Origin of the sequence: Kitasatospora sp. NPDC058492, assembly GCF_042720685.1 — a bacterium.
GTDB lineage: Bacteria > Actinomycetota > Actinomycetes > Streptomycetales > Streptomycetaceae > Kitasatospora.
This window is the reverse complement of sequence record NZ_JBHXMU010000050.1, coordinates 18,014-73,510: the sequence shown is the minus strand read 5'-3', so window position 1 is coordinate 73,510 and position 55,497 is coordinate 18,014. Positions and strand designations below refer to the sequence as shown.

Annotated in this window: 52 protein-coding genes (1 of these 52 running past the window's edge); 18 read left to right on the top strand and 34 right to left on the bottom strand. The window is 72.8% G+C overall.

Annotation, left to right across the window (positions count from 1 at the left end; translation table 11 throughout):
• Positions 1-162 carry the final stretch of a hypothetical protein gene (locus tag ACFWPI_RS28570; protein ID WP_380375429.1) on the top strand. It extends 411 nt beyond the left edge of the window, so only the last 162 of its 573 coding nucleotides appear in the window; its start codon lies beyond the left edge, outside the window; the stop codon is at positions 160-162.
• Positions 163-210: 48 nt separating this feature from the next.
• Here the strand turns inward: ACFWPI_RS28570 and ACFWPI_RS28565 are convergent, their stop codons facing one another.
• Positions 211-1,116, bottom strand: a complete 906-nt coding sequence (locus tag ACFWPI_RS28565) for a DMT family transporter (protein WP_380375431.1) — start codon at positions 1,114-1,116, stop codon at positions 211-213.
• Between ACFWPI_RS28565 and ACFWPI_RS28560 the strand changes: the two genes are divergently transcribed.
• Positions 1,115-2,569 (top strand): PLP-dependent aminotransferase family protein, encoded by a 1,455-nt coding sequence (locus tag ACFWPI_RS28560; RefSeq protein ID WP_380375433.1) that lies wholly within the window; start codon positions 1,115-1,117, stop codon positions 2,567-2,569. The genes ACFWPI_RS28565 and ACFWPI_RS28560 overlap by 2 nt on opposite strands.
• Positions 2,570-2,613: 44 nt before the next feature.
• Here the strand turns inward: ACFWPI_RS28560 and htpX are convergent, their stop codons facing one another.
• From htpX to ACFWPI_RS28505, 11 genes are all read right to left on the bottom strand, one after another.
• Positions 2,614-3,477, bottom strand: coding sequence for a zinc metalloprotease HtpX (gene htpX, locus ACFWPI_RS28555; protein ID WP_063348905.1), 864 nt, complete (start codon positions 3,475-3,477; stop codon positions 2,614-2,616).
• Positions 3,478-3,637: 160 nt separating this feature from the next.
• The gene (locus ACFWPI_RS28550; RefSeq protein ID WP_380375435.1) at positions 3,638-5,233 is read right to left on the bottom strand and encodes an NADH-quinone oxidoreductase subunit N; all 1,596 of its coding nucleotides are present in this window, start codon (positions 5,231-5,233) and stop codon (positions 3,638-3,640) included.
• A 56-nt stretch (positions 5,234-5,289) separates the two neighbouring features.
• Positions 5,290-6,846 (bottom strand): NuoM family protein, encoded by a 1,557-nt coding sequence (locus tag ACFWPI_RS28545; protein WP_380375437.1) that lies wholly within the window; start codon positions 6,844-6,846, stop codon positions 5,290-5,292.
• Positions 6,847-6,908: 62 nt separating this feature from the next.
• Positions 6,909-8,981 (bottom strand): NADH-quinone oxidoreductase subunit L, encoded by a 2,073-nt coding sequence (locus ACFWPI_RS28540; RefSeq protein WP_380375439.1) that lies wholly within the window; start codon positions 8,979-8,981, stop codon positions 6,909-6,911.
• On the bottom strand, positions 8,978-9,349 hold the full coding sequence (gene nuoK / locus ACFWPI_RS28535) for an NADH-quinone oxidoreductase subunit NuoK (RefSeq protein ID WP_350876976.1): 372 nt from the start codon (positions 9,347-9,349) through the stop codon (positions 8,978-8,980). Before nuoK ends, ACFWPI_RS28540 begins: the two co-directional genes overlap by 4 nt.
• Positions 9,349-10,092: an NADH-quinone oxidoreductase subunit J gene (locus ACFWPI_RS28530; RefSeq protein WP_380375441.1), complete on the bottom strand. Its 744-nt coding sequence runs from the start codon at positions 10,090-10,092 to the stop codon at positions 9,349-9,351. The genes nuoK and ACFWPI_RS28530 overlap by 1 nt, the downstream gene beginning before the upstream one ends.
• Positions 10,089-10,661, bottom strand: coding sequence for an NADH-quinone oxidoreductase subunit I (locus ACFWPI_RS28525; RefSeq protein ID WP_363374963.1), 573 nt, complete (start codon positions 10,659-10,661; stop codon positions 10,089-10,091). The genes ACFWPI_RS28530 and ACFWPI_RS28525 overlap by 4 nt, the downstream gene beginning before the upstream one ends.
• Complete coding sequence (gene nuoH, locus ACFWPI_RS28520; protein WP_380375444.1) at positions 10,658-11,617, bottom strand: NADH-quinone oxidoreductase subunit NuoH; 960 nt, start codon at positions 11,615-11,617, stop codon at positions 10,658-10,660. Before nuoH ends, ACFWPI_RS28525 begins: the two co-directional genes overlap by 4 nt.
• On the bottom strand, positions 11,614-12,867 hold the full coding sequence (locus tag ACFWPI_RS28515) for an NADH-quinone oxidoreductase subunit C (RefSeq protein WP_380375446.1): 1,254 nt from the start codon (positions 12,865-12,867) through the stop codon (positions 11,614-11,616). Before ACFWPI_RS28515 ends, nuoH begins: the two co-directional genes overlap by 4 nt.
• Positions 12,864-13,499, bottom strand: a complete 636-nt coding sequence (locus tag ACFWPI_RS28510; RefSeq protein ID WP_063348898.1) for an NADH-quinone oxidoreductase subunit B — start codon at positions 13,497-13,499, stop codon at positions 12,864-12,866. The genes ACFWPI_RS28515 and ACFWPI_RS28510 overlap by 4 nt, the downstream gene beginning before the upstream one ends.
• On the bottom strand, positions 13,490-13,906 hold the full coding sequence (locus tag ACFWPI_RS28505) for an NADH-quinone oxidoreductase subunit A (protein ID WP_063351317.1): 417 nt from the start codon (positions 13,904-13,906) through the stop codon (positions 13,490-13,492). The genes ACFWPI_RS28510 and ACFWPI_RS28505 overlap by 10 nt, the downstream gene beginning before the upstream one ends.
• Before the next feature lie 354 nt (positions 13,907-14,260).
• Here ACFWPI_RS28505 and ACFWPI_RS28500 point away from each other — a divergent pair, with 354 nt between their 5' ends.
• On the top strand, positions 14,261-15,430 hold the full coding sequence (locus tag ACFWPI_RS28500; protein ID WP_063351316.1) for a sensor histidine kinase: 1,170 nt from the start codon (positions 14,261-14,263) through the stop codon (positions 15,428-15,430).
• 120 nt (positions 15,431-15,550) lie between these two features.
• Here ACFWPI_RS28500 and ACFWPI_RS28495 read toward each other — a convergent pair whose 3' ends face one another.
• The gene (locus tag ACFWPI_RS28495) at positions 15,551-16,714 is read right to left on the bottom strand and encodes a S1C family serine protease (RefSeq protein WP_380375448.1); all 1,164 of its coding nucleotides are present in this window, start codon (positions 16,712-16,714) and stop codon (positions 15,551-15,553) included.
• A 131-nt stretch (positions 16,715-16,845) separates the two neighbouring features.
• Between ACFWPI_RS28495 and galE the strand changes: the two genes are divergently transcribed.
• Positions 16,846-17,832 carry a UDP-glucose 4-epimerase GalE gene (galE, locus tag ACFWPI_RS28490; RefSeq protein WP_063348897.1) on the top strand — a complete coding sequence of 329 codons (987 nt, stop codon included), beginning with the start codon at positions 16,846-16,848 and terminating at the stop codon, positions 17,830-17,832.
• A 49-nt stretch (positions 17,833-17,881) separates the two neighbouring features.
• On the opposite strand, the gene ACFWPI_RS28485 is transcribed toward galE, so the two are convergent.
• Positions 17,882-20,293: a PQQ-binding-like beta-propeller repeat protein gene (locus ACFWPI_RS28485; RefSeq protein ID WP_380375451.1), complete on the bottom strand. Its 2,412-nt coding sequence runs from the start codon at positions 20,291-20,293 to the stop codon at positions 17,882-17,884.
• A 436-nt stretch (positions 20,294-20,729) separates the two neighbouring features.
• Here ACFWPI_RS28485 and ACFWPI_RS28480 point away from each other — a divergent pair, with 436 nt between their 5' ends.
• Positions 20,730-21,377 (top strand): TetR family transcriptional regulator, encoded by a 648-nt coding sequence (locus tag ACFWPI_RS28480; protein ID WP_063348895.1) that lies wholly within the window; start codon positions 20,730-20,732, stop codon positions 21,375-21,377.
• Between the two features lie 215 nt (positions 21,378-21,592).
• Here ACFWPI_RS28480 and ACFWPI_RS28475 read toward each other — a convergent pair whose 3' ends face one another.
• The 6 genes from ACFWPI_RS28475 to ACFWPI_RS28450 form a co-directional block, all read right to left on the bottom strand.
• Positions 21,593-22,537 (bottom strand): beta-ketoacyl-ACP synthase III, encoded by a 945-nt coding sequence (locus ACFWPI_RS28475; protein ID WP_063348894.1) that lies wholly within the window; start codon positions 22,535-22,537, stop codon positions 21,593-21,595.
• Positions 22,538-22,789: 252 nt separating this feature from the next.
• Entirely contained in the window at positions 22,790-24,010 is a 1,221-nt protein-coding gene (locus tag ACFWPI_RS28470) for a L,D-transpeptidase family protein (protein WP_380375453.1), read from the bottom strand.
• Positions 24,011-24,122: 112 nt separating this feature from the next.
• Complete coding sequence (gene mqnE, locus ACFWPI_RS28465; RefSeq protein WP_063348893.1) at positions 24,123-25,286, bottom strand: aminofutalosine synthase MqnE; 1,164 nt, start codon at positions 25,284-25,286, stop codon at positions 24,123-24,125.
• A gap of 121 nt (positions 25,287-25,407) precedes the next feature.
• A complete protein-coding gene (locus ACFWPI_RS28460; protein ID WP_380375455.1) occupies positions 25,408-26,415 on the bottom strand; it encodes a threonine/serine dehydratase in 1,008 nt (335 codons plus the stop codon).
• Positions 26,416-26,418: 3 nt separating this feature from the next.
• The gene (locus ACFWPI_RS28455; protein ID WP_063348891.1) at positions 26,419-26,877 is read right to left on the bottom strand and encodes an Lrp/AsnC family transcriptional regulator; all 459 of its coding nucleotides are present in this window, start codon (positions 26,875-26,877) and stop codon (positions 26,419-26,421) included.
• Between the two features lie 119 nt (positions 26,878-26,996).
• Positions 26,997-27,671: a UbiX family flavin prenyltransferase gene (locus ACFWPI_RS28450; RefSeq protein WP_363374948.1), complete on the bottom strand. Its 675-nt coding sequence runs from the start codon at positions 27,669-27,671 to the stop codon at positions 26,997-26,999.
• 66 nt (positions 27,672-27,737) lie between these two features.
• On the opposite strand from ACFWPI_RS28450, the gene ACFWPI_RS28445 reads away from it, so the two are divergent.
• The 3 genes from ACFWPI_RS28445 to ACFWPI_RS28435 all read left to right on the top strand — a co-directional run bounded on the left by ACFWPI_RS28445 (position 27,738) and on the right by ACFWPI_RS28435 (position 31,581).
• Complete coding sequence (locus ACFWPI_RS28445) at positions 27,738-28,481, top strand: cyclase family protein (protein ID WP_063348889.1); 744 nt, start codon at positions 27,738-27,740, stop codon at positions 28,479-28,481.
• A gap of 94 nt (positions 28,482-28,575) precedes the next feature.
• Positions 28,576-29,286: an MOSC domain-containing protein gene (locus tag ACFWPI_RS28440; protein ID WP_380375457.1), complete on the top strand. Its 711-nt coding sequence runs from the start codon at positions 28,576-28,578 to the stop codon at positions 29,284-29,286.
• A 249-nt stretch (positions 29,287-29,535) separates the two neighbouring features.
• Complete coding sequence (locus ACFWPI_RS28435; protein WP_380375459.1) at positions 29,536-31,581, top strand: hypothetical protein; 2,046 nt, start codon at positions 29,536-29,538, stop codon at positions 31,579-31,581.
• Between the two features lie 146 nt (positions 31,582-31,727).
• On the opposite strand, the gene ACFWPI_RS28430 is transcribed toward ACFWPI_RS28435, so the two are convergent.
• Positions 31,728-32,501 (bottom strand): TetR/AcrR family transcriptional regulator, encoded by a 774-nt coding sequence (locus ACFWPI_RS28430; RefSeq protein WP_063351314.1) that lies wholly within the window; start codon positions 32,499-32,501, stop codon positions 31,728-31,730.
• A gap of 102 nt (positions 32,502-32,603) precedes the next feature.
• Between ACFWPI_RS28430 and ACFWPI_RS28425 the strand changes: the two genes are divergently transcribed.
• From ACFWPI_RS28425 to gcvH, 3 genes are all read left to right on the top strand, one after another.
• Positions 32,604-33,830 (top strand): FAD-dependent oxidoreductase, encoded by a 1,227-nt coding sequence (locus tag ACFWPI_RS28425; RefSeq protein WP_380375460.1) that lies wholly within the window; start codon positions 32,604-32,606, stop codon positions 33,828-33,830.
• Positions 33,831-33,895: 65 nt separating this feature from the next.
• Complete coding sequence (locus ACFWPI_RS28420) at positions 33,896-34,651, top strand: alpha/beta fold hydrolase (protein WP_380338149.1); 756 nt, start codon at positions 33,896-33,898, stop codon at positions 34,649-34,651.
• A 116-nt stretch (positions 34,652-34,767) separates the two neighbouring features.
• Entirely contained in the window at positions 34,768-35,163 is a 396-nt protein-coding gene (gene gcvH, locus ACFWPI_RS28415) for a glycine cleavage system protein GcvH (RefSeq protein ID WP_063348884.1), read from the top strand.
• Between the two features lie 64 nt (positions 35,164-35,227).
• Here the strand turns inward: gcvH and ACFWPI_RS28410 are convergent, their stop codons facing one another.
• Positions 35,228-36,079 (bottom strand): hypothetical protein, encoded by an 852-nt coding sequence (locus tag ACFWPI_RS28410; RefSeq protein WP_380425123.1) that lies wholly within the window; start codon positions 36,077-36,079, stop codon positions 35,228-35,230.
• Between the two features lie 245 nt (positions 36,080-36,324).
• Between ACFWPI_RS28410 and ACFWPI_RS28405 the strand changes: the two genes are divergently transcribed.
• A complete protein-coding gene (locus ACFWPI_RS28405; RefSeq protein WP_380375464.1) occupies positions 36,325-37,116 on the top strand; it encodes a hypothetical protein in 792 nt (263 codons plus the stop codon).
• 27 nt (positions 37,117-37,143) lie between these two features.
• Here the strand turns inward: ACFWPI_RS28405 and mqnP are convergent, their stop codons facing one another.
• Together mqnP and ACFWPI_RS28395 are read right to left on the bottom strand one after the other, a co-directional pair.
• Positions 37,144-38,049, bottom strand: a complete 906-nt coding sequence (gene mqnP, locus ACFWPI_RS28400; RefSeq protein WP_380375486.1) for a menaquinone biosynthesis prenyltransferase MqnP — start codon at positions 38,047-38,049, stop codon at positions 37,144-37,146.
• A complete protein-coding gene (locus ACFWPI_RS28395; protein ID WP_063348882.1) occupies positions 38,037-39,494 on the bottom strand; it encodes a menaquinone biosynthesis decarboxylase in 1,458 nt (485 codons plus the stop codon). Before ACFWPI_RS28395 ends, mqnP begins: the two co-directional genes overlap by 13 nt.
• Before the next feature lie 90 nt (positions 39,495-39,584).
• On the opposite strand from ACFWPI_RS28395, the gene ACFWPI_RS28390 reads away from it, so the two are divergent.
• From ACFWPI_RS28390 to ACFWPI_RS28375, 4 genes are all read left to right on the top strand, one after another.
• A complete protein-coding gene (locus ACFWPI_RS28390) occupies positions 39,585-39,992 on the top strand; it encodes a PLD nuclease N-terminal domain-containing protein (RefSeq protein ID WP_380375466.1) in 408 nt (135 codons plus the stop codon).
• Between the two features lie 451 nt (positions 39,993-40,443).
• Entirely contained in the window at positions 40,444-42,045 is a 1,602-nt protein-coding gene (locus tag ACFWPI_RS28385) for an acyl-CoA carboxylase subunit beta (RefSeq protein ID WP_380375468.1), read from the top strand.
• Positions 42,046-42,128: 83 nt separating this feature from the next.
• A complete protein-coding gene (locus ACFWPI_RS28380) occupies positions 42,129-42,338 on the top strand; it encodes an acyl-CoA carboxylase subunit epsilon (RefSeq protein ID WP_063348879.1) in 210 nt (69 codons plus the stop codon).
• Positions 42,339-42,572: 234 nt separating this feature from the next.
• Positions 42,573-43,190 carry a ScbR family autoregulator-binding transcription factor gene (locus ACFWPI_RS28375; RefSeq protein WP_063348878.1) on the top strand — a complete coding sequence of 206 codons (618 nt, stop codon included), beginning with the start codon at positions 42,573-42,575 and terminating at the stop codon, positions 43,188-43,190.
• 91 nt (positions 43,191-43,281) lie between these two features.
• Here the strand turns inward: ACFWPI_RS28375 and ACFWPI_RS28370 are convergent, their stop codons facing one another.
• Positions 43,282-43,908: a ScbR family autoregulator-binding transcription factor gene (locus ACFWPI_RS28370; RefSeq protein ID WP_380375469.1), complete on the bottom strand. Its 627-nt coding sequence runs from the start codon at positions 43,906-43,908 to the stop codon at positions 43,282-43,284.
• Between the two features lie 350 nt (positions 43,909-44,258).
• Between ACFWPI_RS28370 and ACFWPI_RS28365 the strand changes: the two genes are divergently transcribed.
• Positions 44,259-45,377, top strand: coding sequence for a ScbA/BarX family gamma-butyrolactone biosynthesis protein (locus ACFWPI_RS28365; RefSeq protein ID WP_380375471.1), 1,119 nt, complete (start codon positions 44,259-44,261; stop codon positions 45,375-45,377).
• A gap of 66 nt (positions 45,378-45,443) precedes the next feature.
• Here the strand turns inward: ACFWPI_RS28365 and ACFWPI_RS28360 are convergent, their stop codons facing one another.
• The 7 genes from ACFWPI_RS28360 to hemL form a co-directional block, all read right to left on the bottom strand.
• Positions 45,444-45,830: a hypothetical protein gene (locus ACFWPI_RS28360; protein ID WP_380338130.1), complete on the bottom strand. Its 387-nt coding sequence runs from the start codon at positions 45,828-45,830 to the stop codon at positions 45,444-45,446.
• A 140-nt stretch (positions 45,831-45,970) separates the two neighbouring features.
• Entirely contained in the window at positions 45,971-47,095 is a 1,125-nt protein-coding gene (ccsB, locus tag ACFWPI_RS28355) for a c-type cytochrome biogenesis protein CcsB (protein ID WP_063348874.1), read from the bottom strand.
• Between the two features lie 3 nt (positions 47,096-47,098).
• Positions 47,099-48,838: a cytochrome c biogenesis protein ResB gene (locus ACFWPI_RS28350; protein ID WP_380375474.1), complete on the bottom strand. Its 1,740-nt coding sequence runs from the start codon at positions 48,836-48,838 to the stop codon at positions 47,099-47,101.
• Positions 48,839-48,840: 2 nt separating this feature from the next.
• Complete coding sequence (locus ACFWPI_RS28345) at positions 48,841-49,614, bottom strand: cytochrome c biogenesis CcdA family protein (RefSeq protein ID WP_063348873.1); 774 nt, start codon at positions 49,612-49,614, stop codon at positions 48,841-48,843.
• The gene (locus ACFWPI_RS28340) at positions 49,611-50,216 is read right to left on the bottom strand and encodes a TlpA disulfide reductase family protein (RefSeq protein WP_244293435.1); all 606 of its coding nucleotides are present in this window, start codon (positions 50,214-50,216) and stop codon (positions 49,611-49,613) included. The genes ACFWPI_RS28345 and ACFWPI_RS28340 overlap by 4 nt, the downstream gene beginning before the upstream one ends.
• Before the next feature lie 162 nt (positions 50,217-50,378).
• A complete protein-coding gene (locus tag ACFWPI_RS28335) occupies positions 50,379-51,026 on the bottom strand; it encodes a histidine phosphatase family protein (RefSeq protein WP_079136296.1) in 648 nt (215 codons plus the stop codon).
• Positions 51,027-51,098: 72 nt separating this feature from the next.
• A complete protein-coding gene (hemL, locus tag ACFWPI_RS28330) occupies positions 51,099-52,427 on the bottom strand; it encodes a glutamate-1-semialdehyde 2,1-aminomutase (RefSeq protein ID WP_380375476.1) in 1,329 nt (442 codons plus the stop codon).
• A 292-nt stretch (positions 52,428-52,719) separates the two neighbouring features.
• On the opposite strand from hemL, the gene ACFWPI_RS28325 reads away from it, so the two are divergent.
• Positions 52,720-53,349, top strand: a complete 630-nt coding sequence (locus ACFWPI_RS28325) for a hypothetical protein (RefSeq protein WP_371518320.1) — start codon at positions 52,720-52,722, stop codon at positions 53,347-53,349.
• Positions 53,350-53,414: 65 nt separating this feature from the next.
• Here the strand turns inward: ACFWPI_RS28325 and ACFWPI_RS28320 are convergent, their stop codons facing one another.
• Positions 53,415-53,906 (bottom strand): MarR family winged helix-turn-helix transcriptional regulator, encoded by a 492-nt coding sequence (locus tag ACFWPI_RS28320; RefSeq protein WP_063348868.1) that lies wholly within the window; start codon positions 53,904-53,906, stop codon positions 53,415-53,417.
• Between the two features lie 63 nt (positions 53,907-53,969).
• Positions 53,970-55,262, bottom strand: a complete 1,293-nt coding sequence (locus ACFWPI_RS28315; RefSeq protein WP_380375478.1) for a glycosyltransferase family 39 protein — start codon at positions 55,260-55,262, stop codon at positions 53,970-53,972.
• Positions 55,263-55,497: the final 235 nt, after the last annotated feature.

Here is a 55,497-nt window from a genome sequence, read left to right as displayed (position 1 = left end):
TGGGCCCGCTACGCCGGTATCTTCCTCACCTCGCTGAGTGCCCTCGACAGCTTCCTGGTCCTGCCGTACTTCCCGCTCTGGTCGCTCGTGGTGATCGCGCTGGACGTCTTCATCATCTGTGCGCTCTGCGTCTACCGCCCCCAGGAGGGCACCACGCTCTGACGCCCCGGTGGCCCGCGCGCCCGGACCCGCCTCAGGTCCGGGCCCGCCTCAGGTCCGGGCCCGCTGGGTGACCGCGATGCAGACCAGCACCACCACCGCCGTGACGGGTGCGGCCGCCGGCAGGTCCTCGCCCAGCAGCAGCACCGACCAGACCAGCGTCAACAGCGGCTGCGCGAGCTGCAGTTGGCTGGCCCGCGGCACCCCGATCTCCGCCATCCCCCGGTACCAGAGCACGAACCCGCCGAACTGCGACACCGCCGCCGTGTACGCCAGCCCGGTCAGCGCCTTCGCCCCGAGGTGAACCGGCTCGGCGGGCAGCGCGAGGGCCGCGGTCAGCAGCGTCACCGGCAGCGCAGCCACCACCGCCCAGGCGATCACCTGGGCTCCCGGCAGGTCCCGGGAGAGCCGCCCGCCCTCCGCGTACCCGGCCGCGCAGATCGCCACCCCGACGAACAGGAGCAGGTCCGCGACGGTCGGCCGACCGTGGCTCTGCAGCAGGGTGAAGCCGAGGACGGCCGCCGCCCCCGCCACCGCCGCCGCCCAGAACGCCCGGGACGGCCGACGGCCGGTGCGCAGCGCCGCGCACACCGCGGTGGCCAGCGGCAGGACACCGATGACCACCGCCGAGTGGGCCGTCGAGGAGGTCCGCAGGGCGAGCGTGGTCAGCAGCGGGAAGCCCAGCACGCAGCCGCCCGACACCACCAGCAGGGCGGGCCAGTGCCGCCGCTTCGGCAGCGGGGCGCCGACGGCCACCAGGTAGAGCGCGGCCAGCACTCCCGCCAGGGCGCCGCGCAGCCCGGTCGCGGTCCACGGGCCGAAGCCGGTCAGGGCCCACGCGGTCGCGGGGAAGCTGAGGGAGAAGGAGGCCACCCCGAGGGCGGCCAGGGCGGTGCCGAAGGCGGGGCTTCGCGGTGCTACCGCCGACGGGCGGGTAGCGCTATCTTGTGCTGTCATGAACGAGCGTAGCAGCGTGACCGAACTCGCCGACAGGCTGCGGCGGGAGGTCGAGCGCTACCCGGAGGGGCGAAAGCTGCCCTCCAGCCGGGTGCTGGTGGAGCGCCACCAGGTCAGCCCGGTGACGGTCTCCCGGGCCATCGCGGTCCTCGCGGCCGAGGGCCTGGTGGTCTCCCGGCCGGGCGCCGGGGTGTTCCGGGCGGCGGCCTTCGCCGGGCGCCCGGCCGGCACCGCCGCGCCCGCCGCCCGTCCCGGCGACCTCTCCTGGCAGGAGGTCGCGCTCAGCGCCGACTCCGACCCCCGCGACCTGCTGGCCGCCCCGGTGTTCGCCACCCTCCGCGTCCCCCCGCCCGACGTCATCGACCTCAACAGCGGCTACCCGCACGCCTCGCTGCTGCCCGAACGCCTGCTGGCCACCGCCCTCGCCCGGGCCGGACGGCGCCCGGGCGCCTGGAACCGGCCGCCCACCGACGGCCTCACCGAGCTGCGCGGCTGGTTCGCCCGCGACATCGGCGGCACCGGCGGGCCGATCGGCGCCGGGGACGTCCTGATCACCTCCGGCGGCCAGGGCGGGCTCACCGTGGCCATGCGCTCGCTCGCCGCGCCCGGCGCGCCCGTCCTGGTGGAGTCGCCGACCTACTCGGGCATCCTGGCGGTCGTCCGCGCGGCCGGGCTGCGGCCCGTCCCCGTCCCGGTCGACGCCGACGGCGTGCGCACCGACCTGCTGGCCGACGCCTTCGAGGCCACCCGGGCGCGGGTCTTCGTCTGCCAGCCGCTGTTCCAGAACCCGACCGGCGCGGTGCTCTCACCCACCCGGCGCTCCGAGGTGCTGCGGATCGCCCGGGCGGCCGGCGCGTTCGTCGTCGAGGACGACTTCGCCCGCCTGCTCGTCCACGCGGACGCCCCCGCGCTGCCGCGCCCGCTCGCCGCCGACGACCAGGACGGGGTCGTGGTGCACCTGCGGTCGCTGACCAAGGCCGCCTCGCCCAACCTGCGGGTCGGCGCGCTCACCGCGCGCGGCCCGGCCCTGGCCCGGCTCCGGGCCACCCAGGTGGTGGACAGCTTCTTCGTGCCCCGGCCGCTCCAGGAGGCGACGCTGGAGCTGGTCGCCGACCCCGGCTGGGCCCGCCACCTGCGCGCCCTCGGGGCGGAACTGCGGACCCGCCGCACCGCCACCGTCGCCGCCCTGCACCGCGAACTCCCCGGCCTGCTCGGCGTCTACCGGCCCGGCGGCTACCACCTGTGGCTGCGGCTCCCGGACGGCGTCGACGACGCCGCCCTCACCGCCGCCGCCCTGCGCGCCGGCGTCCAGGTCACCCCCGGCCGCCCGTACCACGCCGCCGAACCCCCGGCCCCGCACCTGCGCCTCAGCTACGCCGCCGCCGAGAGCTCCGCGCACGCCGTCGAGGGGATCCACCGCCTCCGCCGGGCCTACGAGGACCTGCCGGCCTGACCTCCGGCCCCGCGCGGAGCGGGTCTCAGCGCCCGGAGCAGGCCTCAGCGCCCGTAGCCCGCCATCCGCTCCAGCCGGGCGATGCGCTCCGCCATCGGCGGGTGGGTGGAGAAGAGCCGGGCGCCGGCCTCGCCGGGGCGGAACGGGCTGGCGATCATCATGTGGCTGGCGGTCTGGATCTGCGGCTCCGGCGGGAGGGGCAGCCTGCGGGTACCGGCGTCGAGCTTGCGCAGGGCACCGGCCAGGGCGAGCGGGTCGCCGGTGATCCGGGCGCCGTCGGCATCGGCCTGGTACTCGCGGGAGCGGCTGACGGCCAGCTGGATGAGCCCGGCCGCCAGCGGGCCGAGGATCATGATGGCGAGCATGCCGAAGAGGCCGGGCCCGTCGTCGTCGTCGCCGCGGCCGAAGGGGATCAGCCAGGCGAAGTTCACCAGGAACATCACCACCGAGGCGAGCGCCCCGGCGACCGAGGAGATCAGGATGTCCCGGTTGTAGACGTGGCTCAGCTCGTGCCCGAGCACGCCCCGCAGCTCGCGTTCGTCCAGCAGCTGCAGGATGCCGTCGGTACAGCAGACGGCCGCGTTGCGCGGGTTGCGGCCGGTGGCGAAGGCGTTCGGCGCGGGGGTCGGGGAGATGTAGAGGCGCGGCATCGGCTGGCGGGCCGCGGTGGAGAGCTCGCGGACGATCCGGTAGAGCCGCGGCGCCTCGATCTCGCTGACCGGCCGGGCCCGCATGGCCCGCAGCGCGAGCTTGTCACTGTTCCAGTAGGCGTAGGCGTTGGTGCCGAGGGCGACCAGCAGGGCGATCACCAAGCCGGTTCGGCCGAAGAATCCGCCGATCACCAAGATGAGCGCCGAGAGGCCGCCGAGCAGGACGGCGGTCCTCAGTCCGTTGTGCCGGCGGTGCACGTCAGGCCCTCCAATGGTGCGGTGGGGAAGCCCTTTCTGCCTCGTCCCTCTTGCCCGGTCAACGGGTGGGGGCCCGGGCCTTGTTCCCTTGTGACCGGCGTGACACCGCCGCGGCACCCCGCCGGGCCGGGCCGCGACGGCCGGCCGGGCGGGTGCGCGCTCAGAACAGGCTTCCGCCGGCGACCTGGAGGACCAGCTGCGGGGCGAAGGAGAGGACCACGGCCACCGAGGCGGTGAGCCCCAGCGTGGCGGTCAGGGTGGCCGGCAGCCGGCCTTCGGCCCCGGCCTCGCCGACCGGTGCGGCGCCCGGCGCGGCACCTTCCTCGGCACCCGGCGCCGGGGCGAACAGCCGGGTCGTCCAGAGCAGGTAGTAGTACAGCGCGACGACCACGTTGACGGCCATCACGACGGCCAGCCAGCCCAGCCCCGCGTCGACGGCCGCGCGGAACACCACGACCTTGCCGAACAGGCCGATCACGCCCGGGGGCAGCCCGGCCAGGCAGAGCAGGAAGAAGGCGAGCGCGAGGGCCGTCCAGCGGCGCCGGGCGAACAGGCCGCGGAAGTCGTCCACGCTGGCCCCGGCCCGGCGGCCGACCGCCGCGACCACGCCGAACGCGCCGAGGTTCACCACGCCGTAGATCAGCGCGTACGCGGCGGTGGCACCGAGCGGGTCGACCCCGGTGGGCGCGTAGCCGGCGGCGGCGAGCGGCACCAGCAGGTAGCCGGCCTGGCCGACGGACGACCAGGCGAGCAGCCGCACCGCGCTGTAGCGGGTGTCGAAGCGCTGGCGCAGCGCGCCGACGTTGCCCACCGTCATGGTGACGGCGGCCAGCACGGCGAGCGCCAGGCCCCAGGTGTGCGCGTACGGGCGGAAGGCGATGGTGGTGGCGAGCGCGAGGCCGGACAGGCCGGCCGCCTTGCCGACCACCGAGAGGTAGCCGGCCACCGGCAGCGGGGCGCCGATGTAGGTGTCGGGCACCCAGAAGTGGAACGGGACGGCGGCGACCTTGAAGGCGAACCCGACCAGGGTCAGCACGGCGCCCGCCTCGGCCAGCGGCTTGAGCTGCCCGGGGGCGTGTTCCAGGCCCTGGGCGACGGCGCCGAGGTGCAGGCTGCCGCTGGCAGCGTAGACGAAGCCGACGCCGAGCAGCATCACGGCCGTGGCGGTGACGGAGGAGACGAAGAACTTGAGCGCGGCCTCGGCGCCCCGGCCGTCCCGGCGCAGCGCGACCAGCGCGAAGGCGGGCAGCGAGGCGACCTCCAGCGCGATCACCATGGTGGCGAGGTCGCGGGAGGCGGGCAGCAGCGCGGCGCCGGTGGCGCTGGAGAGCAGCAGGAACCAGTACTCGCCGCCGGGCAGCTTCTCCTCCTCGACGGTGTGCGCGGAGAGCAGGGCGGCGATCAGCGCGCCGCCGAGGGCGAGCAGCTGGAACACCAGGGCGAAGTGGTCGGCGACGTACGAGCAGCCTCCCGCGGCGGAGACGCTGGTCCCTGGAGTGTCAGACCCCCCTGCTACGTTCTGCACACAGAAGGTCGCCCGGGGTGATCCCCCGGTGAGGGGGAGGAGTGCGATGAGGGCGAGGGCGAGTCCGGCCGCGGCGAGGCGGCCGAGCCACTTCCGGTGCCGCTCGGGCAGGAACAGGTCGGTGAGCAGGACGGCGAGGGCGGCCACCGCGGCGATCAGCGGGGGCGCGATCGCCACCCAGTCCACGGACTGGATCAGGCTGCCCGGGTTGGCTACGGCGAGGGAGGTCACAGTGTGCTGCCCCGTGGAGTGAGGTCCGAGTGCGGCGATCTGGGCTCCGAGCACGGTCAGCCACCCCCGAGGAGGTGCTTGACGGCGGGGTCGGAGAGGCCGAGCAGGAGCGCGGGCCAGAGGCCGGCGAGCAGGGTGAGGGCGGCCAGCGGCGTCCAGCTGACGGCCTCGTACGGGCGCAGGTCGGCGACCTGGTCCACCGGGGCGGGCTGCTGGGGGTCGCCCATGCAGACGCGCTTGACCACGATCAGCAGGTAGGCGGCGGTGAGGAGGGTGCCGAGACCGGCCAGGACCATGTAGGTGACGAACGCGGGGCGCGACAGGCCGTCGGCCGGGTCGAACGCGCCGAACATGGCGAGCAGCTCGCCCCAGAAGCCGGCCAGGCCGGGCAGGCCGAGGCTGGCCACGGCGGCGAAGGCGAGCAGCGCGCCGATCCGCGGGGCGCGGCCGTACAGGGCGGCGCCGGTGGCACCGGAGAGGGTGTCGAGGTCCGCCGTGCCGTAGCGGTCCTTGAGGGCGCCGACGAGGAAGAACAGCAGACCGGTGATCAGACCGTGGGCGATGTTGGCGAACAGCGCGCCGTTGACGCCCACCGGAGTGAGGGAGGCGATGCCCAGCAGCACGAAGCCCATGTGGCCGACGGAGGAGTACGCGATCAGGCGCTTGAGGTCGCCCTTGGCGCCGGGGCGGGCCAGCGCCAGACAGGCCAGTGATCCGTAGACGATGCCGACGGCGGCGAACGCGCCCAGGTAGGGGGCGAGCGTCGCGGTGCCGTCGGGCACGACCGGGAGGAGGACGCGGACCAGACCGTACGTGCCCATCTTCAGCAGCACGCCGGCGAGCAGCACCGAGCCGACCGTCGGGGCGGCGGTGTGCGCGTCCGGGAGCCAGCTGTGCAGCGGCCAGGCGGGAGCCTTGACCGCGAGCCCGACCATGATCGCCAGGGCGGCGATCACCTGGGTGGTGTGGCTCAGGCCGTTGCCGTGCGCGGCGGCCAGGGCCTGCATGTCGAAGGTGCCGGCCTTGCTGCCGATCAGCAGGAAGCCGAGCAGCATCACGGCCGAGCCGAGCAGCGTGTACAGGATGAACCGGTTGGCGGCCGGGGCCTTCGCCCCGCTCCCCCAGCGGGCGATCAGGAAGTACATCGGGATCAGCACGATCTCGAAGGCCAGGAAGAAGAGCAGGAGGTCCAACACCGCGAAGGTGGCGAGCATGCCGACTTCGAGGAGGAGGAACAGCCCGACGAAGGCCTTCGCCGACGGCACGCCATCCCCGCCCGGCAGCCGCTTCTCCGAGTACAGCGCGCAGAGGAAGGTGAGCAGTGCGGTCAGCACGATCAGCGGCAGCGAGATGCCGTCCACGCCGAGGTGGAGGCGCACGTTGAGGGCCGGGATCCAGGACACGTCGGTGGTGGCCTGCATCCGGGCGGGCTCGTCGTGGTCGAAACCGGCCGCCAGGGCGACGGTGAGCAGCAGCACCGCGCCGGTGACGACGCTGTTCAGCCGCAACGCCCGCCGGTCGGCGGCGGCCGGCTCCCGGCCGAACACCGGCGCCAGGGTGAGCGCGGCGCCGAGCAGCGGCAGCACCAGGAGGGCGATGAGGACTGCGTTCATCGGGGGCTCCTACGGGCGGCGGTCGGAATCGGGAGAACCGGGGAGAGGGGGTACGGCATCCGCTACACCGCCACCAGGACGGCCAGCAGGACGACGCCGGCGAGCAACGCGCTGAGGTAGGTCTGCGCGTTACCGGTCTGCGCGAGCCGGACGGCCCGGCCGAGCAGGTTGGCGCCGGCCCCGCTGCCACGCACGTAGGTCTCGACGACCTCGCGGTCGAGGAAGCGGACCAGCCGGGCGGCGGCGGTCACCGGGCGGACGAACAGCGCGTGGTACAGCCGGTCGACGCCGAAGCCGTGCCGGGCCGGACCGAACAGCGGGCCGAGCAGGGTGCGCCCGGGGTCGGCGACGATCACCTCGGCGATCGGAGCTCCGGCCTGCTCGGGCACCCGGCCGGCGTCGGCCGGGGCCGGGCGGCCGGTGGCCAGCCGCGCGGTCGCCGAGCGCCAGGCGCCGTACGCCGCGAGCACGCCGACCACGGCGAGCCCGGTGCCGATGACGGCGGTGACGGCCGAGGGGCGCAGCGAGCCGCCGTCCAGCAGCGCGGGCAGCCAGTCCGAGCGCAGGCCGGCGACGCCGAAGCCCATGGTCGGGATCGCCAGCACCCAGAGCGGCCAGCGCATCGCGGGCGGCTCGGCGGTGGCCGGGTCGGCCTCGTCGAGCTCGGGCGAGTACGGCGCGTCCGCCTCGTGCCCGGCCGCAGACGCCACGGCCTGAGACGCTCCGGCCTGAGACTGAGACGCTGCGCCAGCCTGCGCCCCGGCAGCCTGCGGGCTGTGGAAGCTGACCAGGAAGAGCCGGGTCGCGTACGCGGCGGTGAGCAGCGCGGTGAGTCCGGCGGAGATCAGCACGATCCACCCGGCAGCCTCCGGCACGGCCGAGGCCGGGCCGAGCCCGTTGGTGAGCGCCTCGCCGTTGGCGGCGTGCTCGGCGGCGGTCAGCACCGCCTCCTTGCTGAAGAAGCCGGAGAACGGCGGCAGCCCGACCAGGGCGACGAGCGCGATGCCCATCGTCCAGTAGGCGTCCGGGACGCGCTTGCGCAGCCCGGGGATCCGGGACATCGCGGAGATCGAGTTGGTGTGCGCGGCGTGGATCACCACGCCGGCGGCCAGGAACAGCAGCGCCTTGAAGGCGCCGTGGCTGACCAGGTGGAAGACGGAGGCCTCGCGGTCGCCGGTGGCCAGCGCCCCGGCCATGTAGCCGAGCTGGCCGACGGTGGAGTAGGCGAGCACCCGTTTGAGGTCGTCCTGGGCGAGCGCACAGAGCGCCGAGCCGATCATCGTCACGGCGGCCATCACGGCCAGCACGACCAGCGCCGCGCCCGACAGCAGGAACACCGGCAGCAGCCGGGCGACCAGGTAGATGCCGGCCGCGACCATGGTGGCGGCGTGGATCAGCGCGGAGACCGGCGTCGGGCCGGCCATGGCGTCCGGGAGCCAGGTGTGCAGCGGGAACTGCGCGCTCTTGCCGGCCACCCCGGCGAGCAGCAGCAGGGCGATCAGCGTCGGGTGGCCGAGCCGCCCGTCGGTCGCGGCGGCCAGCACGTCGGGGATCCGGAAGCTGCCGGCGTCCGCGCCGAGCAGGAAGATCCCGAACAGGAACGGCACGTCGCCGAGCTTGGTGACCAGGAAGGCCTTCAGCGAGGCCGAACGGGCGTCCTCGGTCTCCCAGTGGTGGCCGATCAGGAAGTACGAGCAGATGCCCATGACCTCCCAGCCGACCAGCAGCACGATCAGGTCGCCCGAGTAGACCACCAGGAACATCGCCGCGGTGAACAGCGAGACCAGCGCGGCGTACGACGGGTAGCGCGGGTCCTTCCTGAGGTACGCGGTCGAGTAGACCTGCACGCAGGTGGCGACCAGGCCGACCAGCACGGAGATCAGCGAGCTGAAGCCGTCCAGGTGGAGGGCGAGCGCGATGTCCGGGCCACCGGTCGGAGTGAGCCGGGTGGCGGCGTCCAGCGCCTGGCCGGTGCCGAGCTGGAGGGCGACGACCAGGGCGAGCACGGCTGAGACGGCGACCGGCACGATGGCCAGCGGCCGGGCCAGGCCGGGCGCCTTCTTGCCGACGGCCAGGGTCGCGGCGGCCCCGAGTGCGGGCAGCGCGGGGACGAGGGCGGGCAGGGCGAGGTTCATGCGGCGGCCTGGCCCTTCAGCGCCTCGGCTCCGGCCGGCGTCTCCTCGGCGAGCGGCTCCGCCGGATCGCCGAGCGCGGTGGCCCGGTCGATGTCCGCGGTGCCCCGGGCCCGGAACAGCAGCAGGACGATGGCGAGCCCCAGCCCGATCTCGGCGGCGGCGACGGTGATGGTGAACAGGGTGAGCGCCTGGCCGGCGTGCAGCGAGTCGCGCAGCCAGGTGTCGAAGGCGACCAGGTTGAGGTTGACGGCGTTGAGCATCAGCTCGACGGACATCAGGACCAGGACGGCGTTGCGCCGGGCGAGCACGCCGTACACGCCGACGCTGAACAGCAGCGCGGCGAGGACGACGGGGTAGGCGAGGTGCATCAGCTCTCCTCCGGCGCGGACGGCGCGGACGGCGCGGACGGCGCAGCGGGCGCAGCCTCTGCGGCCTTCGGGGCCGCCGGGTTCTCCGGCGCAGGCCGGGGCACGGTGGCGGCGACGGTCCCGTTCGAGCCCACCGGCCGGCCGGCGCGCAGCCGGCCCGCCCGGGGCGGCGGCACCCGCCGCGTCGACCCGCGCGACAGCACGATCGCGCCGACCAGCGCCGCCAGCAGCAGCACGGAGAGGGCCTCGAAGGGCAGCACCCAGTGGCGGAACAGGCTCGCCCCGGTGACGGCGGCCGAGCCGCCCCCCGCGCCGAGGTCGATCCAGGAGGTCCGGAAGGCGTCGACGACCAGCGTCACCAGCGTCCCGGCCGAGGCGAGCGCCACGACCAGGGCCACCCAGCGGTTCTTGGAGTCGGCGTCCGGCGAACGCCCGATCGGCGCCTTGGTGAGCATCAGCCCGAACAGCACCAGGACGATCACCGAGCCGAGGTAGATCAGCACCTGCACCCAGGCGATGAACTCGGCGGTGAGCAGCAGGAACTCCACCGCCAGCCCGCCCAGCGCGACCACCAGCCAGAGCGCGGCGTGCACCAGTTGCTTGGTGCTGACGGCGACCACGGCCGAGCCGAGCACGGCGATGCCGACCAGCAGGAAGACGATCTCCACCCCGGTCGGGGACAGGAACGAACGGGCGGCCGGCTCCAGCGAGCCGGTCGCCGCGAGCAGGGTGGCGGCGCTCACTGGGCCTCCCCCTCATCCGAGGCCGCCGAGGCGGCCGCTGCTGCCGCTGCGGCGGCGGCCAGCTTGTCCGCCGCCTTGCGCGCGGTGGTGATCTCCTTGGGCTCCTCGGCCGCCGGGTCCAGCGCCGGCGGCGCCGGGACGGTCCACATCCACTCGCGGAGCTTGTCCCGCTCGTGGGTCAGCTCCAGGATGTCGGTCTCGGCGTACTCGAACTCGGGCGACCAGAACAGCGCGTCGAAGGGGCACACCTCGATGCAGATCCCGCAGTACATGCAGAGCGAGAAGTCGATGGCGAACCGGTCCAGCACGTTGCGGGTGCGGGCCCGCGCGTTCGGCTCGGCGGCCGGCAGCGTCTCCTTGTGGGAGTCGATGTAGATGCACCAGTCCGGGCACTCGCGCGCGCAGAGCATGCACACCGTGCAGTTCTCCTCCAGCAGCGCGATGACGCCGCGCGAACGCGGCGGCAGCACCGGCTGCACGTCGGGGTACTGCGCGGTGACGGTCTTCTTCGTCATCGTCCGCAGGGTCACGGCCAGGCCCTTGGCCAGGCCGGCACCGGGAAAACTCATGAGATCGCCACCTTGATGACGCCGGTCAGGGCCAGCTGGACGAGGGCGAGCGGAATCAGCACGGTCCACGCGAAGCGCATCAGCTGGTCCTCGCGCAGACGCGGGTAGGTGACCCGCAGCCAGATGACCACGAAGGCCAGCGCGAAGGTCTTCAGGATCATCCAGAGCCAGCCGAGCTGGTCCGCCAGCGGGCCGTGCCAGCCGCCCAGGAAGAGCACCGCGGTCAGCGCCGACACCACCAGGATGCCCGCGTACTCCGACAGCAGGAAGAACCCGAAGCGCAGGCCCGTGTACTCGGTGTACGCGCCGAAGATGATCTCCGAGTCGGCGACCGGCATGTCGAACGGCGGGCGCTGGAGCTCGGCCAGGCCGGCCGTGAAGAACACGAACGCGCCGATGAGCTGCCAGGGCAGCCAGTACCACTCCCAGGCGTCCACGATCCCGGGCAGCGAGAGCGTGCCGGCGGCCATCGCCACCGAGGCCGCCGCCAGCACCATCGGCAGCTCGTACGACATCAGCTGCGCGGCCGTGCGCAGGCCGCCGAGCAGCGAGAACTTGTTCGCCGAGGCCCAGCCGGCCATCAGCTTGCCGATCACGCCGACGCCCATCACGGCCAGCACGAAGAACAGGCCGGCGTCGATCGCCTGGCCGACGAAGCCGTTCGGGCCGACCGGGATCGCCAGCAGCACGAAGAGGTACGGCAGCAGCGAGACGGCGGGCGCCAGCTGGAAGATCCGGCGGTCCGCCCCGGCCGGGACGATGTCCTCCTTCTGCGCGAACTTCACGCCGTCCGCGACGAGCTGCGCCCAGCCGTGGAAGCCGCCCGCGTACATCGGGCCGAGCCGGCCCTGCATGTGCGCCATGACCTTGTGCTCGGTCTGGCCGATGACCAGCGGGAGGGTGAGGAAGACGACCAGGGTGGCGACGCAGCGCAGCACCGTGTCGAGCAGGTTCACGCGCCGTCTCCGTCCTGGCCGGCCGGTCCGGCCGACGTCTCGTCCTGCTCACCCGCGGGCGCGGCGGGCTTCGCCGGCTCGACGGGCGACTGCTCCTCGGCAGACTCCTCCGCAGGCTTCTCCACAGGCTTCGCGGGCTCGGCCGGTGTCTGCGCCTCGGCCGGTGCCTTCGCCTCGGCGGGCTTCGCGGGCTCGTCGTGCGCGGGCACCGGGTTGTGCCAGGGCGCGTCCGAGGACCGGGTCCGCGGCGACGCCGAGCCCTCGGCCTTCGGCTCGGCAGGCGCAGCGGCCTCGGCAGCCTCGGCGGGCGCCGCCTCCGCAGCCTGACTGACCGATCCGTCGGACACCGACCTGACCCGGCGCGGCCGGTCCGCCCGCGCCACGGGCGCCGCCTCGCCAGCGGCCGAAGCAGCGGCCGAACCAGCGGTCGGAGCAGCAGCCTCACCAGCAGCCGAAGCAGCGTCCGGAGCAACGGCACCAGCAGCCTCGGCCCCTGCCTGACTCGCCGACCCCTCCGCCACCGTCCTGGTCCGCCGCGGCCGGTCCGCCCGCACCGCCGCCGCACCCTCGGCGCCGGCAGCAGCACCGGCAGCAGCGCCGGCAGCACCAGCAGCCCGGGGCGTCCGCCCGGCCGCGCCCGCCGCCCGCGCACCACGCGCGGGCCGCTCGGCGACCGGCGGCAGGGTGCCCTTCAGCGGCCCCCACTCGTTCGGGTCCGGCACCCCGGCCGGCTGCATCTTGCGCCGGGCGGGCCCGTCGCCGTGGTCCGACTCGCCCGGCTCCTTGGCTCCCGGCCAGGCCTTGGCGACCCGGGCCGCGAGCACGAACTCCTTGCGCAGCGGGTACCCCTCGAAGCCGTCCGGCAGCAGCAGGGTGGCGAGGTAGGGGTGTCCGGGGAAGTCGATGCCGAACATCTCGTGGGTCTCACGCTCGTGCCAGGCGGCGCCCGCGTAGACCGGTACGGCGGTGGGCAGCGCGGCCTTGTCCCGCGGCACCCGGGTGCGCAGCGCCAGGTGGCGCAGCACGCCCGGGGCGTCGGCGGAGGCGAGGTGGGCGACCACGGAGAAGCCCTCGGCCAGTTCGTCGACGGCGCTCAGCCAGTCGAAGTAGCCCAGGCCGAGCGCGTCGCGGGCGTTGGTGAGCGCCTCGATCCAGTGCTCGGCGGGGACGTCGACGGTGACCAGCCCGTAAGCCTCGGCGCCGGTCGCCCACTCCCCGACCGACGCCGCGTACTGCTCGGCGGAAGTCATGAGGCCCCTCCCTCGGTCGAAGGCCCCGTCACCAGCGGGCGGCGCAGCGCCGCCGCGGGCGCGGCGTAGCGGTCGGGCAGCGACTCGGCGGCGATCTTCTCCTGGAGCTTGAGGATGCCCTGGAGCAGCGCCTCGGGCCGGGGCGGGCAGCCGGGCACGTAGACGTCGACCGGGATGATCTGGTCCACGCCCTTGGTCACCGAGTAGGAGTCCCAGTACGGGCCGCCGGAGTTGGAGCAGGCACCGAAGGAGATGACGTACTTCGGCTCGGGCATCTGCTCGTAGAGGCGTTTGACGGCGGGCGCCATCTTGTCGGTCACCGTCCCCGAGACGATCATCAGGTCGGCCTGACGGGGTCCGGGCGCGAACGGAATAACACCCATCCGGATGAAGTCGTGTTTGGCCATGGACGCGGCGATGAACTCGATCGCGCAGCAGGCCAGGCCGAAGTTGAAGCACCAGAGGCTGTAGCGGCGGCCCCAGTTGAGCACGACCTTGACCGGGTCGGGCGCGAGCCGGGCCAGCGGGCCGATGCCACGGCGCTCGACGGCGCCGGGGCGCGACGGGTCCGGGAGGCCGAGTGGGACCGGCCCGCCCTGGGCGCCGTGCGAGTGGGTGTGCGTCACGTCCATTCCAGAACGCCCTTCTTCCAGGCGTAGAGCAGGCCGACCGCGAGGAAGCCGATGAAGAGGAACATCTCGATCAGCGTTCCGGCGCCGTACCCGGCGGTGGCGAAGACCGTCGCCCACGGGAACAGGTAGATCGCGTCGACCGCGAAGATCACGTACAGGAAGGCGTACACGTAGTAGCGGATCTGGGTGTGCGCCCAGTCCTCGCCCACCGGGTCCACCCCGCACTCGTAGGCGAGGAGTTTCTCGGGCGAGTACACCACCGGCCGCAGCAGGCGGTTGGCCGTGAACGCCGCGGCGACGAAGAGCACCCCGACGACGGCCAGCAGGCCCATCGCGGCGTACGCGTCGAAGTAGCCGCCGCCGACCGCCGGGTCGGCCGCGACGGCAGCCGCATGCTGCCCCTCCATGCCTTCGCCCTCCACCTCGGCCGTGAACAACCCCTCAAGGCAGTTCTACGACGTTTCCTCGCACGGTCATAACCATGGCCAATGCGTGAGTCTAAGGGGACGGCTCCGCTCCGCCCGAACCCTGCCCGCTCCGCAAGACGTCCGGTGGACACTCCCGCGAGCACCGGGCAGTGGCCCGACGACCAGGACGGGGGTAGGGATAACCCCCGTCCCGGAAGATGTATCACCCCCATGGCATCTCCCGCCCCGGGTTCGGGAAGCTTGCTCCACCAGCTCGACCAAGAGGGACGGTAGATCCAGATGAAGCCGCTGCACCGCCGCACCGTGGATGCCATCAAGGAGCAGGACGCTCAGATGGTCCGCTCGCCGCTGTACGGCGCGCAGATGTGGCGGCAGGTCGGCCAGCTGCTGCTCAACCTGCCGCTCGGCGTCGCCGGCTTCACGCTCACCGCCATCACGCTCACGGCCGGCCTGGGGATGTCGATCACCGTGGTCGGCCTGCCGCTGCTGGCCGGCGGGCTGGCCGTCTCCCGCGCCCTGGGCGGGCTGGGCCGCTGGCGGGCCCGCGCGGCGTACGACTCCGCGATCCACGAGCCGGAGCCGGTGCAGCAGCGCCGGCCGGGGGTGGTGGGCTTCACCATCGCCCATCTGACCGACCTGCTGAACTGGCGCTCGGCGCTCTACAACGTGCTGATGCTGCCCTGGGGCATCCTGAGCTTCACGGTGGCCCTGGTCGCGGTCACCGTGATGTGGCCGGTGCTGCCCTGGGTGATCCGGGCGCTGGCGGCGGTCGACCGGATCCTGGTCGAGTCGCTGCTCTTCCCGGGCGCCCTGGCCGAGCGGGTGCGCGAGCTGGAGGACGACCGCGGCACGGTGGTCGACACCGCCGCCGCCGACCTGCGCCGGATCGAGCGCGACCTGCACGACGGCGCCCAGGCCCGCCTGGTCGCGCTGGCCATGGACCTGGGCATGGCCAAGGAGCGGCTGCGCGAGGTCGAGACCGAGGACGACGTGGTGGCCGCCACGAAGATGGTCGACAACGCGCACGGCGAGGTGAAGCTGGCCCTCCAGGAGCTGCGCGACCTGGCCCGGGGCATCCACCCGGCGGTGCTCACCGACCGCGGCCTGGACGCGGCCCTGTCCTCGGTCGCCGCCCGCTGCACCGTCCCCGGCGGGGTCAAGGTGAACGTCGACCTGAAGGGGCCGGACGGCCAGGCCGAGCGCCCGGACTCGGCGGTCGAGGGCATCGCGTACTTCACCGTCAGCGAGCTGCTGACCAACGTCTCCAAGCACGCCGGCGCCCGCACCGCCTCGGTCGACGTCTGGCGCTCCGACAACCAGCTGATGGTGCTGGTCCAGGACGACGGCAAGGGCGGCGCCGCCCCCTACCCGGGCAGCGGCCTGGCCGGGCTGACCGAGCGGATCCGCGCGGTGGACGGGGTGCTCCTGGTGCAGAGTCCGGAGGGCGGCCCGAGCAGCATCACCGTGGAGCTGCCCTGGCGTACCCGCACCGCCCGCCGCTGAACCGGGGCGCGGCACGGCGCCGGGACCTCGTCGAGGAAGTGACGAGGTCCCGGCGCCGGTCCGGTGGGGCGGCCCGGTCCGCGGAGCCCTTGCGCGGCGTGCGGCCCGGCCGGCCGGGTCCTACGGGCTCTCCAGGGCGCCGAGGGTGACGTCGGCGGTCCGGCTGTTGCCGTCCCTGGTGTAGGCGACGGTGGCCTTGTCTCCCGGGGTGAGCGAGGCGAGCGCGGTGGTGAGCGCGTTCAGCGAGTCGACCGTAGCGTCCCCGATCTTGGTGATCACGTCGCCGGCCTGCATCCCCGCCGAGGCGGCCGGGCCGCCCGAGGTGACCGCCACGATGACCGCGCCGGCGGGCTTGAACTGCTGGTTGAAGCTGGTCCGGGCGGTGATGCCGAGCGCGGCCCGGCCGGAGTTGGTGACCTTGCCCTGCTTGATCAGCTGGTCGGTGATGTTGGTGATGGTGGACGCCGGGATGGCGAAGCCGATGCCGGGCGCGGCCGCGCCGTTGGCCTCGGGCTCCGTCGCCGCGAGCGTGTTGATGCCGATCACCTGGCTGTCGAGGTTGACCAGCGCGCCGCCGCTGTTGCCCGGGTTGATCGCGGCCGAGGTCTGCACCATGTTGCCGATGGTGGCGCCGGGCGAGCCGCCGCCCCTGGGTTCGGAGACGGTCCGTCCGGTGGCCGAGACGATGCCCTGGGTGACGCTGCTGGAGAGGCCGAGCGGGCTGCCCATGGCGAGGGTGATCTGGCCGAGCTGGACCTTGCCGGAGTCGCCGAAGGCGGCCGGCTTGAGGCCGCTCGGCGGGCTGCTCAGCTTGATCACCGCGAGGTCGGTGTCGGGGTAGCTGCCGACCAGGGTGGCGTCCAGCGACTTGGTGCTGTTGGCGAGGGTGACGGTGAAGGTGGTCGCGGTGCCCACCACGTGGGCGTTGGTGACGATGTCGCCCTTGTCGTCGTAGACGATCCCGGAGCCGAGGCTGTCGCCGGTGGTGATCTGCACCACCGAGGGCAGCACGTCGGCGATGACCCGCTGGTAGTCGTCCTGCAACTGGTTCCCGTCGGCCGACCGCGCGGGGGCCGACGAGGCCGGCCTGGCCGAGCCGGAGCTCGACGGGGAGCCCGCGGCCTGCGAGGCGGACGAGGAGGAGCCGCTGCTGCACCCGGCCAGCGCCAGCGCGGTCAGTACGGCCAGCGCGCCGGGCACGAGCAACCGGCCGTGGGCCGTCCTGGGGCCGGTCGGCCGGGGCCCGGCCGGCAGGGGGCGGGCGTGTTCCTTCTTTCGGCTCACCTGACTGCCTCCGATTCGTCACCACGCTGAGAGCACGGAAATCTTTGTCAGCATTTCACCGATTTGTCCGATTTGACGGCTCGACTCGCCCGGCACTCACCACGGAAACCCGAACACCCTAGAATCGGCCCATGACTTGGTTGATCACCGGCGGTGCCGGATACATCGGCGGGCACGTCGTCCGCCAGCTGCTCGACGCCGGTGAGCGCGTCGCCGTCCTGGACGACCTCAGCACCGGCGACGCCTCCCGCCTGCCGGAGGGCGTCGCCCTGGTCGAGGGCTCCACCCTGGACCGGGCCGCCCTGGACGCCGCCATCCGCGAGCACGCGATCGAGGGCATCCTGCACTTCGCCGCCAAGAAGCAGGTCGGCGAGTCCGTCGAGCAGCCGTTCTTCTACTACCGGGAGAACATGATCGGCCTGCAGACCGTCCTGGAGGCCGCCGCCGAGGGCGGGGTCAAGCGCTTCCTCTTCTCCTCCTCCGCCGCCGTCTACGGCATGCCGGACGTCGACCTGGTCACCGAGTCGACCCCGTGCGCCCCGATGAGCCCGTACGGCGAGACCAAGCTGGCCGGCGAGTGGCTGGTCGCCGCGGCCGGGAAGGCCCACGGCATCTCCACCGTGGCGCTGCGCTACTTCAACGTGGCCGGTGCCGCCTCCCCCGAGCTGTCCGACACCGGGGTCTTCAACCTGATCCCGATGGTCTTCGAGCGGCTCACCGCCGGCGAGGCCCCGCGGGTCTTCGGCGACGACTACCCCACCCAGGACGGCAGCTGCGTCCGCGACTTCATCCACGTCTCCGACATCGCCTCGGCCCACGTCGCGGCCGCCAAGCGGCTGGCCGCCGACCCGGCCGGCGAGACCTCGCTGGTGCTCAACATCGGCCGCGGCGAGGGCGTCAGCGTCAAGGAGATGCTGGAGGTGATCGGCAAGGTCACCGGTTACGACACCACCCCCGAGGTGACCCCGCGCCGCGCCGGCGACCCCGCGCGGGTGGTGGCCTCGGCCGACCTGATCCGCCGCGAGCTGGGCTGGGGCGCCCGCCACGACGTGGCGGAGATGGTGGCCTCCGCGTGGGACGGCTGGTGCAGCCGCCACCCCGGGGCCCGCAAGGCCTGATCGGACGCGTCCGACGGCGGCGGGGCGCCCGCCCCGCCGCCGCGCCGGTTCAGCGCGCCGGGACGGCCGTGCCGTAGAAGGCGTCCAGCGCGTACACGCAGCGGTCCTTGGAGCCGACGAAGACCCGGCCGCCGACCGCGACCGGCGAGCCGGTCAGCTCGCCCTTGGTGCCGAGCTCCCAGCGCAGCTGACCGCTCGCCAGGTCCAGGGTGTGCAGCGAGTGGTCCCGGCTGCCCAGGTGCACCAGGCCGTCGGCCACCGCCGGGGAGCCGACGATCTCGCCGCGCGCCGTGTAGCGCCAGCGCTCCCGGCCGCTCGCCGCCTCGAAGGCGTACAGCACCCCGCCGCTGCCGACCAGCACCATGCCGTCCCCGACCACCACCGGCTCGGCGCCCTGGCGGTTGCCGGTGACCCCGCGCCAGCGGTCCCGGCCGGTGGCCGCGTCCAGCGCGTACACCGTCCCGAGGTAGTCGGCCACGTAGACCGCGTCGGCGTCCAGCGCGGGCGGGGTGAACAGCACCACCGGGGCCTCGAAGCGCCAGCGCTCGACCCCGCTGGCCGCGTCCAGCGCGTACACCCGGGAGCCGGCCGTCACGTACAGCACGCCGCCGCGCTCGGCCGGGTGCGAGGGCACGTCCTCGCCGACCGGGAAGGACCAGCGCAGGCCGGCGCCGTGCGGGTCGATGCTGCGCAGCCGCCCGGCCCCGTAGTAGTAGGCCGCGCCGGCCACCAGGACCGGTCCGGACTGCGGGTTCTCGTAGTCCTGCTGGGCGTCGTCGGCCCGCCACAGCTCGGCGCCGTTGGCGGCCGAGCGCAGCTGGACGCCGCCGCCGCGGACGCCGCAGCACAGCACCCCGTCGGCGGCGGAGAGCGAGTAGACCCAGCCGTCCAGTGAGGTGCGCCAGCGCTCGGTGCCGTCCGCGACGTCCACGGTGTACAGGTGCGGGCCGTCGGCCGCGTGCACCCGGCCGGCGTCCACCGCGAGCGCCCAGGCGACGTCCCGGGTCTTGTAGCGCCGCTCGCCGGAGGCGATGTCCAGCGCGTGCACCTCGAAGCTGGAGACGAAGAGCGTGCCGTCGGCGACCACCGGGGTGCCCCAGACGTCGTTGGACATCCGGAACCGCCAGGGGCGCCAGCGGGCGGCCGGCGCCGGCGGCGGGGTGATCCGGCGGACCCAGTCGGTCTCGGCCGGGGCGGTGCCCGGGCCGGGCTGCTCGTGCTCGGCCCGCGGCCCGGGGCCTATCCGCACCGAGGCTCCGGACAGCCGCACCTCGACGGCCCCGCCGCCGCCCGGCGCGCGGTGCTTGTTGGGGGAGGCGATCTTCGCGGTCGGGATCTCGCCGTCGGACACCGGGCCCGGCCTCCGCCCCGTGTGCACCGGCCCGGACGGCGGCGGCGCGTGCCCCCCGCCCGGGTGGGTGCGCGGGTCGTCCAGGCCGGGGCGCTGCACCGGGACCGGCTGGTGCGGCTGCGGCGGCTGGTGGGGCTGGAGCGGGCCGGCCTGCGGCGGCCCGGCCGGGGGCGGCGGCGCGCCGCCCGGCAGCTGGACGGCCCGGGGCGGCGCGCTCGGGCGGCGGCCGCGCTTGCGCTCGATCAGCTCCAGCGCGTTCACGGGGAGCCAGTCGCCGACCTCGCCGGCGGCGTCGTCCCGGGAGAACAGGTGCGGGGCCAGTTCGGCCTGGATCTGCGCCGGGGTGGGCCGGTGCTCGGGCGAGGGCCGCATGCAGGCGCGGACCAGGTCCATCAGCTCGCGCGGCATCCCGGACAGGTCCGGCTCCTCGCGCAGCAGCTGGAACACCGTCTCGACCGGGTTGGAGCCACTGAAGGGCGGGTGCCCGGTCGCGCAGAACACCATCAGCGAGCCGAGCGAGAAGACGTCGCTGGCGCCCCGGACGTTACGGCTGTCCTTGGCCTGCTCGGGGGACATGTAGGCGGGGGTGCCGACCGCGACGTTGGTCATGGTGAGCCGGGTGCTGGAGACGCCGGAGGCGATGCCGAAGTCGATCACCTTCGGGCCGTCCTCGACCACCAGCACGTTGGAGGGCTTGAGGTCCCGGTGGATCAGCCCGGCCGCGTGGATGGACTGCAGCGCCTCGGCGATGCCCGCGATCAGCCAGCGGGTGGCGTCCACCGGCAGCGGACCGCACTCCTCGACCAGGTCCTCCAGCGAGGGGGCCGGGATGTACGCGGTGGCCAGCCAGGGCACCCGGGCGTCCGCGTCGGCGTCCACCACGGCCGCGGTGTAGAAACCGCCGACCGTCTTGGCCGCCTCGATCTCGCGGGCGAAGCGGACGCGGAACAGCTCGTCCTCGGCCAGTTCCCCCCGGACGGTCTTGATGGCCACCCGCCGGCCGGAGGCGGAGCGCGCCAGGTAGACCAGCCCCATCCCACCCGCGCCGAGCCGCCCCAGCACCTCGAAGGGCCCGATCCGCCTCGGATCGTGCGCCGTCAGCTGGTCCACTCCGCTGCCACCTCCCCGTTTTCCGCACCCGCCGCGTGGTGCCGGACCCGATTCTCCAATGCCGCCCGGCCCATCTCCAACCTCCCCCGCCCAGAGCCGACGGCCGCCCCGGGAGCGCCGCCGTCCGGCCGGTGATGACGGAACGGCCGGATTCTGACGCCCGTTCCGGCCGCGGCTTGCACCCGGACGCCCGGACCCTCCCCTTCGGCGCCGATCTTCCGACGCCGCCAGTCGTCACGCTCTGTCACTCGATCACCCCTCAGCGGACTCGCCGTCACGCTGTGGGGTCAAAGGCACACGGGGGGGCTTCAACGACGCCTGCGGAGCGCGGTGAATATCCGTCCGAAGTGGTTCATGCCCCTATAGCAACCCCCCGTGCGGAGTAATAGTCGCATCACCGAATCGCGCCAAGATCGTGCCACGGTAAGCTGACGGCATGACAGGACAAGTTCGCACCGTCGACGGTCGCGTCGCCGGGCGACGCGGACAGGAAACGCGGCAGAAGCTGCTCGACTGCCTCCGCGAGATGCTCAGCACGTCGCCGTACCGGGACGTCAAGGTCATCGACGTCGCCCGTATGGCGGGTACCTCCCCCGCGACCTTCTACCAGTACTTCCCGGATGTCGAGGGCGCTGTCCTCGAAATCGCCGAGGAAATGGCCAAGGACGCCGACACCCTCAAAGAGCTGGTGGCCGGAAAGTCCTGGGCAGGGAAGTCCGGTCCGACCACTTCGGAAGAACTGGTCGACGGATTCCTCGCCTTCTGGCGCAAGAACGACGCCATTCTCCGAGTGGTCACGCTCGGTGCCGCCGAAGGGGACAAGCGGTTCTTCAAGATCCGCATGACGGTCCTCAACGCGGTCGCCAAGCCGCTCGCGGAGGCCGTCAAGGAACTCCAGGCGAAGGGCCAGGCCGACAAGTCGCTCGACCCGAACGCCGTCGCCGGGGCCCTGGTCTCGCTGCTCGCCTCGGCGGCCGAGCACCAGAAGGCCTTCACCGCCTGGGGCGTCAAGGTCAAGGACCTCAAGCCCAACCTCGCTCCCCTGGTGTACCTGGGCGTCACCGGCAAGAAGCCGCCCAAGTAGACCATCCGCTCAACCGACCATCCGCTCCGCGCGCAGCCCCGGCCTCCTGTCCGGGGTACGACGGACGGCGGCCGTGTCCTCGGGGGAGGTCCGCCGACGTACCGCACGCGCGCCAGACATGCCGGTGGGCGGGCACCCCTCACACAGGGTGCCCGCCCACCGGCATGTTCGCGTTGCGGCCCCTCAGGAGCCCTCGGAAGCCCGGCTCCGCGCCGTCAGGGGCAGCGGACCACCTGGCCGGCGTAGGCGAGCCCGCCGCCGAAGCCGAAGAGCAGGACCGGGTCGCCCGGGGACAGCTCGCCGCGTTCGACCAGCTTGGAGAAGGCCAGCGGGATGGAGGCGGCCGAGGTGTTGCCGGAGTCGACCACGTCCCGGGCCACCACCGCGTCGGTGAGGCCCAGCTTGGCGGCGATCGAGTCGATGATCCGCAGGTTGGCCTGGTGCGGCACGAAGCCCTTCAGCTCCGACGGGTCGATCCCGGCCTGCTCGCAGGCCCGGCGGGCCAGCGGGGCGAGCTGGGTGGTGGCCCAGCGGAACACCGACTGGCCCTGCTGGCTGATCACCGGGTCCCAGCCGGTGATCACCACGGCGTCGCCCTTCTCCGGCTCGGAGCCCCAGACCACCGGGCCGATGCCGGGCTCGGCACCGTCCTCCTGGGCCTCGACCACCGCGGCGCCGGCGCCGTCGCCGAAGATCACGCAGGTGGTGCGGTCGGTCCAGTCCAGCGTGTCGGACATCCGCTCGGCGCCGATCACCAGCGCGCGGCGCGCCGCGCCGGCCCGGATCGCGTGGTCGGCGGTGGCCAGGGCGTACGAGAAGCCGGAGCAGACCGTGTTGATGTCGTACGCGGCGGGCGCCCGGACGCCGAGCCGGGCGGCCACGGCGGCGGCGGTGTTGGGGCTGCGCTCGATCGCGGTGCAGGTGGCGACCACGATCAGGTCGATCTCGTCGGCCGTCCGGCCGCTCTTGGCGAGCGCCTTCTGCGCGGCCTCGGTGGCGAGGTCGACCAGGGTCTCGCCCTCGGCGATGTGCCGGGTTCTGACGCCCACCCGGCTACGGATCCACTCGTCGTTGGTGTCGACGAGCGCCTCCAGGTCGTCGTTGGAGAGGACCTTGGGGGGCTGGTAGTGGCCGAGTGCCACAATGCGCGAACCGCTCATAGTGCCATGGAACCGGGTTACCCACTGGTCAGCGGGGCGCGCCCGGCTACAGGATCCGCCCCTGTGATCTGTAGGAGCCCGACAAGGGGCGTTGCGGCGACTGGCCTCCGGGCGCGCCGGGATCGACGCCGATGCGGACGACGGGGCGGGCACCGCCGCCGATGACGGGGCCGGCACCGCCCGGAACACCGTTCGGACGCCACCGGAACGCCGCCGGAACGCCGCAGTCAGGCCGGGGTCGGAACGCCGGGGTCAGGCGGACAGCGAGGCGGCGTCGCCCATCACGATCACCGGGTGGGCCGCCGGGTCCAGGGTGCGGATCAGCTCGGCCATCTTGTCCTCGGGGATCGAGACGCAGCCGTGGGTGGGGCCGTCGTGGTCGACGTGGATCCAGATCCCGCCGCCCTTCTTCGCCCCCATCGGGCGGCGCGGGTCCAGCGGGGAGTTTCCGGGCACCCGGTTGTAGTTGATCGCGACCACGTAGTCGAAGGAGCCGGCCAGCTGGTCGCCGAAGAAGCCCGTCCCGGAGACCACGAAGCTCGGGTCCTTGTCGTACGGGAGCTTGCTGCCCGGGTCGGCCTTGCGGCCGCCCGCGTCGGAGAGCGCGAAGACGCCGATCGGGCTGCGCAGGTCGCCCTCGTTGTGGTCGGTGGTCCAGCCGTTGTTGCCGTTGTGGCCCTGCCAGGTCTCGCCGGCCAGCCAGCGGCCCTCGGGGGTGCGGGTCCAGAGGGTGACGGTGTTCTTGTTGCCGTTCTTGTCCTGGCCGGAGGCGAGCACCACCTGGGTGGTCTCGGTGGGTATCTTCGCGACGAAGTCGGCGCCGAGGCCGGGTATCGCGGCGACCGAGCCGTCCGCACGGACCTGGCTGCGGTCGGCGGCCGGGGGCTGGGTCTGCCGGTCGGCGGCGGCCCGGGCGGCGGGAGCCGGCTGGTCGGGCGTGCTGACGCCCTCCGGGCCGGGGCCGTCGGCGGCCGCGGCGACGGGCTTGGCGTCGTCCTGGCCGACGGTGTACCAGCCGGCGGCGGCCGCGACCAGCAACGCGGTGCCGGCCATCACCGCCTTGCCGTGACGCTTCTTCTTCGCCTTCCGGCGGTGCCCCCGAGCGGCCGCCCGGGGGCCCACGGGCGCCGCCGCGGGCGGGGGCGTGGGCTGCCGGACGGGCTCCGGCTCGAACGCGTACACCGGCTCGGCGTCGTACACCGACTCGGGGGCGTACACCGGCTCGGCGGCGACGAGCGGGTCGGGCCCGGCGGCGTACGGCTGGAACGGCTGGGACGGCTGGAACGGCTGCTCGTACGCCTCGAAGTACCCGTCAGGGGCCTGCGGGAGCTGCCCGTACTCGCCGTAGTGGTCCTGCCGGACGGGCTGCTGGTACGGCTCACCCGCCCCGTACGGCTGCTGCGGCACCCCGTACACCGGCTCCGCTATCGGCTCGTACGACGGGTACGTGGTGGCGCGATGAGAACCGGACATACCGCCGATCCTGCCAAACGGTGTACCGGTTGGTAAACCCGGGGCGGGTGCGGGGGCGGTGAAGAAACGCCGCCGCCCGGGCCGGGGCCCGGGCGGCGGGGGAGTTCTCCGGTCAGAGGCGCATCGCCTGCGGGGCCTCGCGGCGCCCCAGGTCCGGGCCCTCGTACTCGCGGATGATCTCGTAGCGGGTGTTGCGCTCGACCGGGCGGAAGCCGGCGTCGCGGATCAGGTCGAGCAGGTCGTCGCGGCCCAGCTTGTTCGGGGTGCCGAAGTTGTCCGCGTCGTGGGTGATCTTGTACTCGACCACCGAGCCGTCCATGTCGTCCGCGCCGTGGCTGAGCGCCAGCTGGGCGGTGGTGACGCCGTGCATCACCCAGAAGACCTTGACGTGCGGGACGTTGTCGAAGAGCAGCCGGGAGACCGCGAAGGTCTTCAGCGCCTCGGCGCCGGTGGCCATCTCCGTGCGGGCCATCAGCTTGTTGCGCACGACGCCGTCCTTGGAGTCGTGGAAGTCGTGCTGGTAGCGCAGCGGGATGAAGACCTGGAAGCCGCCGGTCTCGTCCTGCAGCTCGCGCAGCCGCAGCACGTGGTCCACCCGGTGGCGGGGCTCCTCGATGTGGCCGTACAGCATGGTGGCCGGCGTCTTGAGGCCCTTGCTGTGGGCGAGGCGGTGGATCCGCGACCAGTCCTCCCAGTGGGTGTCGTGGTCGACGATGTGCTGGCGGACCTCCCAGTCGAAGATCTCCGCGCCGCCGCCGGTCAGCGACTCCAGGCCGGCGTCGATCAGCTCGTCCAGGATCTCGTCGGCGGGCAGGCCGCTGATCTTCTCGAACCAGTGGATCTCGGTGGCGGTGAAGGCCTTCAGCGAGACGTTCGGCAGGGCCGCCTTCAGCTCCCGCAGCGAGCGCGGGTAGTAGCGCCAGGGCAGGGTCGGGTGCAGGCCGTTGACGATGTGCAGCTCGGTGAGGGAGTCGACCTCCATCGCCTTGGCGAGCCGGACGGCCTCCTCGATGCGCATCGTGTAGGCGTCCTTCTCGCCCGGCTTGCGCTGGAACGAGCAGTACGCGCAGGACGCGCTGCACACGTTGGTCATGTTGAGGTGGCGGTTGACGTTGAAGTGGACGACGTCGCCGTTCTTCCGCGTCCGCACGTGGTGGGCCAGACCGCCCAGCCAGGCCAGGTCGTCGCTCTCGTAGAGCGCGATCCCGTCCTCGCGGGTCAGCCGCTCACCCGCGTAGACCTTCGCCTCCAGCTCGCGCTTCAGCCCTGCGTCCATGCGGTGCCCCGCCTCCTCCGACTTCGATTCCTTGCCGGACCGAGCGTACGTCACTCGTCCGCTCGCCTCCGGGCCGCTCCGACCCGGTGCCGACGCTCCTCGCTCCGGCGCTCCTCCGTCGCTAGTCGCTCGTCACTTTCGGCACCGGCGCGCCCTTCGGCTCGGGACGGTCCGACAGCAGCTCAGCGAGCAGTGCAGGGTCGATGTTGCCACCACTGACCACGGCCGCGACCGTCCGGCCCCCGGTCTCGGCGGCGCGGTGGAAGTAGGCCGCCGGGGCGACCGCGCCGGAGGGCTCGGCGACCAGCCGGCCGCGGCGGGCCAGCAGGGCGACGGTGGCGCGGATCTCGTCCTCGGTGACGGTGACGATGTCGTCCACGTACGCGGTCAGGTGCTCGAAGGGCAGCTCGCCGACCGACGGGGTGCGCAGGCCGTCCGCGATGGTCCGGTAGGTGTCGGCGACCGGCCAGGCCAGCCGGCGGCCGGCCCGGAAGCTGGCCTGCGCGTCGGCGGCCAGCTCCGGTTCCACGCCGATCACCCGGATGCCCGGGCGGGTGAGCTTGAGCGCGGCCGCCGTCCCGGAGATCAGGCCGCCGCCGCTGACCGGCACCAGGACGGTGTCCAGCCCGGCCGGGGCGTCCTCGGCGATCTCCAGGCCGACCGTGCCCTGGCCCGCGATGATGAACGGGTCGTCGTACGGCGGCACCCAGACGTAGCCGTGCCGCTCGGCCAGTTCGGCGGGCAGGGTGTCCCGCTCCTCCGGCGACACCAGGACCACCTCGGCGCCGAACCCCCGGGTGGACTCCACCTTCACCGCTGGCGAGGTGTCCGGCATCACGATCACGGCCTTGATGCCGAGCAGCGCCGCCGCGTACGCCACCGCCTGCGCGTGGTTGCCGCTCGACTGGGCGACCACGCCGCGGGCCCGCTCGCCCTCGGTGAGCGCGGCCAGCCGGTTGTACGCACCACGGGTCTTGAAGGCCCCGGTCGGCTGGAGGTTCTCGGGCTTCAGCCAGAGCCGGCGCTCCCCCTCGTCCGCCCACGGGGCGGGAACCAGCGGGGTGCGCACGGCCACCCCCGCGATCCGCTGCCGAGCGGCGCGCAGCTCCTCCAGACCGACCAGTGCCATCCGTCACTCTCCTTCGGGAGGGAGTTCGCTCACCCGGTTCTCCCACTTCGTGGAGAGTACGACGGTGGTGCGGGTGCGGGCCACGCCTTTCGTGCCCGAGATCCGCTTGACCACCGACTCCAGGCCAGCCACGTCGGCCACCCTGACCTTGAGCATGTAGGAGTCGTCACCCGCGATGAACCAGCAGTCCTCGACCTCGTTGAGGTCCTTGAGCCGGTGCGCGACGTCCTCGTGATCGGCGGCGTCGGTCAGCTGAAGGCCGATCAGGGCCGTGACGCCGAAGCCGAGCGAGGCCGGATTGACCGTCGCGCGGTAGCCGGTGATGACACCGGCCTGCTCCAGCCGGTTGATCCGGTCCGTGACGCTCGGGCCGGAGAGCCCGACCAGCCGGCCCAGCTCGGCGTAGGACGCGCGGCCGTTCTCCCGGAGCGCCTGGATGAGCTGTCTGTCCACCGTGTCCATATACCGTCCGCGTCCTTCCGAACCTCACCAGACCCACAGATCATTATCCGGATTCCAAGGCGCCATGCGCGGAACAACCCGGATATCGCAGAGAAGATACTCTCCCGCCCCCGGCCTCCTCACTCCCCCTCAGCCGACACGCTGCCGTTCTCGTCGGCCCGGCGGGCCGCCGCCCCCAACTCCCCTTCCCAGCGCAGGTACAGGGAATGCGGGACGCCGACCGCGTCCAGCACCCGGCCGGCCACGAAGTCGACGAGTTCCCGCACGGTCGAGCCGCCGGCGTAGAACCCGGGAGAGGCGGGGAGGACGACGGCGCCCTGTGCGTCGAGCTCCACCAGGTGCTTCAACGTCACCCCGTTGAGTGGCGCCTCGCGCACGCACACGACCAGCGGGCGGCGCTCCTTGAGGGTGACGCTGGCCACCCGCTGCAGCAGGTCCTTGCTCAGGCCGAGCGCGATCCCGGCCACCGCGCCGGTGGTCGCGGGCACCACCAGCATGCCCTTGGCCGGGTACGAGCCGCTGGACGGGCCGGCCGCGAAGTCCCCGGCGGGCCAGTAGCGGACGTCGTCCAGGCCCTCGTCGGAGCCCAGCCAGGCGGCCAGGTCGGCGCGCCAGTGGGCGTCCCGGAAGGAGATGCCGGTCTCGTCGAGGATGGTGAGCCGGGCGGCTCGGCTGACGATCAGGTCCACCGGCTCCCCGGCGGCGAGCAGCGCCCGGATCACCGAGGCGGCGTACGGCGTCCCCGACGCACCAGAGACCCCGACCACCCACGGCTGACGCTTGACTGTTCCCATGTCCCATTTCTATCCGGACTCACCCGGTCGGGCCTCATCCGCGGGCTCCCCTGGAAGGATGGGGGCATGGCAGCGACCCTCGTCGACCTCACCCATCAGGTGACCACCGCGATGCCGGTCTACCCCGGCGATCCGGCCGTCCTGTTGGAGCCCGCGCTCACCACCGCCACCGCCGGGGTGAACGTGCTGGCCCTGCACCTCGGCTCGCAGTCCGGGACGCACGTGGACGCGCCCTACCACGTGGACGTCACCTGGCCGACCCTGGACGGGCTGCCGCTGGAGCGGTTCACCGGCCCCGCGGTGCTCGCCGACCTGCGCGGACTGGAGCCCCGGGCCGCCGTCACCCCCGAGCTGCTCGCGCCCGCCCTGGCGCGCGTCGGCGAGGGGTCCGTCCTGCTGCTCGCCACCGGCTGGGCCCGGCACTGGGGCACCGACGCCTACCTCGCGCACCCCAGCCTGACCGCGGCCGCCGCCGAGGCGATCGTCGCCGCCGGGGTGCGGACCGTCGGGGTGGACGCGCTGAGCGTCGACCCCACCCCCGACCCGGGCCCGGGCGACCCGGCGGTCGCCGCGCTGCTCGCGGACCTCACCGACGAGCACGACCAGCCCGGCGCCGACGAGCCGACCCTCGCCGCGCACCGGGTGCTGCTGGGGGCGCCCGGCGGCGGGGTGATCGCCGAGAACCTGACCGATCTGCGGGCGCTGCTGGACGCCCAGGAGGCCGGGCGGCCGGTCGAGGTGTCGCTGTTCCCGCTGCGGCTGGCGGCGGCGGACGGTGCGCCGGTCCGGGCGGTGGCACGGCTGGGCTAGGGAGTTCGAAGACCCGCCCCGGGGCGTTCCGGCCAGTCGCCGCACGGGACTTGGTCTAGACCATCCCCCGGCGCCGCCGCTACGCTGTCCGCCCATGGCAGAGATCATCGGAGTGATCGAGCGACTCTGGCGCTACCCCGTGAAATCCACCGGCGGCGAGCGGCTCGACTCCGTCGAGGTGGACGAGCGCGGCCTGGCCGGCGACCGCCTCTACGCCGTCCGCGACGCGGACGGCAAGCTCGGCTCGGGCAAGAACACCCGCCGCTTCCGCCGGATGGACGGCCTGCTCCGCCTCTCCGCCCGCCTCGGCCACCGGATCGACGGCCCCGAACTGTTCGACCCGCTCGGCCGCCCGGTCGCCGACCCGGGCGCCTTCCTGCGCGCCTACCTCCAGCGCGAGGACGTCGAACTCGCCCGCGAGGACGCCGCCTCCCACTTCGACCAGCTGCCGGTCAGCGTGCTCACCACCGCCACCCTGGACTGGGTCCGCGAGGCCGCCCCCTTCACGGTGGTCGACGAGCGCCGGTTCCGCCCCAACATCCTGCTGCGGACGCCCCCGGGCACCCCGCCCTTCGTCGAGGACGGCTGGTTCGGCCGGGAGGGGCACGGCGGCACCGGCGCCCGCCTCGCCTTCGTCCGCTCCAGCGAGCGCTGCGCGATGACCGGCGCCCCGCAGCCGGGGCTGCCGCACGCCCCCGAGATCCTCAAGGCGATCGTGCACGCCCACGACGGCCGGCTCGACGCCCTCGCCGAGGTCGCCGCCCCCGGGCGGCTGAGCGTGGGCGACGAGCTCGCGCTGCACTGAGCCCGGCGAGCACCTGGAGAGCGGAACCGCAGGTCAGGGCGGTCTCAGAGGTTTTCGAAAAAACTTTTGGATCACCTGCAACCCCGGCGGCCGCCACACGTCTATGCCAGTGAGAGGCGGGGAAACCCGCCGAACCCGGACCGCGAGAGGCGCTGGGGGCGACGCCCTCGAACTTCGGGTCCGACTCCAAGCACACGTACCGGCCGACGGCTGAAATACCGACGGCAGAACACCCTGGGGGGTATTTCCATGCCTGCTGTCCGCGCCCGTCGCTCCCGCTCCACCGTCCTCACCGCCGCCACCCTCGGCGTGCTGCTGGCCACCGGCGCGGTGCTGTCCTCCCCGGCCGCGTACGCCGCCGAGGCACCGGCCGCCGCCACCGCCCCCGCCGCGTCGGCCGCCGAGGCCACGGCCGACAAGCCGTCGCTGAAGGTCAACGCGCCGGCGACGGTCGGCCGCGGCGGACAGCCGGTCGAGTTCACCGAGACCATCACGAACCCCGGCACCACCGAGGCCTCGTTCACGCTGAGGATCGGCACGAGCGGCACGAACTCCGTCTCGGCATACGCCATCAAGGTCGACTACCGCGACGCGGACGGCACCTGGAAGCCCGTCGCCGACACCGTCCCCGGCCTGACCGTCGCCGCCGGTGCCACCAGGACCGTCCAGCTGCGCCTCACCACCGAGCTCGCCGCCTACTGGTCCAACCAGGACTCGACCGTCACGCTCAGCTCCGCCGTCCTCGACGCGGCCGGCACCACCGTCCTCGCCGAGAGCACCGACCAGGTCGCGGCCAAGGCCATCACCGTGCAGGTCAAGGACGCGCCGACCACCGCCGTCGCCGGCGGCGCCCCGGTCGAGTTCGACGTCACCGTGAACAACCCCAGCGCCTCGCGCTACACCACCGTCGACAAGGTCGTGGAGGCGGACAAGCACAGCACGCTCCAGGTGCGGAAGGCCGACGGCAGCTGGGAGAACATCACCGGCACCACCAGCAGCCAGCCGGGCTCCGACCGGGTCACGTACCACCTCACCGACGACAGGACCATCGCCGCCGGCAGCAGCGACACCCGGCACGTCCGCTTCGCGTTCACCGCCGACGCCCCGCTCGGCACGGCCTACATCCACCCGTGGGCGATGCTCGACCAGGGCGCCGGGGCCATGCAGGCGATCGTCGGCCCCCAGTTCGTCGCGATCGACGTCACCGCCGCCCCGGTCACCGCCAAGCCGGCGCTGACCGTCCAGGAGCCGTCCTCGATCGGGTACGGCGGCGAGCCCGTCGAGTTCTCCGAGACCGTCACCAACCCGGGCACCGCCGAGGCCCCGTTCACCCTGAAGCTCAACGTGAGCAACGTGCACGCCCGGGTTCACGACGCGTTCGCCATCGAGTACCGCGACGCCGACGGCACCTGGAAGCCGGTCGAGCTGACCTTCAAGCAGAGCGACAGGACCTTCAACTTCAGCGGCAAGGTCACCGGCCTGACCGTCCCCGCCGGCGCCACCAAGACCTTCCAGCTGCGGCTCGCCGCCGTGGGGAACAACGACACGGGCGGCTACAGCCTGCCGACCAAGCTCTACTCCGCCGTCGTCGACCCGGCGGCCGAGGACACCGTGCTCGCCGAGGCCACCAAGGACGTCGCGGTGAAGTCCCTGGTCGTCCAGCTCAAGAACGCGCCGACCACCGCCGTCGCCGGCGGCGCCCCGGTCGAGTTCGACGTCACCGTCAACAACCCCAGCACCTCCCGGTTCGGCAAGCTCGCCACCATCCTGTGGATCGACCCGCACAGCGTCCTGGAGATGCAGAAGGCCGACGGCGCCTGGGAGACCGTGCCCGGCACCCCGGGCCCCCAGTCCGGCGGCCCCGCCCGCTACCTCATCAGCGACGACGCCCTCGCGGCAGGCGCGACCATCACCAAGCACGTCCGCCTCGCCTACACCGCCGAGGCCCAGGTCGGCCAGACCGCCGTCAGCCCGTTCGCCCACATCAACGAGGGCACCGCCCACGCCGCCATCGCGGGCCCGCAGGGCACCGCGATCCAGCTCACCGCCGCGACCGTCGACACCTCCGGCGCCGGCACCGGCCCCGTCATCCGGACCACCTACACCACCGGCACCGCCGACGAGACCGACACCACCGGCACCACGGGCACCACCGGCACCACCACCCAGCTGGCGGGCGGCGAGCTCGCCCACACCGGGTCGGACGGTGTCATCAAGACCGCGGCGGGCGCCGCCGCCCTGCTCGTCAGCGGCATCGGCGCGCTCTTCGTCGCGCGCCGCCGCCGCAGCGCCTGACCGCCCCCGTCCGAGCCCCGGCTCCCCGGCTTCGCCCGGCGGGCCGGGGCTCGGCGTTTCCCGGGAGAGCTCGGTGTTTTCCGGCAGAGCTCGGCGTTTTCCGGCAGACACGTCCCAGGAACGGATCAGGCAGTCTCCCGGCCCCGCTACGGCAGGGCGACCGCCCGCAGGTAGGCCTCGGCGAAGAGGTCGATGGACTCCTCCAGCGAGGGCAGTCCGGCGCCGAGCGCCGGTTCGAGGACCGGCCGCAGCAGGATGTGGTTGATCAGCGGGCCGAACAGCAGTTGGACCAGCACCGGGAGCGGCAGCGGACGCAGCCGTCCGGCCTCGATGTACGGCAGCAGCAGCCGGCCGAGGCCGTCGAACAGTCGCGGCAGGTGGGCCGCCATCATCCGGGAGGCGGGGCCGTCCGGTCGGGCGAACAGGTCGGCGAAGACCGCCGGCATGACCCGGGGCTGGCGGTCGAAGGCCGCGGCGAAGGCGCGGTGGAGCGCCCGGACGGTGTCCTCCAGGCGTTCCGGCGGGTTCGCGGCGAGCGCTTCCAGGTCCGGCAGCGGGCCGTACTGGAGGAAGACGGCGGTGAGCAGGCCGTCCCGGCCCTCGAAGACGGTGTGCAGGCTGGGCAGCGAGCACTCGGCGCGGTCCGCCACGGCGTCCAGGGTGACCCCGCCCAGGCCGCGTTCGGCCACCAGCCCGGCCGCCGCCGCGATCGCGCGCTCCCGTACCGGCGGCCGTCCGCCCGGGTCGACGCCCGCCTGCCGGACCGCCTCGTCCAGCGGTGCCCGGCAGCCGCCGAGCCTGCGCAGCAGGGTGCTGCGGGAGATGCCGGCCGTCGCGGCGATCGCCGTCAGCGGGACGTCCGCGACGTCCTGGCCCCGGTCCTTCGCCGCCGTGAGGGCGGCCGCCACCAGATCCTTCATGTGGAGCAGCATACTACTTGACACCTGAGACAGTTCCAGAGACTCTGTAAATGCAAGTTCCACACGGAAGGTGATCAACCGAGCACAGCAAGGGAGAGAGCCATGAGCGTCGTGATCTCCGGGGGCGGACCGGCCGGAATGATGTTGGGCCTGCTGCTGGCCCGGGCGGGTGTCGAGGTGACCGTGCTGGAGAAGCACGGGGACTTCCTGCGGGACTTCCGCGGCGACACCGTCCACGCCTCCACCGTGCGGCTGATGGACGAACTCGGCCTCGGCCGGAAGTTCGCCGCGCTGCCGCAGAGCCGGCTCGGCAACCTGGTGGTACCGGTGCCCGGCGTCGGCCAAGTCCCGCTGAGCGCCTACGACCGGCTGCCCGCGCCGTACAACTACATCGCGATGATGCCGCAGTGGGACCTGCTCAACTTCCTCGTCGAGGAAGCCCGGCAGGAGCCCACCTTCACCCTGCGGATGAACACCGAGGCCACCGGACTGATCCGGGAGCGCGGCCGGGTGGCCGGCGTGCGCTACCGCACCCGCGACGGCGAGCAGGGCGAGCTCCGCGCCGACCTCACCGTCGGCACCGACGGCCGGCACTCCACCCTGCGCAAGGCGGCCGGGCTGGTGGCCGAGGAGTACCCGGTGCCCTTCGACGTCTGGTGGTTCCGCCTGCCCCGGCACGCGGAGGAGCAGGCCGCGCCGCCCAGCCTCGTCGCCGGCTTCGGCGACGGCGAGCTGGCCCTCAGCATCGCCCGCGACAGCTACTTCCAGATCGCCTACTTCAAGCCGAAGGGCTCCGACCCGCAGCTGCGCGCCGAAGGCGTGGAGCGCTTCCGCGAGCGGATCGCCCGGCTGCTGCCCCAGTACGCCGACCGCGTCGACCAGTTGGCGGGCATGGACGACGTCCACATGCTCGACGCCCGGCTCAACCGGCTGGACCGCTGGTACACCGACGGGCTGCTGCTGATCGGCGACGCCGCCCACGCGATGTCCCCGGCCGGCGGGGTGGGCATCAACCTCGCCATCCAGGACGCCGTCGCGGCCGCCACCCTGCTCGCCGAGCCGCTGCTGCGCGGCCGCCCGACCACCGCCGCGCTCGCCCGGGTGCAACGGCGGCGCCAGATGCCGACGGTGGTCATCCAACGGCTGCAGCGGATCCTGCACGGCGTGATGTTCGTCCCGGCGCTCACCGGCCGGCGGTCCGGCCCGCCGATGGGATTCGCCGCGCTCGTCCGCCACGTCCCGGCGGTCCGGCTGGGCATCTCCCGCCTGATCGCCTTCGGCCCCCGCCCCGAGCACGCCCCGGACTTCGCCCGACGGCCCATGGCGTAGCCGCCGGCCGCACGGGCCGGCGACCGGCCGTTCGGGCGGGAGGCTTCCGGGGAAGGACCGAGGACATGACGATCCCTCACCGCTCGACCGGCACCGGCGACCACCACGTCCTGGTCCTGCACGACTGGTTCGGCACCAGCGCGGGCTGGGGCCCCTTCCTCGACTACCTCGACGGCAGGGCCTTCAGCTACGCGTTCCTCGACTACCGGGGCTACGGGGAACGCAAGGACGTCACCGGCTCCTACACGCTCGCCGAGATCGCCGCCGACGCGCTCGCCCTGGCCGACCAACTCGGCTGGGACCGCTTCTCGCTGATCGGCCACTCGATGGGCGGCAAGGCCGCGCAGCAGGTGCTGGCCGAGGCACCGCTGCGGGTGCGCAAGCTCGTCGGCCTGGCACCCGTCCCCGCCGGGGCCTACCCGCTGGACGCCGACGGCGAGGCGCTGTTCTACGGCGCCGCCGAGGACCGCGAGAAGCGGTACGCGATCCTCGACCTGGTCACCGGGCAGCGGGCGGGCCGGGTCTGGCTGGACCGCATGGTCGACCAGTCGCTCCGGCTCTCCACGCCCGAGGCCTTCGGCGGGTACGTGCGGGACTGGGCGACGGCCGACCTGGAACGCCGCATCAACGGGAACCCCGTCCCCGTCAAAGTGATCGTGGGCGCACACGACCTCGCCCTGACCGCCGACGTGATGCGCGGCACCTGGCTCGCCCACTACCCCAACGCCGAACTGGAGGAGCTCGACGGCAGCGGCCACTACCCGATGTACGAGACGCCGGTGGCACTGGCCACCTCGCTGGAGTCCTTCCTGCACAACTGACACCCGCCTTCACCCGACCGGGTGCGCTTCGCGGCGAGGGGCGGGGACCTGTAGCAGGCTCCTCCGCATGACTGACGATCCGTCAGTGCAGTCGCCTCGACCTCGCGGAGATCCCCATGGCCAACGTCCCGAAAGACCTCAAGTACACCAAGGACCACGAGTGGGTGCGGACCACCGGCAAGGACAAGGCCCGTGTGGGCATCACCGACTTCGCGCAGAAGCAGCTCGGTGACGTCGTCTTCGCCGACATCCCCACCATGGGGAAGCAGCTCGAATCCGGCGAAGCGTTCGGCACGGTGGAGTCCGTCAAGGCGGTGAGCGAGATCTTCATGCCGCTCACCGGAACGGTCACCGCGGTGAACGAGGGCCTGAACGACGAACCCGAGCTGATCAACACGGACCCGTACGGCGACGGCTGGATCATCGAACTCACCGTCGCCAAGCCCGACGAGCTGAAGCAGCTGCTCACGGCCGCCCAGTACGAGGCCTTCATCTCCAGCCGTTCGGAGTAGCCACCCCGGGCCGAGCGCACAGGAAGTCGGACTCGCCGACTTCCTGTGCGCAGCCGGCACCCGATCAGGTGACAGGGGCCAGGGCGAGTCCGCGGGCGGCGAGGAGAACGCCGCGGGCTCGGGCGGCGCCGGTACGGGCGGTGGCCGGGTCCGGGGCGACTCGCCGGGGGACGAGGCCGGCACAGGAGCGGCAGATGCCGGGGCGGGGCACCGGATCGCGGCACTCCGCGCATTCGGAGCGGGCAGGTGCGGCGACGGCGGGTTCACGCGGCGGTGGGAGCTTGCGCTGCAAGCGGTTGCGGAGCAGGCCGACCGGCGAGTGCAGGGGCCGCGGCAGGTCGGGGAGCAGGGCGTGGGCGAGGTCGGCGTCCGTGTGGCCCCTCGCCAGCCATTCGGCGACGAGGGGTGCGAGGGCGACGGCCTCGGCCTCGCCGAGGCGCAGGCGGGGCTCCCGGCGGATCACCCGGTGGAGTATGGCCACCGCCTCCCGGACGTGTGGATCGGTCTCGGTCAACGCGGCCGGGAGGGTGGGTACTTCTTCCGGGTTCTTTACGGGAGGGGCGTCAGAGGGGCCGGTATCAGGCTCACCGGGGGCCGGGGGTGGGTCACTCGGCGGCCCCGGGCGCTGAGGAGTGTCGTACACGTGCACCTCGGTCCGGATCGTGCCGTCGGGCATCCGGACCTTCTCGACCCGGTAATACCCGGCGTCCTTCAGCTCGTTGAGCGTCCGGCGGATCGTGCCACGCCCCTGCGGGCTGCTGTCGGCCATGCCCCTGCCGTCCTCACGCCAGCCGTCCGGACGGGAGAGGAGGTCCACGAGGAATCCTCGGGCGGTGTAGCTGAGGCAACGGTCCTGGAGGAGTCCGTTCGGAAGGACGGAGAAAAAGCGCGAGTGCGCGCTACGATGAATCTGCATGGGGAGGGTTTGCTCCTGGTGCCAGACCCCGGGGTGTTGGTAGCACCGCTGGGGTCTTCTCTTTTCTGCTTGCGCCACGGAACGTAACACGCCGGTAGCAGCTGGTGTTAACCGGATTGACGATCAATCAGCGCGCGAAGCACTCGGGGGCGCACGCGAGTTGGCGCGCGCCTGGTAGACGATGGCGCATGAACCGGAGACCCGCACGCATGGGGCGCCTCATGCTTCTCGCCTACGTTCGAGGCATGACAGAGAAGCGAGTTGACGACACGTCATCCGTGCTGGCGGTCGGCGTCCCCGGAGCGGTCGAGCAACACGTCGGACTGCAGCTCGCCGCCGCCGGGGTACGGGTGCGGACGCTGACGCGGCGGGCCCTGCTCGACCCGGCATCGCTGGAGGCGGCGGTCCAGGGGGCGGGCGCGGTGCTGCTGGGGTGGCCGTTCCCCACGGCGGACGAGGCGGCGGACGCGGTGGGGGTGCTGGCCCGGGAGGTCGGGCGGGTGGTGTTCCTCTCCTCGACGGCCGTCCGGGCCGAGGGCGAGGTGGAGGCGCTGCTCGCCGGGAGCGGGGTCCGGCACACGGTGCTGCGGGCGCACGGGTTCACCGCCGCGCTCCAGTGGGCGCAGGAGATCCGCTCCGGGGGCGCCGTGCAGGGCTACGGCGGCGCGGCCGGACTGAACCCGGTGGACGAGCGGGACATCGCGGCGGTCGCCGTCCGCGCCCTCACCGAGGACGGCCACGACGGCGCGCACTATCTGCTCACCGGCCCGGAGTGCCCCACCCAGGCGGAACAGGTGGACATCATCGGCGAGGCCGCCGGCCGCCCGGTGAAGTGGCAGGAGATCCCCCGCGAGGCGGCCCGCCGCCGCATGTCCGCCACCGGCCGGCCCGGGGCGGCCGTCGACAGCGCACTGGACTTCATCCACGCCCGCATCACCACCCCGAACCCGGCCACCACAACGGTCCAGGACCTCACCGGCCACCCACCCCGCAACTTCCGCACCTGGGCCACGGATCACGCGTCCCTGTTCCGTTAGGGCGCGCCCGGCCGGCGGCCGGGCCGCTCAGATCCCCAGGCCCCGGATGATCAGGTCCAGCAGGGCGAAGACGAACAGCGAGATGCCCACGAAGCCGTTGGTCTGGAAGAACGCCCGGTTCAGCTTGGAGAGGTCGTTCGGCTTGACGATGGTGTGCTCGTAGACGAACGCCCCCGCGACGACGACCAGGCCGACCCAGAACGCCGCACCGGCGTGGGTCAGGAGCGCGAACCACCCCAGCAGGAGCGTCGTGACGACGTGGCACACCCGTGCGCCCCAGATGGCCGCCGGGATGCCGAAGCGGGCCGGTACCGACCGCACCTTGCCGTGCCGGTCGGACTCGACGTCCTGGCAGGCGTAGATGAGGTCGAAGCCGCCGATCCACACGCCGACCGCGACGCCCAGTACGAGGGCGTCCCACGACCAGGTGCCGGTCACCGCGAGCCAGGCGCCGACCGGGCCCATGGCCTGGGCGAGGCCCAGGATGGCCTGCGGGAAGTCGGTGAAGCGCTTGCCGTACGGGTAGACCACCATCGGCACGACGGCGACCGGCGCGAGCGCCAGGCAGAGCGGGTTGAGCATCGCCGCCGCGCCGAGGAAGACGATCAGCGCCACGGCCGAGCCGGCGTACGCCGTCTTCAGCGACACCGCGCCCGTGACGAGTTCGCGCGAAGCCGTGCGCGGGTTCCGGGCGTCGATCTCGCGGTCGATGATCCGGTTGGCGGCCATGGCGAAGGTGCGCAGGCCGACCATGCAGACGGTGACGATGAACAGCTCGCCCCAGTGCACCCGCTCGTCGGCGAGGAACATGGCCGTCAGTGCGGCGGTGTAGGCGAAGGGCAGGGCGAAGACCGAGTGCTCGATCATCACCAGGCGCAGGAAGGCCTTCGTGCGCCCCGGGGTTTCGACGGCAGCCGTGCTCACAGCCCGTATTCCTTCCAGCGGCGGGACACCAGGGCGGCCGTGGCCGGGTCCGACTCGACCATCTCGGGCCACCCGCCGTCGCGGGTGTACCCCTCCTCGGGGAGCTTGCGGGTCGCGTCGATGCCGGCCTTGCCGCCCCAGAACTGCTGGTAGGAGGCGTGGTCGAGGTGGTCGACCGGGCCCTCGACGACGGTGAGGTCGCGGCTGTAGTCGACGTTGCCGAAGGCCCGCCAGGCGACCTCCTGGTAGTCGTGCACGTCGCAGTCGGAGTCCACCACGATGATCAGCTTGGTCAGCGACATCATGTGGGCGCCCCAGATGGCGTGCATCGTCTTCTGGGCGTGCTTGGGGTACTTCTTGTCGATCGAGACGATCACGCAGTTGTGGAAGCCGCCGGCCTCGGGCAGGTCGTAGTCGACGATGTCCGGGATGATGATCTTCAGCAGCGGCAGGAAGAACCGCTCGGTGAACTTGCCCAGCGGGCCGTCCTCGGTCGGCGGGCGGCCGACCACGATGGACTGGAGGATCGGGCGGCGGCGCATCGTCACGCAGTCGATCTTCAGCGCCGGGAACGGCTCCTGCGGGGTGTAGAAGCCGGTGTGGTCGCCGAACGGGCCCTCGGGGAGCATCTCGCCGGGCTCCAGCCAGCCCTCCAGCACCACCTCGGCGTCGGCCGGGACCTGGAGCGGGACGGTCTTGCAGTCGACCATCTTCACCCGCTCCCCGGCGACGAAGCCGGCGAACAGGTACTCGTCGATGTCGCCGGGCAGCGGCGCGGTGGCTGCGTAGGTCACAGCGGGCGGGCAGCCGAAGGCGATCGCGACCGGCAGCCGCTCGCCGCGCTTCGCGGCCACCGCGTAGTGGTTGCGGCTGTCCTTGTGGATCTGCCAGTGCATGCCGATGGTGCGGCGGTCGTGCCGCTGGAGCCGGTAGAGCCCGAGGTTGCGGATGCCGCTGTCCGGGTCCTTGGTGTGGGTGAGGCCCAGGTTGAAGAAGGAGCCGCCGTCCATCGGCCAGGTGAACAGGGCGGGCAGCTCGTCCAGGTTGACGTCGTCGCCGGTGAGCACGACCTCGTGGACCGGCGCGTCACCGGACTTCACGTGCCGGGGCGGCACGTGCGCCATCGAGGCGAGCTTGCCGAAGGCGTCCCGGAAGCCGGTGAAGCCCTGCGGCAGCTCGGGCTTGAGCAGGCCGGCGATCTTCTCCGCGATGTCGTCCGGGCCCTTGAGGCCGAGCGCCTTGGCGAGGCGCCGCTCGGTGCCGAAGACGTTCATCGCGAGCGGCATCGACGAGCCCTTGACGTTCTCGAAGAGCAGCGCGGGGCCCTTGGCCTTCTGGACCCGGTCGACGATCTCGCCGATCTCCAGGTGCGGGTCCACCTCTGCCTTGATGCGCTTGAGGTCGCCCTCACGGTCGAGTGCCCGCAGGAACGAGCGGAGATCGTCGTATGCCATGTCTGTCAGTATCCGCCACCGGATAGCCTGGCTCCGTCAAGGGCCCCGGGAAGGCACCCGCCCCGACCGCCCCGCAGGGAGATCGCCGCCGTGCTGAGAATTCTTCTGACCATCGTCCTTCCGCTCGCGCTCTGGGTGTGGGCGTTCATCGACTGCCTGACCACGCCCGAGGACCAGGTGAAGCACCTGCCCAAGCCGGTGTGGGTGCTCATCGTGCTGCTGTTCCCGCCGGTGGGCCCGATCGCCTGGCTGGTGGCCGGCAAGCAGCGCGGCCTCCTGCGGACCGGGGCTCCCAACGACGCCGACGGTCGTCCGGGGCAGCCGGTCCGGCGCGACGGCCGCCCGCTCGCACCGGACGACGACCCCGAATTCCTCGCTTCGTTGAAGAGGAGCGACAACGATCACGAGGACATGCTGAAGCGGTGGGAGGCCGATTTGCGCCGCCGCGAGCAGGAGCTGCGGGGCGAGGACGAGCCCGAGGACGGCCGAAAGAGCTGATCGGAGCCACTGGGGGGATCCCCCGGACAGCCCACCCGGACGGCACCGGGTGGGCTGTGGTGTTTTTGGCGCTTCCCTACGACTCGGCGCCCTCTAGCACGGATCCGCACCGGTGCCCGACCGGACTTGAGCGGGGCTTGAGCAAGGCGCAAGAGGGCCGCCCTACATTACTGAACGAGGGCCCTGACCTGCACTTTTCTTCATGTTCAGATCATCGGGCCATCACCTGACCGACAGCCCCCGGTATTCGAACGGACACCCAGCGCTCCGGCTTCGACACCACCGCTTCTGTGCAGGCCTGACATCTAAACGGACCTGACCTTGTACGGAATCGACGCCGAAACCAACGCACGGCCCCTCGTACAGTCATAAGTGAAGAAAGTGATTCGCAGCCGGGGGCACAGCAGACGTTGGCTGTCGGACAGTTCCCTCACCCTTGGAGTGGTTCGAGATGACGGTTGTGCATGAGGCGCCAGTCGACGGCGAGGTCCCCGAGGTCGCGGCCGACGCCCGCGGGCGGGTCGCCGAGCTGCACGAACTGCGCGAGAAGGTGCGGCGCGGCCCCAGCGAGAAGGCCACCGAGGCCCAGCACGCGAAGGGCAAGCTGACCGCCCGCGAGCGCATCGACCTGCTGCTGGACGAGGGCTCCTTCCGCGAGGTCGAGCCGCTGCGCCGGCACCGCGCCCAGGGCTTCGGCCTGGAGGCGAAGAAGCCGCACACCGACGGCGTGATCGTCGGCTGGGGCACCGTGCACGGGCGGACCGTCTTCACCTACGCGCACGACTTCCGGATCTTCGGCGGTGCGCTGGGCGAGGCCCACGCGCAGAAGATCCACAAGATCATGGACATGGCCATCGCGGCCGGAGCGCCCCTGGTCTCGCTCAACGACGGCGCCGGCGCCCGCATCCAGGAGGGCGTCACCGCCCTCGCCGGCTACGGCGGCATCTTCCAGCGCAACACCAAGGCCTCCGGCGTCATCCCGCAGATCTCCGTCATGCTCGGCCCCTGCGCCGGCGGCGCCGCCTACTCCCCCGCGCTGACCGACTTCGTCTTCATGGTCCGCGAGACCTCCCAGATGTTCATCACCGGACCCGACGTCGTCCAGGCCGTCACCGGCGAGAAGATCAGCCAGAACGGCCTCGGCGGCGCCGACGTCCACGCCGGCGTCTCCGGCGTCTCCCACTTCGTCTACGACGACGAGCAGTCCTGCATCGAGGAAGTCCGCTACCTCCTCTCCCTGCTCCCCCAGAACAACCGCGAGATGCCGCCCCCCGCCGTCAACGACGACCCCGTCGAGCGCCGCAACGACACCCTCCTCGACCTCGTCCCCGCCGACGGCAACCGCCCCTACGACATGCGCAAGGTCATCGAGGAGATCGTCGACCACGGCGAATACCTCGAAGTCCACGAACGCTGGGCCACCAACGTCCTGTGCGTCCTGGCCCGCATCGACGGCCACGTCACCGGCATCATCGCCAACCAGCCCCAGTCCCTCGCCGGCGTCCTCGACATCAACGCCAGCGAGAAGGCCGCCCGCTTCGTCCAGATGTGCGACGCCTTCAACATCCCCCTCGTCACCATGCTCGACGTCCCCGGCTTCCTGCCCGGCGTCGACCAGGAGCACGACGGCATCATCCGCCACGGCGCCAAGCTCCTCTACGCCTACTGCAACGCCACCGTGCCCCGCATCCAGCTCATCCTGCGCAAGGCCTACGGCGGCGCCTACATCGTCATGGACTCCCGCTCCATCGGCGCCGACCTCTCCTACGCCTGGCCCACCAACGAGATCGCCGTCATGGGCGCCGAAGGCGCCGCCAACGTCATCTTCCGCCGCGACATCAACGCCGCCGAAGACCCCGACGCCATGCGCGCCCAGAAGATCAAGGAATACAAGAACGAACTGATGCACCCGTACTACGCGGCCGAACGCGGCCTCGTCGACGACGTCATCGACCCCGCCGAGACCCGCCAGGTGATCGCCTCCGCCCTGGCCATGCTCCGCACCAAGCACGCCGACCTGCCCAGCCGCAAGCACGGCAACCCGCCGATGTAACGCCCGCGCCCACGCGCGGCCCGCAGCACGCAGTTCCGAGCGACCACCACACACCACAAGCCACCGGGGGAGAAAACCAGACCATGACTGCTTCCGCCGAACCCCTCGTCCGTATCGTCCGCGGCTCGCTCTCCGACGAGGAGCTGGCCGCCCTCACCGCCGTGCTGATGGCCCGGGCGGCCGTCGCGCAGCAGGCCGCCGCGACCGCGCAGGTCGAGCCGATCGCCAACTGGCAGCGCCTGGAGCGCCGCCCGGCCTACTACTCGCCGGTCAGCTGGCAGCAGGCCGCCTGACGGCCCGGAACCTCCCGCGACGGCCGGTCACCCCACCCGGGTGGCCGGCCTTCCGGCCTTCCGGCCTTCCCGGCGGCCTGGGGCACCGGTCCCGGCCGCCCCGACCACCGGGTGTCCGCTCCGCCCCGGCGCGGCTCGGTAGAATACCTACTGGACGGTATGCGGCCCGCCGCCCCGTCGGCCCCCATAGGATCGGCCGCTGCCGATGGACCAGAACTATCCAGGGAGGCTGCGATGGCCAGGCAGGCCCGCGCGCTGGCGACCCGCCAGACGGTACTCCTCGCGGCGGCCGAGGTGTTCGACGAGCGGGGCTACGCCGCCGCCACGATGTCCGAGATCCTGGACCGGGCCGGTGTCACCAAGGGCGCGCTGTACTTCCACTTCCACTCGAAGGAAGAGCTGGCGCTCGCCGTCATCGAGGGGCAGGGCGCCTGGCTGGGCACCTGGCAGCCGTCCTCGGACAGCCCGGTGCAGACCCTGATCGACCTCGGGTACGCCTTCGCCCACGCCCTCCAGGACGACCCGCTGGTGCGCGGCAGCATCCGGCTGACGATCGAGCACGGCAGCTTCACCCAGCCGCAGATCGCCGCCTACCAGGGCTGGTCCGACGTGGCCCGCGGGCTGCTGGAACGCGCCCGGGACGCCGGGGACCTCCACCCGGGGATCGACCTGGCGGCCGCCGCCGGGGTGATCACCGGGGCCGTCACCGGGATCCAGCTGAGCTCCCAGGTGCTGACCGACCGGCGGGACCTGATCCAGCGGATGTCCGACCTGTGGACGCTGGTGCTGCCCGGCCTGGTCCAGCCGCACGCGCTCGCCCGGCTGAGCGTCGCCGAGCGCGTGCCCTCCTAGGGCGCCTCCCGGGGCGCTTCCCGGGGCGCTTCTCGGGGCACCTCCCGGACGTCTCCCAGGGCGCTTGCCCGGGCTCCCCGCCCAGGGCCGCTCAGAGCCGGTAGCCGGCGCAGTGCTCCACCGCAACCAGGGCCGGCAGCGCGGCCGCCCAGAGCCGGCCGACGGCCTCCGGACCGGGCCGGTCGGCCTCCTCGGCGGCGAGCAGCACCTGGCCGGCCGCCATCGTCGTCAGCAGTTCGGCGGCGGCCCGGCGGTCCAGCCCGGGGCGCAGCTCGCCGGCCTCGGCGGCGCGGTCCAGCAGCCGGTGGACGACGGCGGTGAGGCTGCGCCAGGCGGCGTCCGTGCCGGGCGGGCCGTCCGGGGTGTCGGCCCGGGACGGACCCTGGCGGCCGAGCCGGACACCGGCCCGGACCATCACGTCCTCGCGCAGCAGCCGGGCGAGTTCGTGCGAGAAGTCGATCAGGCCCTGGAGGGCCGGTCCGCCGGAGCGCAGGGCGCGCAGCGCGGCCGAGCCGATCTCGCGCCCGGCGGCGGCGCGCACGCCGTCGGCGAGGGCCTGCTTGGAGACGAAGTGGAAGTAGAGGGCGCCCTTGCTCACCCCGGCCCGGCGGCTGATGTCGACCAGGCTGGCGGCTTCGAAGCCCACGCCGGCGAACGTGTCCGCCGCGGCGAGCAGCACGGCACGCCTGGTCCGCCCCGCGCGTTCCTGCTTGACCACTGGGCCCCTCCGGACTCGGCCGGACGCGTTTCCCCCCGCCCGCCCCGCTGCTGTCAGCGCGCCGCCGTTGGGGGCGACGCCTCGCATGCGGACGGCGCCGACCGAAACCGCATGGTTGGTATCTAATCTAGCTCCTTCGCGGACCCCGCCGTCCAGTGGGGAGCACCCCCGCCCCGGGCCTGCCGCCCCCCGGGCGGCCATTACCCCAGTCCAGGGTAGGGGTAGCGTGGTCGCGTCGGGCTGCGCGGCAGGGGCCACCCCAGACGCAGAAGAGAAACCGGGTGGTCTGTATGTTTTATCTCAGGCGACCGTACCGGCCGCTCGACCGTCACCCTGGAGTAGGGCCCGTCATGCCATTGATCGTAGAGCCGGACGCCCACGGTCCGTACGCCCACCCCGGTCCCGGCTACGACTTCCACGAGCGGACCGTCTCCCGCCACCTGGTGCACCGCACCTCGGTGTCCGAGGTGTTCCTCACCGGCTGGCAGGCCACCGGTCCGTACGACTTCCTGCTCGGCGCCCAGTGGCCCCGGCTGCACGCCTTCTACCGCCTGCCCGGGGACCGCTTCCACGACCCGGTGCTGATGGCCGAGACCATCCGGCAGGCCGGGCTGCTGGTCGGCCACGCCGGTTTCGGGGTGCCGCGCGGCCACCACTTCGTCATGGAGGACCTCTCCTATGCGCTCGGCCCGGACGGGCTGCGCGGCCTGGCCGTCACCACCGGGCCGGCCTCGCTGATGCTCGCGGTCGGCTGCGAGGACGTCCGGATGCGGCACGGCCGGCTGGTCTCGCTGCGGGTGCACATCGACATATCCCGGGACGGCCACCCGATCGGCCACGGCTCCGGCCAGTTGCGGGTCGTCTCCCCCGCCTCCTACGCCCGGCTGCGCGGCCCCGAGCGGCGGGCCGCCGCCCTGCCCCGGCCGCCCGCGCCCACCGCGCCCGAGCTGGTCGGCCGCGCACAGCCCACGGACGTCGTGCTCAGCCCCACCCTGCGGCCCGACACCTGGCTGCTGCGCACCGACGCCGGGCACCCGGTGCTGTTCGACCACGAGCTGGACCACGTGCCCGGGATGCTGGTGCTGGAGGCCGCCCGGCAGGCCGCCCAGCGGCTGCGCCACCCCGAACCGGTGGTACCGGTCGAGCTGGTGACGTCCTTCGACCGCTACATCGAGCTGGACCGGCCCTGCCTCGTCCAGGCGGTCCACGAGCAGGCGCCGGACGGCCGCCGGCTGCCCGTCCGGGTGCTGCTGGTCCAGGACGGGCGGACGGCGGCCGACTGCCGGCTGCTCACCGAACCGATCGACGGGCCCGCCGACGGATCGGCGGACAGGCCGGCGGACAGACGGGGTGACAGACCGGGCGACAGACCGGCCGAGCCGCCGACGGTGCCCGCCCGGCGGGAGGCCTTCGACGACCGCCCCGCCGGCCAGGGCATCGGCAGCCCCCGGCTGCCGCTGGCCAGTTGAACGGCCTCCCCTGAGCACCCCTTGAGCGCCCCTTGAACACCCCCTGAGTACCCCCTTGGCCGCCCGCTAGGCGGCGACCAGTGCCGACGGCCGACCCGCGTGCATCACGCTGAGGTTGGTGGCCAGCCGGACCGGGTCCTGGGCCAGCCAGAGCCGCAGCGCCGCGCCCAGCATCGCGCTGGCCGACTCGATCCGGACCTCGGTGACCTGCGCGATCCGCGCCGCGCCGGGCACCAGCAGGTCGGCCAGCGGGGTCGGCAGCCAGACCGTCAGCGCGCACGGCGCCGGCGCCGTCAGAGCGCCCAGCAGGCGGTAGGCGTCCCCCGGCGAGCTGAGCGTGGGGATGATGTCCAGCAGGCCGTCGGCCACCACCTCGGACACGTCGCTGCGGTGTCCCTGGGCGAGCCGGCGGAGCAACGTGCGCTCGGCGGCGGTGATTCGGACGGTCAGCATGACCTCGTCGCACTCCATTGCGCGATTTCCTCCTCGTTCCTCCCCGTGCCGGCCGGCGGCCGGCACGAACTACCCCTGTCGCACCTCGGCCCGGCTACCTTCTGCGGAGAGCCGGGCCGGTGGGTGACTGTGTGCCCCGGTCAGATCCCCGCGTAGGAGTGCTTGCCGGTGACGAAGATGTTCACGCCGTAGTAGTTGAAGAGCCAGCAGGCGAAGGCCGCCAGCGCCAGGTAGGCCGCCTTGCGGCCCTTCCAGCCGGCCGTCGCGCGGGCGTGCAGGTAGCAGGCGTAGGCGACCCAGGTGATGAACGACCAGGTCTCCTTCGGGTCCCACTCCCAGTACTTGCCCCAGGCCGCCTCGGCCCAGATCGCGCCCGCGATGATGGTGAAGGTCCAGAGCGGGAAGACCAGGGCGTTGATCCGGTAGGACAGCTTGTCGAAGGTGGACGCGGCGGGCAGCCGGCGCCAGACCGACGCCGGGGTGCCCAGCGGGCCGGTGGTCAGGCCGGCCGCGATCCGCTTGTCGAAGGAGTCCTTGCCGAGGTACAGCAGCGTGGCGATGAACGCCGCGTAGAAGGCGCCGCCGCAGAAGATCGCGGTCGAGACGTGGATCGCCAGCCACGGCGAGTGCAGCGCCGGGACGAGCTGCTCGGAGTCGGTGTAGAGCACCGTGGTGGCGATGCCGAGGGTCAGCAGCCCCGCGAGCACGACCGGCAGGCCGAGCCAGCGGACGTTCTTCTTCGAGGCCAGCAGCACCAGGTACGCCGCCGTCATGGCGAAGGCGAAGGCGCAGGAGAACTCGTACATGTTGCCCCACGGCCAGCGGGAGACCGAGAGGCCGCGGGTGACGATGCCGCCGGCGTGCAGCAGGGCGCCCAGCACGGTGAGCGAGACCGCGATCCGGCCGGCCAGGTCGGCCCGGGTGCTGTTGCCGGCCGCGCCCGGGCCGTCCTCCTCGTCCGCGCCGCGCCCGCTGGTGACCACCGTCGCGCCCTCGCCCGCCAGGGCGGTGCGGGTGAGCGTGGTGGTGCCGCCGCCGGCCCCCGCCACGGTGACGGTGACCTTCTTCGCGCCCTTGGTCCCGGCGACGGTCTCGGACAGGCTGCCCGACTGCTCCGTCGAGCGGACGGCGACGGCGCCCTTGCTGCCGAAGGTCCACTCGATCATGTGGGCGAACATGGCGAGTGTGTAGACCACCATCGCCGAATAGATCAGCTTGTTGGAGAGGTCGGCCAGCTGTGGGTCGACCCCCGAGGCGAGATGCACCGTCTACTCCTTGGAGTTCTGGTCGGCAGGGACTGCGGGGTCCTCGGGCGCGGGGCCTTCGGCTGTGGGGCCTTCGGGTGCGGCGTCGTCCTCGTCCTCCGACGCCGGGGCGTCGTCCTGGAGGTCCACCGCGAGTTCGGCCAGCTCCTCGGCGATCTTCGCCGACTCACTGCGGGCCAGGCCGGCCAGCTCCACCTGGGTGCCGCCGCCCGGCAGGGCGACCGCGCGCACCCAGATCCGGCGGCGCTGCACGAACAGCGAGCCGATCAGGCCGAGGATCGCCAGCACCGCACCGGTCAGGGCGATCGTGTTGCCCGGGCGGTGCGAGACGTTGAAGCTGGCCCACTGCTTGTAGCCCTCGAAGGTGACGCTGCCGTAGCCGTCCGGCAGGTCCCAGGCCTGGCCGGGCTTGAGCCGGGCCTTGGCGGGCTGGCCGTCCTGGGTCAGCTGGGTCAGCTTGCGGGTGTTGAGCTGGTAGATGTTCTGCGGCAGGCCGGAGTCGGTGCCCAGGTCGCCCGCGAAGGCGTTCAGCACCAGCTCGGGGGCGGCGTCGCCGGGGAAGAGCGAGATCGGGCCGGTGCCCTCGAAGCTCAGCGGCGCGGTCGGCAGGAAGTAGCCGGAGAAGCCCATCTGGGTCGAGCTGCCGTCCGGTCCGACGCCGTAGTCGGAGACCTTCACGACACCGGTCGAGGTCAGGTTGCCGTCCTGCGGCAGGAACGGCACGGAACCCCGGTAGACGACGTCGCCCTTGCCGTTCTTGACGGTGATGACCGGGGCGTAGCCGTGGCCGATCAGGAAAACCTTGCTGCCGCCGATCTCCAGCGGGTGGTTGACCTCGATCGTGCCCTGCTTGAGCTTCGAGGTGTCCTCGCCCGCCGTGTACTCGACGTTCGCGGTGAACTGCCGGGCGGCGCCGATCTGGTCGCCCTTGTCCTGGAACTTGGCGGTGAAGCCGTTCAGCTTCAGGTAGAAGGGGTCGAGGTCCTCGGTGCCGTAGAACCGCGTGCCGTTGAAGTCGTCGAGCTGGGTGATGGTGTTGGAGTAGCCCTCGCCCTCGACCATCAGCTTGCCGCCGGTGCCGGACGCCAGGCTGGCCCAGGCGAAGCCGCCGAGCAGCGCGAACAGCGACATGTGGAAGAGCAGGTTGCCGACCTCGCGCAGGTAGCCCTTCTCGGCGGCCACCGAGCCGCCGGCCAGGTTGGTGCGGAACCGGCGCTTGCGCAGCAGCCGGTGGGCGGCGGCGTTCACCGCGTCGGCGTCCGCCTCGGTGCGCCAGGCCGCGTAGACCGGCATCCGGGTCAGGTTGCGCGGCGCGATCGGCGGCTGGGCCCGCAGCACGCCGACGAACTGCCAGGTGCGCGGGACGATGCAGCCGGCCAGCGAGACGAACAGCAGGATGTAGATCGCGGAGAACCAGACCGAGCTGTAGACGTCGAACAGCTGGAGCTTCTCGTAGATCGGCGCGACCGCGGTGTGGTGCGTCTTCCACGCCTCGACCTTGAGCAGGCCCTGGCCGTTCTGGTACTGCGGGATCAGCGAGCCCGGGATGGCGGCCAGCGACAGCAGGAAGAGCAGGATCAGCGCGACCCGCATCGAGGTCAGCTGGCGCCACATCCAGCGCGCCCAGCCCAGGACCCCTATGCCGGTCGGGCCCTCGGACTCGACCGGCGCGGTGCTGAGCCGCTCGGCGGCCGCGTCGTCCGGCGCCAGGGGCAGCTCGGCCTCGGTCGTGGTCTTGCTCACGGTCAGATTCCGATCGAGAAGTCGGCGGTCCAGGACTGCAGTTCACTCATCGTCGAGTCCCAGATCCCGGTGACGAGCAGCAGACCGACCGCGACGAGCATGCCGCCGCCGATCCGCATGACGAGCGGGTAGTGCCGCTTGACCCAGCCGAAGGCACCCAGTGCCCGGCGGAAGGCGAGCGCGGCCACGATGAACGGTACGCCCAGGCCGAGGCAGTAGAAGGTCATCAGCAGGGCGCCGCGCTCCGCGTCGGCCTGGTTCAGGGCCAGGTTCTGGACGGTCGCCAGGGTCGGGCCGATGCAGGGCGTCCAGCCGACGCCGAACACCATGCCGAGCAGCGGGGCGCCCCACAGGCCGACCGCCGGGCGGCGGTGGGAGCGCACCTCGCGCATGCTCAGGCCGGGGACGAGGCCCATGAAGGCGAGGCCCATCACGATGGTCAGCGCGCCGAGCACGATCGAGATGACCCGCTTGTGCGCCTGGAGGGTGTCGCCGAACTGGCCGAACAGCGCCCCGCCCGAGACGAACACCGCGGTGAAGCCGAGGATGAACAGCGTCGCCCCGAGCAGCATCCGGCCGCGCCGGGCACCGCGGGCGTCCGCGAGGTCGGCGGCGGAGAAGCCGGTCACGTACGACAGGTAGCCGGGGACGAGCGGCAGCACGCAGGGCGAGAAGAACGAGACCAGCCCGGCGGCCAGCGCGATCGGCGCGGCCACCAGCAGTGCCCCGCTCTGGAGGGTCCCGGTGTTGTCGGCGAGTTGTAGCGGCAGGCTCACTGCTTCTGCTCCGCGACCACCGGCTGGAGGATCGACTCCAGCGCGTCCTGGGTCGTGCCGCCGACGGCGCGGGCGGCCAGCTTGCCGTCGCGGTCGACGATCAGGGTGGTCGGGAGCGACTGCAGGCTGAGGCTGCCCTTGGGGAACTTGAGCAGCTGGGTGCCGGCCGGGTCGAAGATGCTCGGGTAGGTGACGCCCTGCTCCTGCTCGAAGCGGACGGCGTTGGTCTTGTCGCTGTCCCGGGTGTTGACGCCGAGGAACTGGACGCCCTGGTCCTTGTACTTCTCCGAGACGGCCTGGAGGCTCTTCGCCTCGGCCCGGCACGGCCCGCACCAGGAGCCCCAGACGTTCAGCACCACGACCTTGCCGTGGTAGTCCGAGAGCTTGGTCTGGCTGCCGTCCAGGGTCTCCCCGGAGATGTCGGGGGCGCTCCCGCGCTTGCCGGTGTCCACCTTCGACAGGTTGGTCCCCTTGACGGTGACGAAGCCGACCTGGCCTTCGCCGCTGCCCGACGAGCCCGAGGAGGAACAGCCGGTGAGGACGAGCGCAGCGGCGGCGACAGTGGCGGCGGCTGCGGCGACACGGGGACGGGGGCGCGCCATGGCAGACATGTGAAAAGTTTCGCATGGAGTTCCGGGCAGGTTCGCCGGGGTCCTCCCTAGCGCGTCGCACCCCCTCTGACCTGTGACGGAGTCGGGCCGCCAGGCTCTCGCCGGGCGGCCCGATCCCATATTTACGCGGGGTTTACCAACGGCCCCGCAGGCTCACGCGCCGAAGCTCTTGCCCACCGGCTTGTCCTTGCCGCCCTTGCCGATCAGGTGCGCGGGCAGCAGGTCGCGGGCCGGCTCGCGGTAGCCGACCGAGACGATCTTGTCGCCCTCGAAGGTGAAGCTGGTCAGCGAGGCCAGCGAGCACTGCCGGCGGCGCGGGTCGTGCCAGAGCCGGCGGCGCTCGACGAAGGAGCGGACGATCCAGATCGGCAGCTGGTGGCTGACGCAGACCGCCTCGTGCCCGCGCGCGGCGTCCCGGGCGGCGCCGAGCGCGCCCATCATCCGCACCACCTGGTCGAGGTAGGGCTCGCCCCAGGAGGGCTTGAACGGGTTGGTGAGGTACTTCCAGTAGCCCGGGTTCCGCAGCGAGCCGTCGCCGACGCCGAAGGTCTTGCCCTCGAAGATGTTGTCCGCCTCGATCAGCCGCTCGTCCGCCGCGACGTCCAGGCCGTGCGCCTTGGCGATCGGCCCGGCGGTCTCCTGGGCCCGCTCCAGCGGGGACGCCACCACGTGGGTGATGTCCCGGCCGGCCAGGTCCTCGGCGACCCGCTCGGCCATCTCCCGGCCCAGCTCGGACAGCCGGTAGCCCGGCAGGCGCCCGTACAGGATGCCCTCCGGGTTGTGCACCTCACCGTGCCGCATCAGATGGACGACGGTGATCTCTTTGGCGCTCACTTCTCAGTACTCCTGGGGCTCGCAGGGATGGATCGGGGCCTAGACCGTGGCCGCGGCGGCAGCGCGGGCGGCGGCCGGAAGGGCGGCGGCGATCCGCTCGATCGCCCGCTCGTCGTGGGCCGCCGAGACGAACCAGGACTCGAAGGCGGACGGCGGCAGGTAGACGCCCTCGGCGAGCATCGCGTGGAAGAAGGCGGTGAAACGGTACGCCTCCTGGGTCTTGGCCTCGTCGTAGTTGGTGACGGCGGCCTCGGTGAAGAACACCGAGAACATGTTCCCGGCGGTCTGCAGCCGGTGCGTCACGCCCTCCTTGGTGAGCGCCTGCGACACCAGGCCGGAGATCTCGGCGGCGACCTTGTCCACCGTCGCGTACACCTCGTCGGTGCAGCCGCGCAGTTGGGCCAGGCCGGCCGCGGTGGCGATCGGGTTACCGGACAGGGTGCCCGCCTGGTAGACCGGGCCGGCCGGGGCCAGGTGGGCCATCACGTCGGCGCGCCCGCCGAAGGCCGCGGCCGGGAAGCCGCCGCCCATGACCTTGCCGAAGGTCAGCAGGTCCGGCGCCCAGCCCTCGTTCGCCGCCTCCAGGCCGTACCAGCCGGCCTTGGAGACGCGGAAGCCGGTCATCACCTCGTCCGAGACGAACAGCGCGCCGTTCGTCCGGCAGAGCCGGGCCAGGCCCGCGTTGAAGCCGGGCAGCGGCGGGACGACGCCCATGTTGCCGGGCGAGGCCTCGGTGATCACGCAGGCGATCTCGCCCGGGTGGGCGGCGAAGGCCTGCTCGACGGCGGCCAGGTCGTTGTAGGGCAGCACGATGGTGTCGCCGGCCTGGGCGCCGGTGACGCCCGGGGTGTCCGGCAGGCCGAAGGTGGCCACGCCCGAACCGGCGGCGGCCAGCAGGGCGTCCACGTGGCCGTGGTAGCAGCCGGCGAACTTCACCACCTTCGCGCGCCCGGTGAAGCCGCGGGCCAGCCGGATCGCGGACATGGTGGCCTCGGTGCCGGAGGAGACCAGGCGGACCTGCTCGACCGGGGCGACCCGGCCGACGATCTCCTCGGCCAGCTCGACCTCGCCCTGGCCGGGCGTGCCGAAGGAGGTGCCGCGGATGACCGCCTGCTGGACGGCGTCGATCACCGCGGGGTACGCGTGGCCGAGGATCATCGGGCCCCACGAGCACACCAGGTCGACGTACTCGCGGCCGTCGGCGTCGGTGAGGTAGGGGCCGGTGCCGGACACCATGAAGCGCGGCGTGCCGCCGACCGCGCGGAAGGCGCGCACCGGGGAGTTGACGCCGCCGGGCGTCACGACGGAGGCGCGGTCGAACAGCGACTGGGACTGGGGGGCTTCGTAGGGGTAGCTCACGGGAGACATGGTCTCAAATCGTGTCCTTGAGCTCTGCATGTCGGACCCGATCATCTGGAACGATGATCCGGGCACCGTTGTCTGTACGGTTGTCCGTACAGACGGGGCCGCTGACTGCTCCGGAGCACGGACCAGTCAGACTGTGCACTCAGAGTGCGCAAGTGTTCCGGTTGTGTGCAGGGGTGTGGAGAGGACTGCCGCGTACCGCGAGTGGGTACGGCGGCGCATGACGGGTAAGGAGCACGTCCGGAGGGACGCCGGACGTGCGGGGGTCTGTCGATTCCGGCGAATTCCGGTGAGGATGGTCCGAGTGTCCGAGGCGCAGGACGGCTACGACGAGGCTGCGGGGGGCTCCCGCAGGCCCGCCGAAACCGCACGCGGGGGTAAGGGAGCGGGCACGGGTCGTGGCCGCCGCGGCGGCGAGAGGCGGGGTGAGGGACGCGTGGGGGTGACGTACAAGTACTTCGGCGCACCGGATCGCGCCACCGCCGCCAGAGTCCCCACCGCCCTCGGACCCGGCGGGCTCGGCCTGGACGCCGGCGAACTCGGTTCGCTCGGGCGGCTCGGCGACCTGATGGAGACCAGCGGCTCCCCCAACGGCCACCTCTCCACCAAGATCAAGCCGGAGACCATGAGCGCCATGGTCCTCACCGGCATCCAGGGCGTCCCGCTGCACCAGGTCCCGCCGCTGGAACTCGTCGTGCTGCACCCCGACTACGCCGTCGTCCAACTCCCGCAGAACGTCGTCGAACCGCTCCGCAAGGCCGACGAGACCGAACTCGGCGCCGCCGCCTTCATCTGGTCCACCGTCCCCGACCGGCGCGGACCGCGCGACGCCTTCGTGATCTACAGCATGCTGCACGAGTGGCAGGACTTCGCCAACCGGCTGCACGAGGCCGGGCACCAGCTGTACTGCCTGGTCTGGCCGTAGGACTTCCCGGGGCCCTTCACCCCGCCCGTCGAACGGCGGCCGGGGCGAAGGGATGTGACTCCGCCTCAGTTCGTCCGGGCGCGGCGCGCCCGCCGTACCGCCCGTTCGCTCTCCACCGGCTCCGCCAGCGGCCCGTCCACCAGGCGCGTCAACGCCGACACGAACACGTCCCGCTCCGGGCCGGGCAGTGACTCCAGCACCTCCCGGTGCACCCGGTCGGCGATCGCGGTGCCCCGCTCGACGGCGCGCTCGCCCGCCTCGGTGACGGAGATGATCCTGGCCCGGCGGTCGGTCGCGGACGGGCGGCGCTCGGCCAGGCCCGCCTTCTCCAGCTCGTCCACGGTGACCACCATGGTGGTCTTGTCCAGGTCCGACAGCTCGGCCAGCTGGATCTGGGTGCGCTCGGTCTCCTGCGCGTGGAACAGCACGGAGTACGCGCGGGGGGTGATCCCGAGCTCGGTGAAGGCGGCCGCCATCCGGGTCGCCAGCACGTGGCTCGCGTGGTCCAGCAGGCCGGAGATGTCACGGATCTGGCGCACGGGCGGGGTCGTCGTCATACGTCCGAGATTAGCAACGGCCCGTCCGCTGCCGGATGATCCCGTTGGCAACCAACCCCGGGTCTACGGGATGCCCAACTCGAACAGCGCATACCCCGCGTACCAGCCCGCCGCCACCACGGGCATCGCGAGCAGGCCGACCAGCGAGGACGTCCGCACCCGGCGCAGCGCCACCGCCAGACCGATGAACAGCGGGAAGGCCGGCAGCAGGTAGCGCGAGATGTTGCCGAAGATCTGGTTGCTGCTCAGCGCGGTGGCGATGGTGAGCACCGTGTAGACCACCAGCACCAGCGGCGGCCGGGTGCGCCACAGCAGCACCAGTAGTCCGGGCAGGGCCATCAGCAGGGCGATCGCGATCAGGTCCGGGACGGGGTTGGACTGCCAGAAGTTCCAGTGCCCGGTGATCACGTCCATGATCGTGCGGACCGTGGAGGCGCCGCCGTCGAAGTAGCGGTTCCAGGCGCCCCGCTGGAGCTTGAAGTAGCCGCCCCAGTCGCCCATCCGGTAGCCGACCCAGACGACGTACCCGATCAGGCCCCACGGGGTGATCAGCATCGCGGTCAGCGGCCGGGCCACCCCGTCGGTGCGCCGGATCAGCGCCACCAGCGCGGCGATCGACACCGCGGCGATCAGTGCGGCGGCGGTCGGCCGGTTGAGGCCCGCCACCAGCGCCAGCACGCCGGCCGTCAGCCAGTGGCGGGTCATCACGCAGTAGCAGGCCCAGGCGGACAGCGCGACGAACAGCGAGTCCGAGTAGACCGCCCACTCCACCCCCGAACCCGGGAACAGGCCCCAGATCACCGCGGCGATCACGCCCGCCCGGAAGCCGCCGAGCCGCTCCGCGATCGCGAAGATCCCCGCCGCCGCGACGAGCGAGGCGATCACCGAGACGGCGATCCCGGAGCCGTACGGGCCGAGCCCGGTGACCGCGCCGACCAGCCGCATCAGCCACGGGTAGAGCGGGAAGAAGGCGGCCGAGTTCTCGTAGTAGGAGGCCAGCGGCCAGCCGTGCATCGGGAGCAGCTGCGGGTCGTAGCCGTTCTCGGCGATCCGCTGGTACCAGACGCCGTCCCAGGTGCCCAGCACGTCCCACGGCTGGGCGCCGCCGCCGCGGCCCGGGTTCTTCTTGAGGTAGTCCCCGGTGTGCGACAGCAGCAGCATGAAGACCGTGAGGCCGATGGCCTTGACCACCGCGTACGCCCCGAGCGCGGGCGCGAAGCGGTCCACCAGGGCGCCGAACCGCCTGGGCCGCCGGGCCGCCCGCTCCTCGGAGCGCTCCGCGGGCCGCTCCGTCTCCGGCGCCGCGGGCGCGCCGGGCTCGGTGCTGGACGACTCGGTGCTCGATGCCGTGCTCATCTGCTCTGGGTACTCCCCGCCACGCTGGTGGTCCGCGCGGCTACGGCGCAGCGATTTCAGGTGAGCCTACGGCACACCCCCACCTGCCCCGCGAACGCCCGCCCGCCCCGAAAACCCCGTGGCGGCGCCCCCCCCCCCGGGGGGGGGGGGGGGGCGGCGGGGGGGGGGGGGGCCGCCCGGGGGGGTGGGGGATGCGGGGGTTGGGGGGTGGCCCGGGGGGGCGGCGGCGCCCGGG

What these genes read in the sequence shown, in the direction of transcription:
- ACFWPI_RS28315 (WP_380375478.1), bottom strand. Translation starts at nt 55,262, where the DNA reads ATGAGCACGGCATCGAGCACCGAGTCGTCCAGCACCGAGCCCGGCGCG.
- ACFWPI_RS28500 (WP_063351316.1), top strand. Translation starts at nt 14,261, where the DNA reads ATGGTCCGCTCGCCGCTGTACGGCGCGCAGATGTGGCGGCAGGTCGGC.
- ACFWPI_RS28545 (WP_380375437.1), bottom strand. Translation starts at nt 6,846, where the DNA reads ATGAACGCAGTCCTCATCGCCCTCCTGGTGCTGCCGCTGCTCGGCGCC.
- nuoK (WP_350876976.1), bottom strand. Translation starts at nt 9,349, where the DNA reads ATGCACCTCGCCTACCCCGTCGTCCTCGCCGCGCTGCTGTTCAGCGTC.
- ACFWPI_RS28410 (WP_380425123.1), bottom strand. Translation starts at nt 36,079, where the DNA reads ATGCAGATTCATCGTAGCGCGCACTCGCGCTTTTTCTCCGTCCTTCCG.
- ACFWPI_RS28565 (WP_380375431.1), bottom strand. Translation starts at nt 1,116, where the DNA reads ATGACAGCACAAGATAGCGCTACCCGCCCGTCGGCGGTAGCACCGCGA.
- ACFWPI_RS28325 (WP_371518320.1), top strand. Translation starts at nt 52,720, where the DNA reads ATGGTCCGAGTGTCCGAGGCGCAGGACGGCTACGACGAGGCTGCGGGG.
- ACFWPI_RS28395 (WP_063348882.1), bottom strand. Translation starts at nt 39,494, where the DNA reads ATGGCATACGACGATCTCCGCTCGTTCCTGCGGGCACTCGACCGTGAG.
- ACFWPI_RS28440 (WP_380375457.1), top strand. Translation starts at nt 28,576, where the DNA reads ATGGCAGAGATCATCGGAGTGATCGAGCGACTCTGGCGCTACCCCGTG.
- ACFWPI_RS28460 (WP_380375455.1), bottom strand. Translation starts at nt 26,415, where the DNA reads ATGGCACTGGTCGGTCTGGAGGAGCTGCGCGCCGCTCGGCAGCGGATC.
- ACFWPI_RS28505 (WP_063351317.1), bottom strand. Translation starts at nt 13,906, where the DNA reads ATGGAGGGGCAGCATGCGGCTGCCGTCGCGGCCGACCCGGCGGTCGGC.
- ACFWPI_RS28470 (WP_380375453.1), bottom strand. Translation starts at nt 24,010, where the DNA reads ATGTCCGGTTCTCATCGCGCCACCACGTACCCGTCGTACGAGCCGATA.
- ACFWPI_RS28480 (WP_063348895.1), top strand. Translation starts at nt 20,730, where the DNA reads ATGACAGGACAAGTTCGCACCGTCGACGGTCGCGTCGCCGGGCGACGC.
- ACFWPI_RS28515 (WP_380375446.1), bottom strand. Translation starts at nt 12,867, where the DNA reads ATGACTTCCGCCGAGCAGTACGCGGCGTCGGTCGGGGAGTGGGCGACC.
- ACFWPI_RS28335 (WP_079136296.1), bottom strand. Translation starts at nt 51,026, where the DNA reads ATGCGGCACGGTGAGGTGCACAACCCGGAGGGCATCCTGTACGGGCGC.
- ACFWPI_RS28380 (WP_063348879.1), top strand. Translation starts at nt 42,129, where the DNA reads ATGACTGCTTCCGCCGAACCCCTCGTCCGTATCGTCCGCGGCTCGCTC.
- ACFWPI_RS28435 (WP_380375459.1), top strand. Translation starts at nt 29,536, where the DNA reads ATGCCTGCTGTCCGCGCCCGTCGCTCCCGCTCCACCGTCCTCACCGCC.
- ACFWPI_RS28455 (WP_063348891.1), bottom strand. Translation starts at nt 26,877, where the DNA reads ATGGACACGGTGGACAGACAGCTCATCCAGGCGCTCCGGGAGAACGGC.
- ACFWPI_RS28375 (WP_063348878.1), top strand. Translation starts at nt 42,573, where the DNA reads ATGGCCAGGCAGGCCCGCGCGCTGGCGACCCGCCAGACGGTACTCCTC.
- ACFWPI_RS28420 (WP_380338149.1), top strand. Translation starts at nt 33,896, where the DNA reads ATGACGATCCCTCACCGCTCGACCGGCACCGGCGACCACCACGTCCTG.
- ACFWPI_RS28475 (WP_063348894.1), bottom strand. Translation starts at nt 22,537, where the DNA reads ATGAGCGGTTCGCGCATTGTGGCACTCGGCCACTACCAGCCCCCCAAG.
- ACFWPI_RS28320 (WP_063348868.1), bottom strand. Translation starts at nt 53,906, where the DNA reads ATGACGACGACCCCGCCCGTGCGCCAGATCCGTGACATCTCCGGCCTG.
- ACFWPI_RS28540 (WP_380375439.1), bottom strand. Translation starts at nt 8,981, where the DNA reads ATGAACCTCGCCCTGCCCGCCCTCGTCCCCGCGCTGCCCGCACTCGGG.
- gcvH (WP_063348884.1), top strand. Translation starts at nt 34,768, where the DNA reads ATGGCCAACGTCCCGAAAGACCTCAAGTACACCAAGGACCACGAGTGG.
- ACFWPI_RS28445 (WP_063348889.1), top strand. Translation starts at nt 27,738, where the DNA reads ATGGCAGCGACCCTCGTCGACCTCACCCATCAGGTGACCACCGCGATG.
- ACFWPI_RS28525 (WP_363374963.1), bottom strand. Translation starts at nt 10,661, where the DNA reads ATGAGTTTTCCCGGTGCCGGCCTGGCCAAGGGCCTGGCCGTGACCCTG.
- galE (WP_063348897.1), top strand. Translation starts at nt 16,846, where the DNA reads ATGACTTGGTTGATCACCGGCGGTGCCGGATACATCGGCGGGCACGTC.
- ACFWPI_RS28560 (WP_380375433.1), top strand. Translation starts at nt 1,115, where the DNA reads ATGAACGAGCGTAGCAGCGTGACCGAACTCGCCGACAGGCTGCGGCGG.
- ACFWPI_RS28365 (WP_380375471.1), top strand. Translation starts at nt 44,259, where the DNA reads ATGCCATTGATCGTAGAGCCGGACGCCCACGGTCCGTACGCCCACCCC.
- ACFWPI_RS28430 (WP_063351314.1), bottom strand. Translation starts at nt 32,501, where the DNA reads ATGAAGGATCTGGTGGCGGCCGCCCTCACGGCGGCGAAGGACCGGGGC.
- ACFWPI_RS28385 (WP_380375468.1), top strand. Translation starts at nt 40,444, where the DNA reads ATGACGGTTGTGCATGAGGCGCCAGTCGACGGCGAGGTCCCCGAGGTC.
- ACFWPI_RS28425 (WP_380375460.1), top strand. Translation starts at nt 32,604, where the DNA reads ATGAGCGTCGTGATCTCCGGGGGCGGACCGGCCGGAATGATGTTGGGC.
- ACFWPI_RS28510 (WP_063348898.1), bottom strand. Translation starts at nt 13,499, where the DNA reads ATGGACGTGACGCACACCCACTCGCACGGCGCCCAGGGCGGGCCGGTC.
- ACFWPI_RS28340 (WP_244293435.1), bottom strand. Translation starts at nt 50,216, where the DNA reads ATGGCGCGCCCCCGTCCCCGTGTCGCCGCAGCCGCCGCCACTGTCGCC.
- ACFWPI_RS28405 (WP_380375464.1), top strand. Translation starts at nt 36,325, where the DNA reads ATGACAGAGAAGCGAGTTGACGACACGTCATCCGTGCTGGCGGTCGGC.
- hemL (WP_380375476.1), bottom strand. Translation starts at nt 52,427, where the DNA reads ATGTCTCCCGTGAGCTACCCCTACGAAGCCCCCCAGTCCCAGTCGCTG.
- ACFWPI_RS28450 (WP_363374948.1), bottom strand. Translation starts at nt 27,671, where the DNA reads ATGGGAACAGTCAAGCGTCAGCCGTGGGTGGTCGGGGTCTCTGGTGCG.
- ACFWPI_RS28360 (WP_380338130.1), bottom strand. Translation starts at nt 45,830, where the DNA reads ATGCTGACCGTCCGAATCACCGCCGCCGAGCGCACGTTGCTCCGCCGG.
- mqnE (WP_063348893.1), bottom strand. Translation starts at nt 25,286, where the DNA reads ATGGACGCAGGGCTGAAGCGCGAGCTGGAGGCGAAGGTCTACGCGGGT.